This window comes from Streptomyces sp. NPDC102360 (assembly GCF_044766085.1).
Taxonomy (GTDB): Bacteria; Actinomycetota; Actinomycetes; order Streptomycetales; family Streptomycetaceae; genus Streptomyces.
On the sequence record NZ_JBIWLG010000003.1, the window covers coordinates 785,389 to 839,905 of the forward strand.

Here is a 54,517-nt window from a genome sequence, read left to right on the forward strand (position 1 = left end):
CGCGAGAACCACGCTGTCGGTGCTGGTCGTGGACGACGACTTCCACGTGGCGGGCCTGCACGCATCCCACGTGGCGCAGGCCCCCGGATTCACGGTGGTGGCCACCGCGCAGTCGGCCGAGCAGGCGCGCGAGATCGTACGGGAGCAGGCGGTCGACCTGGCCCTGGTGGACGTGTTCCTGCCGGACGCTTCCGGCGTGGACCTGGTCCGCGAACTGCCCTGCGACTGCTTCGTGTTGAGCGCCGCGACGGAGGGAGGGACCGTGCGCGCGGCACTGTCGGCCGGCGCGCTGGCCTATCTGGCGAAGCCGTTCCCTCCTCAGCGCCTGATCGACCGCCTGCGCGGCTACGCCCGCTACCGCCGCGCCCTGGACTCCCCGCAGGTCGACCAGGACACGATCGACGAGGCGGTGGCCACGCTCTCGGCGCCGCCACCGCACCGCGACCGCCCCACTGGCGCGCACGCCGCCACCCGCCAGCTGGTGCTCGCCACCGTCCGGCAGGGCGATGGCGCCCTGTCCGCAGCGGAGGTCGGCCGGTCCATCGGCATCTCGCGCGCCACGGCACAGCGCCACCTCGCGGGACTGTGCACGGACGGCCTGCTGCGCATGCGACTGCGGTACGGGGCCACGGGGAGGCCCGAGCAGGAGTACCGTCCGGCGGCGGGTTGAGGTGCTTCGGGGCGCTCTACGCTTCGGCGGGGAGGAGCCGCACACGCCGTTCGGCGATCTTCTCGACGGCCGCGCGGGTGTAGGCGAGCGGGAAGTACTCGCCCTTGAGCCAGGGTTCGGCGAGGTCGCGGTAGTGCGGGTCGTCCGGGTCGCCGGACTGGCCGGGGGTGTTCACCGCCACGGACGAGTCCCAGTCACCGACGTCCAGGACGACCCGGAACGAGGGGCCGCTGGTGTGCAGGAAGTCGCTGGTCCGGTACGTCGCCGCGTTGACCGTGTCCGGGGAGCCGCCGCTCGGCATCGGTCCGACGTCGAAGCGGGCCCGGTCGGCCTCGCTGAGCGCCGCCGATGCCGGGTGCTGGAAGAGGCTGTGGTGCAGCGCGCCCCACTGCCACGTCCGCTCGTCGTCCCCCAGCAGCTTGCGTACCTCGGCGTAGGCCGACCCCAGCGTGTCGAGCAGCAGCCGGTCGCGGGCCGCCCCGTCCTTCAGCCACCGTCCCGGCTTCTCCAACTCGCCGAGCAGGACGAGGGTGTCGGCGTCCTCGATCAGCTCGGCGGCCTTCGGCACCGCGGCCCGTACGAAGCCGGGCCCCAGGTGCCTGGACAGCCACACCTCGAACAGGGCCGCCTCGGCGGAGTCGGGTGATTCGACGGCGTCCCAGTCGCGCAGCAGGCGCAGGGCCCGGCGGCGGTCGGGTTCGCTGCTGTCGAGGCGGGACAGCAGGGCGGTCAACCGGCGTGCGGGTATGGACAGTTGGTCGTGCTGGAGTGCTTGCGAGTCGGCGATGGTGTGCTTGCGCTGCTTCGAGAGGACTTCCACGATCCGCTGGTGGCGGAAGGGGTTGGTCCACTCGTAGCCGAGCCCCATGTCCTGGTATTCGGGCGGCAGGTTGAACTGGTTGGCGGTGGCAATGAAGCCGTCGGCCGGGTTGAGGGTGCGTGGCAGGTCGTCGCCCGAGTAGAAGCCGTCCCACTCGCAGCGGCCGTCGCCGGGCACCGGGAGCAGGCCGTCGTAGCCGACCCGCTTGGGCGCGAGCCCGCCGGGCACCCAGCCGATGTTGCCTTCGACGTCGGCGTAGACCTGGTTCTCCGTCGGGGCGCCCCAGTTGCGCATGGCCTCGGTGAACTCGCGGTAGTTGCGGGCCCGCATGTAGGCGACGCTGCCGAAGTACGGTGACGTGCCCGCTTCCAGCCACGCGGTGCGCACCGCGTAGGCGAGGTTGTGCTCCTCGTCGACGTGGATCACGGGGCCGTGCCGGGTGAAGCTCAGCTCGGCGGGGTGGTCGTCCTCCCCCGCCACCGGGATCCGCTCGCGCAGCACCTTCAGCGGCTCCCAGCCGTCCTGGTAGCGGTATCGGGAGCGGTCGTCCGGGTCCAACTCGTAGACGTACAGGTCTTCTTGGTCCATCGGGAAGATGGTCAGGCCGAAGGCGACGGTGCCGTTGTGCCCGATGGAGATGCCCGGCAGCGCGGGCTCCCCCGCGCCGATGACATCGAGGCCGGGCGCGCTCAGGTGCGCGAGGTAGCGCAGGGAGGGCGCCGAGTAGGAGCGGTGCGGGTCGTTGGCGAGGATCGGCCGGCCGGTGGCGGTGCGCTGCCCACCGATCACCCAGTTGTTGGAGCCCTCGGTGGTCGCGTCGCGCACCACCGCACGACGTACCGCCCCTTCGCTGAACTCCACTTCCTGGGTCGCGAGTTCGAAGACCTTGAGCACGCCGTCGGGGAGCACGCACGGATCGAAGCCGTCCGGCACGGTCGCCTTGTGGTCCGGCTGCAGCCCCTGACGCACCAGGTCGGCGTCCACCCCGGCGGCGCAGGCGACCTGGGCGCGCTTGACCTCGCTGGTCAGGTTGCGGGTGAGGCCGTGGCTGCGGATGCGGACCACGTCCTCGGGGTCCCAGTGGGCCGGCCGGTAGCCGAGGAGGCCGAATTCCTCGGGGAGTTGGTCGGGGTGGGCATCCAGCCAGTCCACGTAGGCGTTGATCCCGGCGGTGAACTGCGTCGCGATGCGCTGCGCGTCCTCGGCGTAGCGCGCCCACTCGACGTCCATGTCACCGCGGTACAGGAACAGGCGGGTGGCCCGGTCCTGCGCCACATAGTCAGGTCCGAGCACGTCGGCGAGCCTACCCAGTCCCCGCCTGCGCCACAGGTCGATCTGGAAGAGGCGCTCGCGGGCGGCGTTGAAGCCCTGCGCGAGGAACACGTCGTGCTCGTTGTCGGCGTAGATGTGCGGTACGCCGTAGCGGTCCTCGATGAGCTCGACCGGGGCCCGCAGGCCCGGTATCCGGTAGTTCCGCGGGCTGGCCGATGCCGCACCCGCCGGCGCCGCGCCCACGACATCGGCCATCACGCCAACTCCCGACATTCCCACCGCCGTTGCCGCCAGTACCTGCCGCCTGGAGAACCGCCCCTGCCCGGCATCCGCCACAACAACCTCCTCGTCGGTCAACTGCTCGGCACGCCCGCGCATCAGTGCGCGGAAGATCCCTCACACAGACGGGCACGAGGTTAGGAGGAAGCGGAACCCAGGACGAGGGGCGCGTCGTTTCGTTCATATTGGCCGCGGGCCGGGCGGCGGGGCCGCCCGGCGTACTGACGCGACGTTCAGTCCAGCGGCGCGTGGTTCACCCAGGCCACCTTGTACGGGTACCGGGCCTGCCAGCGGTGGATCAGCTCCCCGGCGCCGGGGGCGGCGAACGCGGCACCGAGTGCGTCCACGTCGGCCGCGCCGAACTGCACGACCGCCGTGGCGATCATCGCGGGGATGCCCTCCTCACCGGGAACCGGAATGTGCCGACGGGTGGCGGACGTCTGGATGTGACCGGAGTCGTCCATGACCTTTTCGATGTCCCGAAGGAATTGGTCGAGCTCGGCGTCGGGGATCGGGCCGTCGAAGGACACGAGCATCGTGTGGTGAATCATGCGGCCATCGAACCGCGGGACAAAGGGTTCCGTCCAAGATCCGCTCGGCCTCGAACGATAACCTGGAGGCATGGCTGAACTGGAGACAAGGGAGATCGAGTACGTCGTCGCGGTCGCCGAGGAGCTGCACTTCGGCCGCGCCGCCCAGCGCCTCGCGATCGCGCAGCCGGCCTTGTCGAAGGCGGTCCAGCGCGTGGAGCGGCGGCTCGGCGTCACGCTCTTCGTCCGCTCCAGCCGCCAGGTCGCGCTGACACCGGCGGGCGAGGCGCTGCTGCGGGACGGCCGGTACGCGCTGGACGCGGTGGCCGCCGCCGCGGAGCGGGCCCGTCGGGCCGCGGGGTCGGGGACGCGACTGCGGCTCGTGCTCAAGCCGGGTGGTGACGCCGGTCTGCTGTCGGCGATCCTCGCCGCGTACGCCGAGGGCTCCGACGCACGCCGGGTCGAGATCGTGTTCAGCGGGCCCACCGACCGCGCGGCACAACTGCGCGACGGACGGGCCGACGTGGGACTGCTGTACATGCCGTTCGACGATCTGGAGGGCCTCGACCACGAGACGCTCCGCGTCGAGGAGCGGGTCGCGGTCCTGCCCGCCGCCCACCGCCTTGCCGCCCGCGACGCGGTGCGGCTCGCCGATCTCAAGGACGAGCCGATGCCGCGCTGGAAGGGTGTGCCCGGGATCGGGGGCGACGGCGGGCCCGGCCCCGAGGTGAAGGATGTCGCGCAGCTGATCCCCCTGGTGGCGGTGGGCCGGGCCGTGGCCGTCCTGCCCCGCTCACTCGTGCACCCGGTCCCGCCGGGCGTGGTGTGCGTACCCGTCACGGACGCCCCCGAGAGCCGCCTGGTGCTGGCGTGGCCACCCCACGCGGGACATCCGCTCCTGCGGGCCTTCGTGACGGCGGCGGTCGGGGCGGCCGCGGCGCGCGGGTGACCGGATCCGCACCGGCGAGGAGCTTTGCCCGCGTGTTCGAGGCGGATTAACTCCTCTTCGAACACGCAAAAATCTATGCTGGCTGGAGTAGACATTGGATTGCGGCCTGGGTATGGTTCTTCTCGTTACCCGAGGAAGAACGGAGGAGCAGGCGCCATCAGGATCGCCCGGGCGGAAATCGTGAACCCGGGTACCGCAGGACATCGATAGTGAGGTGGTCTCCGGTCAAGCAACCGCGATCCCCGCGGCCCCGACAGCAATACGTCCGGGCATGCGGAAACAGAAGGCCGGCGAAGTATGAGGACCGGCAGATGGTGTAGAAGTTCCTTCGGGGCCCTGGTGCCGTTCGGCACCAGGGCCCCTCAAGCATGTTCCACAGAGAGGTGCAAGTGACAGCAGACGACTCGTTCGGGCGTCTCGACGACGACGACTACCCCGCCTACACCATGGGCCGGGCCGCCGAAATGCTCGGCACCACCCAGGGCTTCCTCCGCGCCATCGGCGAAGCCCGCCTCATCACCCCGCTCCGCTCAGAAGGCGGCCATCGCCGCTTCTCCCGCTACCAGCTGCGCATCGCCGCGCGCGCCCGGGAACTCGTCGACCAGGGGACGCCCGTCGAGGCCGCCTGCCGCATCATCGTTCTGGAAGACCAGCTCGAGGAAGCCCAGCGGATCAATGCCGAATACCGCCGCTCCGAATCCGGGGGCTCCACGACCACGGTCGAGAACAGCTGATACCTGAATGACAGTGGGGCCCGACCGGCGTACCGGTCGGGCCCCACTGTCATTCAGGTATCAGTACCCTCTTCGCCGGTTCAGGCGGGCGTGGTGGTGCCGAGCATCGCGGAGGCCTGCTCGAGCGGGTCGCGGGCGGGCTCGGGGGCCGGCTCGGGGGCGGCGTGGCAGGTGAAACCGAGCTTGGCCATCGCCCGGAGGACCTCGGCGGCGGTGAAGTCACGGCGGTCCTGTCGGGTGACGACCTGACCGACCTGCTTGGCGGGGTACTGACGGCGGCCGATGGTGACGGTTTCGCCGGTGCTCGGTTCGGGCTTGATGCCCTTCATCGATTCCAGCACGCCGTTCTTGGTGAGATCGAACGGGAAGCGGGCGATGACGCAGCGCATGGAGCCTCACAAGGAGTAGGAAGAGCGGGCGGGCCGGGGTGAGACAGGTTCAGCGGGGAAAGCACGAAGGCTACCGAAGGCGTGTTCTGCTCGTCGACCGTCGGCAGCCCGTCGTTTCGATCAGGCGGATCAGGCCCTAGGCGGCAGGCTTGCGTGCGGGGGCGCGGCGGGCGGCGGAAGCGGGGCGGCGGCGGCCTCGGGTGGAGCCGCCGCGCTTGGGGCGTTCGGTCGCCGGTGCGGCGATGACGACCGGGACGCCGGAGGGGGCCTGGGCGCCGGTGATCCGGTGCAGCGCCTCGTCGCCCGAGCGGACCGGGGTGGTTTGCGGCCGGATGCCCGCGTCCGACATGAGGCGGATCATGGCCCGGCGCTGGTTCGGGGTGACGAGGGTGACGACGCTGCCGGACTCACCTGCGCGAGCGGTACGGCCACCGCGGTGCAGGTAGTCCTTGTGGTCGGTCGGCGGGTCGACGTTGACGACGAGGTCCAGGTTGTCGACGTGGATGCCGCGCGCCGCGACATTGGTCGCGACCAGCACGCTGACGTCTCCGGTCTTGAACTGCGTCAGCGTGCGGGTGCGCTGCGGCTGGGACTTGCCGCCGTGCAGCGCGGCGGCCCGCACCCCGCTGTTGAGCAGGTCCTTGGTGAGCCGGTCGACGGCGTGCTTGGTGTCGAGGAACATGATCACGCGGCCGTCGCGGGCGGCGATCTCCGTGGTGGCGGCGTGCTTGTCGGCGCCGTGCACGTGCAGGACGTGGTGCTCCATCGTCGTGACCGCACCGGCCGACGGGTCGACCGAGTGCACGACCGGGTCGCTCAGGTAGCGGCGCACCAGCAGGTCGACGTTGCGGTCCAAAGTGGCGGAGAACAGCATCCGCTGCCCCTCCGGACGCACCTGGTCGAGCAGCGCGGTGACCTGCGGCATGAACCCCATGTCGGCCATCTGGTCGGCCTCGTCGAGCACCGTGATGCCGACCTGGTCCAGCCGGCAGTCGCCACGGTCGATGAGGTCCTTGAGCCGGCCCGGGGTCGCGACGACGACCTCGGCCCCGCCGCGCAGCGCACTGACCTGCCTGCCGATCGACATTCCGCCCACGACCGTGGCCATCCGCAGCCTGAGGGAGCGGGCGTACGGCGTGAGGGCGTCCGTCACCTGCTGCGCCAGCTCGCGTGTCGGTACGAGGATCAGCCCCAGCGGCTGACGGGGCTCGGCACGCCGTCCTTCGGTGCGGGCGAGCAGCGCGAGGCCGAAGGCGAGGGTCTTGCCGGAGCCGGTCCGCCCACGGCCCAGGACGTCACGGCCGACCAGGGAGTTCGGCAGCGTCGCGCCCTGGATCGGGAACGGTGCGCTCACACCCTGCCTGCCGAGTTCGGCCAGCAGCTGCGCGGGCATGCCGAGGTCGGCGAAGCTCTCGACGGCGGGCAGCGCGGGGGTGATCGTCTCGGGGAGCGCGAACTCACCCTGCACCGCGGCGGGTCGGCGGCCGTGACCGCCCGAGCGGGCCGGTCCGCCGGAGCGGCGCGGCGCCGACGAGCCGAAGCGGCCGCCGCTCTTCCCGGCGTAGGAATTTCCGCCACGGGTGCGGGCGGAACGGTCGTTTGTACGTGTGCGGTTCATGCGGAACCTTCCTCGATGCGGTGCATACCAAGGAATCCCCGCAGCGATGAGCCGCATGGCGAATTACAAGTATGGACCGATGGCAAAAACAGGCAGAGCCGGCCGGCGGAAATCCACGCGGGCCCGGGTGCGGAAAAGCATGCAGCTGGGGCCCGCACCCCGAAGGATGCGGGCCCCAGCTGCAAAATACGCGTCGGTGTCAGGCCGGAACGATGTTCTCGGCCGTCGGGCCCTTCTGGCCCTGCGCGATGTCGAAGGACACCTTCTGGCCTTCCTGGAGCTCACGGAAGCCCTGGGCGGCGATGTTCGAGTAGTGGGCGAAGACGTCAGCGCCGCCGCCGTCCTGCTCGATGAAGCCGAAGCCCTTTTCCGAGTTGAACCACTTCACGGTTCCAGTAGCCATGTCATATCTCCTTGGGGCAGTACATCGGAATCCGCACTGTGCGAAAACCGTGTCGCCGCGATGATTACCCCGACCGGAAAAATGACCGGAAATACAAGGGTGCTCCCGCCTGCAAGAGCAGGTCAGGGGCACCTGAAGTTTTGGGAACCACAACTGCAACTTCTACCGAGAGTAGCACGCAAGAACAGCGTGCACCGACCACCGAATTCCATACTTTCCGCCCCGACAAAAACTCTCACCACATGGTTCGCAAAACCCTCATCGCGCGGGCGTAGATATTGAGTCACCCGAAGGGCAGGGTTCGGGCGACGAAGCCCCTCACGGGCACCCACCGACCCAGGAGACCCCATGCGCCGCCTCGCCGTCTTCCTCGCCTCGTCCACCGGAATCGACCCGGCCCACACCGAACTGGCCGTCGACGTCGGGGCAGAGCTTGCCCGGCGCGGCATCGGGCTCGTCTACGGCGGTGGCCGCCGAGGCCTGATGGGTGCGATCGCGGACAGCGCGCTGAAGGCCGGCGGCGAGGTCGTCGGTGTCATGCCGCGCAGCATGGTCGAGAGGGAGTGGGCGCACGAGGGCGTGACCCGGCTCCTCATCTGCGACTCGATGCACGAGCGCAAGGCGCTCATGGCCGACCAGGCCGACGCCTTCGTCGCCCTGCCAGGCGGACTCGGCACGCTGGAGGAGATCTTCGAGGTGTGGTCCTGGCGTCAGCTCGGATTCCACGCCAAGCCCGTCGGCTTCCTCGACGCCGGAGGCTTCTGGACGCCGCTGCTCGGCGCCCTGCGCGGCATCGCCGACTCCGGCCTCCTCCCGGCAGCCACGCTGGACGATCTCGCCATCGCCCCCGACCTGGCGGGCCTGCTGGATCTGCTGGAGGAGCGGTTGCGCGAGAGCACGGAACCCGCGCACGGAAAGGGCCTGCGTTAGGGCCCTTCTCACGGATCTTGCTGGAGTCCCGGGCCCAGCCTGATCCGTCAGAAGGACCCTGGCCCGGCAAACCGGAGGAGGCGTCCGACCTTCTTGGCCCGCGCCTCGACAAGGTGCGGGCCAAGAAGACGGGGATCGGCCCCCACCGGTAGCCGCCGTACCCCCACTTGCGCCCCAATTCCCACCTCTTACCCCGATCTGGCGCAATTGCCTTGATGGGGGCTGTCAGTCGGCGTAGAACGCTGTCAAGGCGTAACGGGGGAAGGGCGAGCCCATGGGGGATGTGGGCAGGGTCGACGTACGCGGGGAAGTGAACGGGCAGGTCGTCGTCGGCCGGAACAACGTCGTCATCAATGCCGAGCAGGGCGCGTACGTCGCCTACCGGCCCGAGGGGCCACCGCAGCTGCGGCCGCGTGCCCGGCCGTATCCGGGCGGGTCCGCGCTGCGCGGCCAGGGCGAGGTGCTCATCGGCCGGGACAGTGAACTCTCGGCGATCGGCGCCTGGTTGGGAGCGGGGAGGCGCGTCCAGGTCTTCGGCCCGCCCGGCATCGGCAAGAGCGCGCTGCTGCGCCGCTGCGCCGCCGAGCAGCTCACGCTCGGCCGGCCCGTCCTCCATCTCCACGCGGCCGACAGGACAACGGAGGACCTGCTCCAGGAGATCTTCCAGGCCTGCTACGAGCTGTCCGACGGCCGTCCCTGCGAGGGCTACAAGCCCGAACCCGCCACCCTGCGCCGGCTACTGGGTGCGCTGCACGTGGTCCTCGTCGTCGACGACCTCCAGGTCTCCCCCGACGACCTGGGCCTGCTGATCGAGGCGACACCCGGCTGCCGGCTACTCACGGCCGCCGTGGACCGCATCGAGCGCCCCGAGTTGCGCCCGTTGCGGCTCGATGGGCTGCACGAACAGCATGCGTTCGACCTGCTGGCAGGCGAGGTGGGGTACTACCCCGGCGGGCCCGCGGCCGATGCCGCCCGGCAGCTGGTCGCGGCCGTCCACGGGCATCCACAGACCGTCCTGCAAGCAGCCGCCGCGTTCAACGCCTCGCAGAGGCGGGGCGCCCCCGGTCGGGCCGGTGGCCCGCCATGGCCTCCCGGCTTCTTCCCGGTCGACGACACCGCACTCGCCGTCGGTACCGCGGCCCGGCTGTCGGAGCAGGCGACCGCGTTGCTGCGGCCGCTGTGCACCCTGGCCCCACTGCCCGCGTCACCGGTTCTGCTGTCGGCGCTCGGGGTACGCCCCGACCCGATGGCGCTTGCCGAACTCACTGCGCTACGACTGGTCGAGGTCGACGGCGACAACCTCTGCTCCTGCGGACCGTTCGCCGTCCTGGTCGCCCAGCAGGCCGGGGCGCTCCCCGCCGCCGCCCAGCTCGCGCCCGCCCTCACCCACTGGCTGCGGACCCGCGCCACCCGGTACGAGGCGTGCGCCGAAGCCGCGACGATCCGGCGGGTCCTGGGGAATCTGGCCATGGTCGAGGACCACCGGGGCGTGCGGGACCTCGCACGCGCGGCGGCCCCGCTGCTCGCGCTCTCGCTGCACTGGGGCGTGTGGGGACAGGTCCTGCGCTACGGCAGGGCGGCGGCTCAGTTCCTGGGCGCCGCGGCGGACGAGTCGTACTTCGCGCACGAGGTGCACGTGCGGGTCATCGCGCTGAGCACGGCCTCGTCGGGGCTCGTCGGCGGTGGCGGGGGCGTGGGATACGCGGCGGCGCACGCGGGGGGCGGGGGCGGTGGGGGCGGCGGTCCGGGCGCGCCGGGCCCCGGGCAGGGCGGGCCCTCCGCACCCGGTGGCCCGTCCGCGCCGAGCGGCCCGCCCGGCGCCGGCAGTCCGGTCGGCAGCGGTGCGGGGCCGCCCCGGCCACGCGGGTGGGGGCTCCACCAGGCTCGCCACTCCGTGCACCACGTCGTCGCGTCGCACCCCGTGGCGGTCGGCGCCGGTGGCGTCCTGGTGGCAGCGGGCCTGGCGGTCGGGGTCGCGAACCTGGCCGGAGGCGGGACGCCGCAGGTAGTGGTGGACGGTTCACCAAGCGTCACCTCACCACTGACGCAGTTCTCGACCACGAGCCCCACCGGCTCGCCCACAAGCCCGAGCCCGAGCCCGACGCAGCAGTCGTCGCCCGCGTCCACCGCTCCCACGAGTCCGCGCGCCGCCACACCTCCGCCGGGCACGGGCAACTGTCCGCCGGTCGGGCTGCCCGCACGGGACTTCGGCGCCGTCGAGGTCGGTGACACCAGGACCGAAACCGTCCACTTCACCTCATGGCTCGAGTGCGACAACGAACAGGCCCTCAAGGCCAGCGATCCCGCGGACTGGAAGACCGCCCTGACCTCGTGCCCGCCGGCGGGCGGCTCGCACGACTGCGTCTTCCGGGTCACCTTCGCCCCCAAGAAGCCCGGCGCGTACAAGGCGCTGGTCACCATGCCGGACGACGTGGGACAGCAGGACGTGACGATGCAGGTGACCGGGACGGCCGCCGCCGTTCCCACCGGCCCGACCGGGCCAACCGACCCCACAGGCCCCACCGTCCCACCAGGCCCGACCGACCCATCCCCACCCTCGCCCCCGCTCCCGCCCTCCGAGCCCGGCTCGGGCATCGACTGAGGAGACCTCATGCCCCACACATCAGGCGGCGACCACTACGAGATCCGGACGGAAGGCGGCGTTTCCGGCCAGGTGGTCGTCGGCCGTGACAACACCGTCTCGCAGGTGGCGGGCGCCCCCGCCCCGGCCGCCGTGACCGAGCAGCAACTGGCCGTGCTGCGCGCCGAGTTCGCCCGCGTCCGCGCACTGCTGCCCGGCGACGCCCCGGACCGTGCCGGTGAACTCCTCGACGAGCTGGAGGAGTCGGCGACCGCACCGGAACCCGACCTGTCCACCATGGAGTACGTACGCCGTTGGTTCGCCCGCCACCTTCCCGCGCTCGCGGGAGCCGTCACCAGCCTGGTCGTCCACCCGATCGTCGGGCAGCTGGTGGCGGCGGCCGGCGGCACCCTCGCCGAGGAGTTCCGCCACCGCTTCGGAGGCGAAGGCGACGCGTAACCGGCGGCAGGCACTGTCGGGCCTGACGCGCACGCCGCGGACGGATCCGCCGCATGCCCGGCGCATCCGTCCGCTAACGTGCGATCGATGACCACACCATCGACGCACGCCATCGGCCCCGACTTCGACACCCCCGTCGAGAAGCGGTACTTCGAGGACTACGTTCCCGGATCGACGTACACCTACGGCAGCATCACCGTCACCGAGCGGGCCATCCTCCGCTTCGCCGGGGAGTTCGACCCGCAGGACATCCACACCGATGTCGAGGCCGCGGGCGCCGGCCCCTTCGGCGGGCTCATCGCCAGCGGCTGGCACACCGCCTCGGTGATGATGCGCCTGTACGCCGACCATTACGTCAGCAAGGTCGCAAGCCTGGCCTCGCCCGGCATCGACGAACTGCGCTGGCCTCGCCCGGTCCGCCCCGGCGACGGCCTCTCGATCCGCGCCACGGTCCGCGCGGCCCGACCCTCCCGCACCAAGCCCGACCGGGGCCTCGTCCACACCGACGTCGAGGTGCTCAACCAGCATGGCGAGACGGTGCTGACCCTCACCGCCATGAATCTGCTGCTCCGCCGCGACCAGGGATGATCCGGTGACGGCGACCGAGGCACTGTGGCGATCACCGTCAATCACCTGATAAGCAATGATGGTGACGTCACGTCAGGTGAAGAAGCGTACGGGTGGGGCGGCGGTCGCCATCACCACACTTGCCCTGCTGATGACGGCGTGCGGGGACAGCGGTTCGGACGATACCGGGGGCGGCCAGGACGCCCAAGTCACCGTCGCCGCCCTGCCGTTGACCGACTCCGCCGCGCTGTACATCGCCCGCGACCGCGGGCTGTTCAAGAAGGAGGGGCTGGATGTCCGTATCCAGCCCGTGCAGCAGAGCATCCAGGCGCTGCCCGCCCTGTCCAAGGGCCAGGTCGACGTGATCGCGAGCGCGAACTACGTGACCTTCCTGCAGGCCCAGGAGAAGGGCATGCTCGATGTGCGCATCCTCGCGGAGGGTGTGCGGACGGCGCCGCACATGATGGATGTCCTGGTGCCGAAGGACTCCCCCATCAAGAGCGCGGCCGATCTCAAGGGCAAGAAGGTCGCCGTCAACATCCTCAACAACATCCAGACGCTGACGCTCGACGCGATCCTGGAGAAGCGGGGCGCCGGCAAACCCGCTTACAGGCAGATCGCGTTCCCGCAGATGGGGGCCGCCCTGGAGAAGGGGCAGGTCGACGCGGTGCATGTCGTCGAGCCCTTCGACAGCGCGATCCAGAGCGACCTCAAGGCGAAGGTCCTCATCGACGGCGCCGCGAGCCCCGTCGAGTCGCTGCCCATCAGCGGATACGTCACCACCGCCAAGTACGCGAAGCGGAACCCGGACACCGCCGCCAAGTTCAAGCGCGCCATCGAGGCCGCCTCGAAGATCGCCGACGAGGACCCCACGGCCGTCCGCAAGGTGGTGCCCACCTACAGCAAGGTCAAGTCCGCGCAGGCCAAGTCGATGGGGCTGCCCGCGTATCCGACGAGGACCGACCCGGACCAGCTGCGCCGCCTCACCGAACTCATGCGGAAGCAGGGGCTGTTGAAGAAGGCCGTCGACCCGTCGACACTCGTCGTCAAGTGAACCGCCGCGCCCGCAGGGACGCCGGGCTCGGCGCCCTCGGTGTGCTGCTGGCCTTCGGCGCCTGCGAGGCGGTGTCGCGTGCCGGCATCGTGCGGCGCGAGTATCTGCCGCCCGCGTCCGACATCCTCGCCCACTCCGTCGAGCTGGCGGGCGACCCGGTGTTCCTCGACGGGGTCGGCGCCACGCTGCGCGCCTGGGTGCTCGGCCTCGCTCTCGCGTGTGCGATCGCCGTGCCGGCCGGACTGCTGCTCGGGAGTGTGCCCGTCGTCGACGCCGCGGTCCGCGCGATCGTGGAGTTCCTGCGGCCGCTGCCGTCCGTGGCGCTGATCCCGCTGGTGTCCCTGCTGCTCGGCTCCGGCACCGAGACGGAGGTCGCACTCGTCACGTACGCCTCGGTGTGGCCGATCCTGTTCAACACGATGTACGGCCTCCATGAGAGCGAGCCGCTGGCCAAGGACACGCTGCGCGCCTTCGGCTTCGGCCGGGCCGCGGTGCTGCTGCGCGTCGAACTGGTCGGCGCCGCGCCGTTCATCGCCGCCGGCATCCGTATCTCGGCGGCCGTCGCGCTCGTCGTGGCCGTCGCCACGGAGCTTCTGTCCGGGTTCGGAGAGGGCCTCGGCATCTTCATCGCGCAGGCCCAACAGGCCACTGACGGCAACCGGGACGTGCTCGCGGGTGTGGTGTGGGCGGGCGTGCTCGGCCTGCTGATCAACGGCGTACTGGTGTGGGGCGAGCGGCGGTTGTTCCCGTGGACGCCCGAGCGGCGGGCGGTGCGCGCGTGACGCGGACGATCCAAGCGCCAACACGCCTTCCACGTAAGCCGGTTCAACGCCCCCGAACCGGCGCCCTGCTCCGCTGGCCTGTCCTCGTGCTCGCCGTCGCCCTCTGGGAGGTGGCCACCCGCGCGCACGGCAGTGTCTTCTTCCCACCCCCGTCGCACATCGGACGGCACGCGTACGAGCTGTGGTTCTCCGGACCGGTCCGCCATGTGTTCCTCACGGACGCAGCGTTCGACACGATCGGCCCGAGCCTCGGCCGGATGGCGGCGGGTTTCCTGCTCGCGGCCGTCGCCGGGATCGTGCTCGGGGTGGCGATCGGCCGCTCCCGGCGGGTGTACGCGCTGTGCGATCCGGTGCTGCAGTTCGCGCGGGCCGTCCCGCCGCCCGCCCTGGTCCCGGTCTTCGTCGTGGTCCTCGACTTCGGTACGCCGATGCAGATCACGTCGATCGTGTTCAGCGCCGTCTGGCCGGTGCTCGTGAACACCGCGGAGGGCGCCCGCAACACCGATCCGCTGCGCCTGGAGGTCGCCGCCACCCTGCGGCTCACCACGGCCGAGCGGCTCTGGTACGTCATCGTGCCGTCCGCGCTGCCCCGCATCTTCGCCGGACTGCGACTCAGCCTCTCGCTCGCGCTGATCCTCATGGTGTTCTCGGAGCTGCTGCCCGGCACGGAGAACGGCATCGGCTTCGTCCTCACCGACGCCCAGTCGCGCTCGGACCTGCTCACCGTGTGGGCGGCCCTGGCCCTGCTCGGCGTCCTGGGGTATCTGCTCAACACCGGCCTGCTGGCCATCGAGAAGCGCGTGCTCGGCACGGGGAGGACGGCATGACGACACACCTCGGCGACGAGGACCGCCCCCACCTGCTGCGCCTCACCGCCATCAGCCAGTCGTACGGCTCTCATCGCGTCCTGCACGATGTGTCGCTGACCGTTCCGAGCGGCCAACTCCTGTGTGTCGTGGGCCCGTCGGGCTGCGGAAAGTCGACACTGCTCCGCACGATCGCGGGACTGCTCCCCGTACAGGAGGGCACGATCACCGTCGACGACGCCCCGGTCACCGGAGTGCCCGACCGGCTCGCGGTCGTGTTCCAGGACTACGGCCGTTCCCTGCTGCCCTGGCTGACGGTCCGCGACAACGTGGCACTGCCGCTGCGCCGCCAGGGTCTGCGCCGCGCCGAACGGCGGGCCGCGGCCGACCGCATCCTGGCCCGCGTCGGCCTGGAGGCCTCGGCCCGCCGCCACCCCTGGCAACTCTCCGGCGGCATGCAGCAACGGGTCGCCATCGCCCGCGCGTTGGTGGTCCGCCCCTCCCTGCTCCTCATGGACGAGCCCTTCGGCTCCCTCGACGCGCAGACCCGCGAGGACCTGGAGGACCTGCTGCTCGACGTCCATCGCACCGACGGCACGACGATCGTGTTCGTCACGCACGACATCGACGAGAGTGTTTACGTGGGAGACCGCGTGGTCGTCCTCTCGCCCGCCCCCGACTCCGGCATCGCGCTGGACCTACGGGTCCAACTCCCCGTGGAACGCGACCAGATCGCGACACGGGGGCTGCCGGAGTTCGTGAAGCTGCGCGCGGAGGTGGGGCGGACCGTGCGGGCGCCGAAGCTCAGCTGAAGGGGACGGCGTCGGCGGGGCCGGCGTGCCAGTTGGTGGCTTCGGGCCTGTCCACGACCGCGGCGCCGGTTCCCGTGGCAGCGGTGCCGGACTTACTGTCGGGGGCGGACTTGCTGTCGGTGGCGGCCTCGGCTTCCGCGCCTTCCGCGGCCTCCGCGCCTTCCACGGCCTTCGAACCGGCCTCCGTGTTCGCGTCGGTCTTCGCCGTGCCGGCCTTGGCGTCGGACTTCGATCCGCCGGAGGTGCTCTGCTTGCCGCTGCCCTTCTCACCCGGTCCTGCCGAGCGTCTCCTTCACGAGGCGGCGGGCGTACGCGGCATCGATGCCGTCCGGGCGGAAGAGGATCCGGTACATGAGGGGCGCGACGACGCGGTCGATGACCTTCTCGACGTCGGGTGTCTTCTCCCCGCGCCCCTTCGCGCGGGCGAGGACGACGTCGATCTGTTCGGCGGCGTAGGCGGAGCACTGGCCGGCGTTGCTGCCGTCCGGGTCGCCGAGCAGGGCGTCGCGGATGTAGGCGCGGCCGGCGGGTGAGGCCATCTCGTCGAGGAACTGCTCGGCCCAGACCGTCAGGTCGGAGGAGAGGGTGCCGTGATCCTTCGGCTCCGTGTCGGGCCGCAGCCGCTCGACCGCCACGTCGGACAGCAGCGCCTGAAGGTCACCCCAGCGCCGGTAGATCGTCGACGGTGTCACGCCCGCACGCTGGGCGACCATCGGCACTGTCACCGCATCCCGGCCCACCTCGGCGGCGAGTTCGCGGACGGCCTCGTGCACTGCCGCCTGGACACGGGCGCTGCGCCCACCGGGACGTACCATCTGCCTGCTCATGGGACCCATGCTAAAGCGAAATCGTTGCGTCTAGGAGTCCGCGCGTCGACCTGCGGGTTCCTCATGCTGCGGGTTCCTCATACTGCGGGTTCCTCATGCAGCCGGCGCGAGCGCGGGGGCGGGGCGGGTCTGCTCGTAGGCGTGTCCGACCCGCAGGAGGGTGCGCTCGTCGAGGGGGCGGCCGAGCAATTGCATGCCGATGGGCAGCCCGGCCGTGTCGTGGCCGACCGGTACCGACAGGGCCGGCATACCGGTGATGTTGGCCGGGGAGGAGAGACGTACGTAGGCGTCGGACACCGCTTCGACCGTGCCGTCGGCCCAGGTGATCGCCTCCTGGGAGGCCTCGACGGCGGTCACCGGGACGGCGGGGGCGGCAACCACGTCGACCTGTCGCAGCACGCGGGCCCACTCCTCCCGCATCAGCGTCCGGGACCGCTGGGCGCGCAGGTAGTCCCCGGCGGGCATCAGCTCACCGGCCTCGAGAAGGGTGCGGACGTCCGCCTGGTAGAGCTCGGGGACCGTACGCAGGGTTTCCTCGTGGTACGCGCTCGCCTCGGAGACCATCAGCCCCCACTGTGTGGCCTGCACGTAGCGGGCCATCGGGATGTCGATCTCGACGAGGTCGGCACCGAGGTCGGCCAACTGGGCGATGGCTCGCCGGACTTTGACCTCCACTTCGGGGTGGACGTGGTCGAAGTAGTAGGTACGCGGCACCCCGACGCGCAGCCCTGCGAGGCCCGTGTCCGCACGCGGCCTGTAGTCCGTGGACGGGACGTCGAGCGAGGCCGGGTCGTGCGCGTCGTGTCCGGCCAGCACGCCCAGGACCAGCGCCGCGTCCTCCACGGTGCGGGCGATCGGGCCGACGTGGTCCAGCGACCAGGACAGGGCGGTGACACCTCGACGGGGGACGAGTCCATAGGTCGGCTTCAGGCCCACGACGCCGTTGAGCGCGGCGGGCACCCGGATCGAACCGCCCGTGTCGGTGCCCAGCGCGAAGGTCGCCATCCCCGAGGCGACGGCGACCGCGGAGCCGCCGCTGGAGCCGCCGGCGACCCGGCCCGCGTCCCAGGCGTTGCGGGTCTGCGGGGTGGTGAGGCCGTAGGCGAACTCGTGCGTGTGCGTCTTGCCCAGCAGCACGGCACCGGCCTCGGCCAGGCGGGCGGCGACCGCACTGTCGGCCTCCGCGCGATGACCGGCTCGCACCCGGGAGCTGGCCGTCGTCGCCACTCCGGCGACGTCGATCAGGTCCTTGAGACCCATCGGCACGCCGTGCAGGGGGCCCCGACGGCGGCCGGCCGACAGCTCGCGCTCGGCGTCGCGTGCCGCCTCGCGGGCCCGTTCGGCGGTGACGGTCACGTAGGCGCCGAGAGTCGGCTCCAGCCGCCCGATGCGGCTCAGGACGGAATCCGCCAGCTCGACGGGCGACAAACGCCGTTCCTCGATCGCTTCGGCGGCTTCGCTCAGGGACATCTCATACGGCTGCAACGGGCTTCCCCTGTCCGTGCTGTTCCGCGCGGTAGGCGAGGGCCGGCGGGGTGTCCCCGAAGTCCAGCTCCCGCAGGACCGAGACGACGGAACGGACGTGGTCGGCGGTGGCCGCGACGGCGGCACGCCGGTCGACATCGGACATGGACGGTTCCTCCCCGCACTCCAACCTTCACTCCAAACGCTAAGTGTTTGCGTTAGTGGACCATAGCGCCTATGGTCCACTAACGCAAACAGATTGCTTTTAGAGTTCAGCCCCGCCTCGAAGGACGGACCCACATGACCACCACCCCTTCCTGGACCGTCGGTGACATCACCGTCCACCGCATCGACGAGACACCCCTGCCGCCCGCCACGGGACCGTGGCTGCTGCCCGACGCCACCCCGGACCTCGTCGTCGAACAGGACTGGCTGCACCCGCACTTCGCGGACGCCGACGGCACCCTCCGCCTCGACAGCCACACCTTCGCCTTCACCGTCGGGGGGCTGCGCGTCCTCGTCGACACCGGTATCGGCAACGGCAAGGAGCGGGCCAACCCCGCCTGGCACGACCTGAGGACCGACTACCTGCGGACCCTCACCGCCGCCGGATTCCCTCCGGACTCGATCGACCTGGTGATCCTCACCCACCTGCACGCCGACCACGTCGGCTGGAACACCCGGAAGGTGAAAGGCACTTGGCTGCCCACCTTCCCCCGCGCCCGCTATCTGACCTCCCGCACGGAGCGGGAGTTCTGGGCCGCGTACGACATGGACGAGGCGCGCGAGCAGATGTTCCGGGACTCCGTGGCCCCGGTGGAGGAGGCGGGCCTGCTCGACCTCGTCGACGTGCCCGCCGAGGGACACACCGTCGTCCCGGGACTGCGGCTGCTCCCCACACCCGGACACACCCCCGGCCACGTGGCCGTCGAACTCACCGGCCACGGCGGCACGGCGCTCATCACCGGCGACTGCGTCCACCACCCCGTACAGCTCGCCCACCCCGCCATCGGCGCCTGCGTCGACATCGACCCGCCCCGGTCCGAGGCCTCGCGCCGCGCGCTGCTCGACTCGCTGGCCGGCACGGACACGCTGGTCCTGGGCACCCACTTCGCCCCGCCCACGGCGGGCCGCGTCGTCACCCACGACGGCGCCTACCGGCTCTCCCCCGTCCCGGCCGTTGCGCACCGGCACACTCCCGGACAGGCGTCGCCCACTTCCCCCACGGGCCCTCGGAGCGTCGAATGAGGAATTGATCTCGCCACGCAGACCGAGATGGTGCGTCAGGCCGGGCTGCCGGCTGGGGTGTTGGACAAGATCGAGGCAGCGGCCGAGGCGCGCCGCGACCCGGCCACCGTGCTCATCGCCCGCACCGACTGCCGCACCACGCACGGGTTCGACGAGGCCGTGCGCCGGGTCAACCGGTACGTCGAGGCCGGCGCCGACATGGTGTTCGTCGAGGCACCGCGGACGATGGAGGAGGTGCGGCGGGTACCGTCCGAGGCCGCCGCGCCCGCGCTCTTCAACCTCGTCCCCGGGCGGCAAGACACCCTACGCGGGGCTCGACGTGCTGCGCGAGGCCGGATACGCGCTGGCCATCATGCCCCCTCCTCAACGTCGGCGGCGCCGCGTCCGCGATGCGCGACGCCCTCGCCCGCGCGGCGAGCGGCGACCTCGACACCGCCGGGCAGCTGCCGGTGCGCGGGCTGTTCGAGTCCGTCGCGCTGGGGTTCTGGGAGGACCTGCGGGCCCGCTACGACAAGGAGGCCGGGCCCCGCGGCTGACCGCTCTGCGGTCAGCCGTCCGGCTCAGCCCCTGGCTCAGCCCACCGGGCGGTCGGCCGCCGCCGCACCCCCCCGGCGCCAGCCGCTCCCGGATGCCGTCGAAGTGCGTACGCATCGCCGCCGCCGCGCGCGGGCCGTCCCCCCGCAGCCGGACGGGGCGGTCCGGTAGCATCGGCCGCATGTCTGCTTCTTCCTGCGCCGCTGCCTGTGCCGCGGTGACGAGGGCGCTCCGCTAGCGGCGGGGCGTTCGTCTCACTTCTGTTCGGACGTTCTGCCGCTCCGTGATCGGACCGGAGCGGCACGTCGGTGCTGCTCGGAACCCCTTCTGGGTAACGGAGCACTCTGTGTTTTCAGGCATTCTCTTTTCGCGACTTTCGCGACTTTCGCGAAAGTCGCGTCGGGACGGCTCGTCCCCGGTGCGTGCGTGGCTCGTGCTGTGCTGCATGGCCATGCTGCAGTTCTTCATCGCGGTCGACGTGACCGTGGTCAACGTCGCCCTGCCCTCGATCGGCGCCGATTTCGGCGTCGACGGGCACACCCTGACCTGGATCGTGGTCGGGTACACGATCACCGGCGGCGGTCTGCTGATGCTGGGCGGCCGTCTCGGCGACGTGCTGGGCAGGCGTCGCGTCCTCCTGCTCGGCACCGCGCTGTTCGGCGCCGCGTCCTTGCTGGCGGGGCTCGCGCCGTCGTTCGCCGTGCTGGTGGCGGCCCGGCTGTTGCAGGGCGCCGGGGAGGCGATCGCGCTTCCCGCGGCGATGGCGGTGATCGTGCTCATGTTTCCCGAAGGGCCGCGCAGGTCGCGGGCGTTGAGCGTGTGGGCCGCCGTCGCGAGTTGCGGCCTCGTCCTCGGATTCGTGGTCTCCGGTGTCGTCACCGAGCTGCTCGGCTGGCGGTGGATCTTCCTGGCGTCCGTGCCTTTCATCCTGGTCGTACTCGCGGCCGCGGTCTTCCTCGTGCCGGGTGAACGGCCTGCCGGGCGTGCCCCCTTGGACCTTCCCGGTGCGCTCCTGCTGGTCGCGGCGCCGTTGCTGTTCACCCTCGGTGTCGTCGAGGCGGGGGCGGCGGACGGCAGGCGAGCCTGGCTGCCGCCGGTGGCTTTGGCAGGCGCGGTGGCGGCGGGAGTCCTGTTCGTCAGGGTCGAGCGCCGGTCACGCAACCCGCTCGTGCCGCTGCGGTTCTTCCGCAACGGGCCGCGCGTCCTGGCCAACACCGCCACCGCGCTGCTGAGTGCCGCGCTGTCCACGTCGTTCCTGCTGTTCACCTACTACCTGCAGGACCGGTTGGGCGCCGGGCCGCTCCAGGCGGGTCTGACGATGCTGCCGCTGGCGGTGTCCCTGATCGCGGCCTCGGTGCTGGTGCCCCGGCTGCTCGGGCGCTGGGGTGCCCGGGTCTGTGTGTTGGCCGGGGTCGGTTTCACCGCGCTGGCGATGGCCGCCATCGCCCTGGTGTCTTCCCTCGGGGCGGCCGGTTGGGCGCTGGTTCCGGCCATGGCGCTCATTGCGGCCGGGATGGGGTTCGGGATCGTCGGGCTGCAGTACGTCGCGGTGTCGGGCGTGACGGAGGACGACGCCGGTATCGCCTCCGGCGTCCAACGGGCCGCCGACCAACTGGGCGGATCCGCCGGTGTCACGCTCTACGTGGGCGTCGGGTTCGCTCCCGCCCTCGACGCCTTCGAACCGTTCCTGGTGAGCAGCTGCCTGGCCGTCGCCGGACTCGCGGCGGCTGGTGCCGTCACCGCGCGGATCGCCGTGCCCACTGGGGTGCCGGAGTAGGCCGTCACGGCCCGGGGATCACATCCTCCCCGGGCCGTACACCACCGCACACCTCACCAGACCGGCCGCAGCGGAGGAATCGCGTCGCCCGCGAACGCGCGGACGATTGTCGCGAGTTCGGCTCGCGGCACCTCCTTTCCGACGCCACGGAGCCGCTCGGCCAACTGCCCCTCCAGCTCGTGCAGCACCCCTCCGGCGACGGCAAGGTGCTCCCTCGCCTTGCCGGTCAGCACGACGAGCTTGCGCCGGCCGCCGGCGGGGTGCGGCTGCCGCTCCACGTACCCCCGCTTCTCCAGGTCGTCGATGATCTGCCCGGCGGCCTGCTTGGTGACCCCGAGCTCTTCGGCCAGCTCGCTACTGGTGGCACCGGAACCCTGCAACACCTGGAAGACCATGCCGTGCACGGGGCGGAGGTCGGAGTATCCGGCGGCGTCGACCCGGCTCACAAACTCGGTGAGCACCAGCTGAAAGGCCATCCCGATGACGGGGGTCCTGATCGTCCGCTGGGCGCTCTCGCCGACCTGGCGGCCCTCAGCCAGGGGAGCGCCGAGATCAGCACGTGGCGGGTGGAGTTGGGGTCGGGGTCGGCCACGCCGGTGCACATCATCGACCGGGAGCAGGTCTGGATGCCGTTGTCGGGTGAGTTCGCGGTCGAGGTGAAGGGCAGGGCCGGGCGGGCCGCGGCCGGGCAGGCCGTCATCCTCCCCGCGGGGACGGTGCGGCAGTTGACCGCCGTGGGCGGCCCGGCCGAAGCGTTGGTCGCCATGGCGGTCGGCGGCAAGGCGATGCTGCCCGGGAGCGAGGACAGGATTCCGCTCCCGTGGGCCGAGTGAGTACGGGCTGTACGCGGCCGCGGTTACGCGTCGATCACCACATCCTCCCGCGGCGTCGAACAGCACAGCAGGATCTTGTTGTTGGCGATCTCGCGGGCACGGATGCCACCCGCGTGCCGCATGTCGACCGAGCCGGACAGGAGGGTCGTCTTGCAGGTTCCGCACAGACCCTGCGCACAGGACGCGGGCAGCGTGATGCCCTCGCGGGCGGCGGCCGCCAGGACGGGGGTCTCGGCGTCGCACTCGATGGTGCGTCCGGTGCGGGCCAGTTGGACCTTGAAGCCGGTGCCGGGTTCGGACTCGGGTGACGCCGGTGCCTCGAACGTGAAGCTCTCCTCGTGGTGGTGGGACAGGTCGAAGTTCTCCGAGGTGAGCATCCCGCGGACCGCCGCCATGTAGCCGGGCGGGCCGCAGGTGAAGACCTCGCGTTCGGCGAAGTCGGGGGCCACGGCGCGCAGCACCTGTGCGTTCAACTGCTCCCCTCGGTCGTCGAGGAGGTGGCGTGTACGGAAGTTGGGCGACGCCGCCGCGATGAAGTCGAGTTCCCGGCGGAAGATGATGTCGTCGAAGGTGCGGGCGCTGTGGACGAGGACGACGTCGACGGGGTGGGCCAGGTCGTACAGCGTGCGGGTCATCGACATCAGCGGGGTGACACCGCTGCCCGCCGACAGGAACAGGTACTTCGGGGCGGGGTGCCGGCTGATGGTGAACCGGCCGAGAGGACCGCGCGCCCACACCGTGCCGCCGGGCGCCAGGTGGTCGTGCAGCCAGTTGGACACGTGCCCGCCGGGGACGCGTTTCACCGTGATGGTGGCGAGGTCGGGGCGGGTGGGCGCCGAGGAGAGGGTGTAGCAGCGCTCGACGGGCTCTCCGTCGATGTCCAGGCAGAGAGTGAGGAACTGGCCGGGGTCGTGGCGGAAGAGCCGCGGTTCGGTGGGAGCGAGGACGAAGGTCTTCACGTCCGCCGTCACGTCGTGGACCTGCTGGCAGACCAGCAGGCCGTCGGCCCAGGCGGGCGGCAGACCCGCCGCCGTCAGCGTCGCTGTCGTCATGGCCCCTCCATGTGCGCTTTGAGCCGGGTGATGTACCAGGTGACGAAGGACTCGACCTGGGATTCGGTCGGGCTGTACGGGCCCGGTGCGTACGCGGGGCTGCTCACGCCCAGTTGGGCCCGGCAGACGAAGACCGCGTCCTGTTCGTTGGTGGCAACCCACACGCCGGTCAGGGTGTCGAGGTCGTAGTCGATGCCCTCCTCGGCGTCCGCGTGCACGAGCCATGTGGTGCGTACGAGGGTGCGGTCGGCGGCGAGCGGGACGACGGAGAACAGCACCGCGTGGTCCGCCGAGAAGTGGAACCAACCGTTGGGCTGCAGATGGAGACCGAGGTGGCCGAGGCGCGCCGTCGGGAAGTCGGCGAGCAGCCGGCGTACGGCGGCCTTGCCGTCGGGCGTGAAGGACTCCCCTGCCAGGTCGAGGGGTTCGCGCTGGATGCGGAACCCGGTGGGTCGGGAGTCCAGTTCCTCGATGGTGGCGTAAGGCAGGCCGAGGGACTCGTACGTGGCGCGGGCCTCGGCGTCGGCCTTCTGGAAGCGTTCGAAGGTGGCCCGCATGCCCGGCGGCACCTCGTCCTCGGTGAAGTTGTAGAGCGGGAAGTAGCAGCGCTGGAGTTCGGGGTGGCCCGCGCAGTGGTAGCACTCGCGGTTGTTCTCCATGGTGAGTTTCCAGTTGCCGTGCTCGACGAGGTCGACCTGTTTCGCCACCTTGGCGCGCGCCAGGTTGTGCGGTGCGAGGTAGGGCTCGACGCGGGAGGCGAACTCGTCGAAGTCGGTGGGTGGTTGGGTGGCCAGGGAGAGGAAGACGAGGCCGGCGACCGTGCGTACGTGGACGGAGCGCAGGGCGTAGCACGAGCGGTCGAAGTCGGGCGGTTGCGACTCCGCGTGCAGCAGCGTCCCGTCGACGCCGTACGTCCAGTGGTGGTAGCCGCAGACGATGTTGCCGACCGAGCCGCGCTCGTCGTTGAGGATGCGGGTGCCCCGGTGGCGGCACACGTTGTGGAAGGCCCGGACCTCCTCGTCGTCGTCGCGGACGACGATGACGGAGTAGGCGCCGAGGGTGAGCGTGATGTAGTCGCCGGGTTCGGGGAGTTCGGCCTCGGCGGCTGCGAAGATCCAGCTGCGGGCGAAGACGGCGTCGACGTCGAGGTGGAAGATCGCCTCGCTGACGTAGAAGGGGGCTTCGAGGCTGTGTCCGGGGATACGGCGGGCGACGAGGTCGGCGGGGACGGTGTCGGAGGCGTGGACAGTCATGGCGTGTCTCTCCGAAGGCTCGTAGGGCTCGTCAGACCGGCAGGCACAGGCGCAGCGCGTCGTATACGGCGGCGTGGATGTTGCGGCTGGTGACCGCGTCGCCGATGCGGAACAGTTGGTAGCGGCCCGCCGGGTTGCGGACGACGGTCTGTGCCTCGCGGCCGAGGAGGGCCCGGTGGTCGACCTCGCCGAGGTTGCGGGAGGCGGGCAGCAGGTCGGTGTACAGCTCGTCGTTGGGCAGGGTGCCGTGCTCGACGACGACGTGGTCGACGACGCGTTCGGTCTCGGTGCCGGTGTACTCGCTGAACAGGGTCGCCGTGAGCCTCCCGGCGCCGCTGCGGCGCACCGACCGCAGGCGCCGAGCGAGCGTGACGGTGACGTCGTGCTCGGTGAACGCCCGTAGATAGGCAGGGGAGTTCATGCTGCCGACGTCGGGGGCGAGGGTGCGTTCCGGCGTCACGTACTCCAGTCGGGCGCCGTGCGCGGCGAGGAGTTCCGCGGCGTCCATGGCCGGGTAGCCGCCGTGGTCGTCGTAGATCAGGACGTCCCTGCCCGCGCGCGGGCGCAGGGAGCCGGACATCACGTCCCAGGTGTCCTCGACGAGCCCCTCCCCCTCGGTGAGGAAGGAGCGGTTGGGGAGGCCGCCGGTGGCGACGACGACGAAGTCGGGGTGTTCGGCGAGCACGTCGGACGCTTCGGCGTACGCGCCCAGGCGCAGATCGACGCCGAGGTGTTTGCACTCGGCGACGCGCCAGTCGACGATGCCGAGGAGGTCGTGGCGGCGGGGGTTCTGGGCGGCGAGCCGGATCTGTCCGCCCGCCTGGTCACCGGCCTCGAACAGTACGACGCCGTGGCCGCGTTCGGCGAGGACACGGGCGGCCTCCAGGCCCGCGGGGCCGCCGCCGACGACAACTGCCGTGCGGCGCGGGCCTGTTGCGGCCGGGACGGTGTGCGGGATCTGCAGTTCACGGCCGGTGGCCGGGTTGTGGATGCACTTGGTGTCCCCGGAGTCGTAGATCGCGTCCAGGCAGTAACTCGCCCCTACGCAGGGGCGGATGCGGTCCTCGTCACCGGAGGCGATCTTGGCGACGAGGTGCGGGTCGGCGATCTGCGCGCGGGTCATGCCGACGAGGTCGAGGAGGCCTTCACGCAGGGCGTGCCGCGCGGTGGCGGGGTCGGCGATGCGGGCGGCGTGCATGACGGGGACGTCGAGGCGGCGGCGTATCTCGCCGGTGAAGTCGAGGAAGGGGCCGAGCGGGGTGCCCATCGAGGGGATCGTCCTCGACAGGGAGGCGTCGGATTCGATGGTGCCGTGGATGGCGCTGATGAAGTCGATGCCGTCGGCCGCGAACCGCTCGGCGGCGGCCAGCCCTTCGTCGAAGGTGAGGCCTCCGGGGCGCGCTTCGTCCAGGGCCATGCGGATGCCGACGACGAACTCGGGGCCGACCGCCTCGCGCACCGCCCGGATCACCCGGCGGGGGAAGGCCATCCGGTGTTCCAGGTCGCCGCCGTACGCGTCGTCGCGACGGTTGGTCGCCGGGGAGAGGAAGCCGTCGAGGAAGTGGCCGTAGGACTGCAACTCGATGCCATCCAGGCCGCCTTCCTTGCAGCGCACCGCCGCGGCGGCGTAGTCGGCGACGATGCGGTCCAGGTCCCAGGGCTCGGCGGCCTTGGGGAACGCGCGGTGGGCGGGCTCGCGCAGCGGCGAGGCGGCGACCACCGGCAGCCAGTCCCCCGTGTAGTTGCTGGTGCGCCGCCCGAGGTGGGTGACCTGGCACATGACGGCCGCGCCCGCCGCGTGCACGTCGTCGGCGAGCAGGCGAAGCCAGGGCACGATCTCGTCACGGTAGAGCAGCAGATTGCCGAACGAGGGCGGGCTGTCGGGCGAGACGACCGCGGAGCCGCCGATCATCGTCAGGCCGACGCCGCCGCGCGCCTTCTCCAAGTGGTAGGCGCGGTAACGGTCCTTGGGCAGTCCGTCCTCCCCGAAGGCGGGCTCGTGGGACGTGCTGACCACTCGGTTGCGCAAGGTGAGGTGCTTCAGCCGAAAGGTGCTGAGCAGGGGATCCAGGTTCGTGTTCGGTGCGCGCACGACAGCTCCAAGGGAGGCAGGGAAGCTCTGTGGCCCGGATGTGATGACGGCCCCCTGATGTGAGGCAGGGGCAACGGGGATGGCGGCGTGACGACGACGTCGCCACGTTCCCGTTTCGCGATACGAAACAACAACGCGATGCGAGACAAATGTGCGGCGCGTGAGACCGCGTCGTCAACCCCTACCGTTGCGTAATCGTCGCGCCGTCAGCCGCGCCGGATGTAGCCCTTGCGCCACGAGATCTTTTCGCCGGCCGCCACCAGTTGTTCGGCGAGCCCGGAGATCGTGTGGTCGTTGATCCGGAACGTCGGCCCCGAGACGGTCACGGTGGCGATGACCTCGCCGTTCAGCGACCTGATGGGAGCGGACAGCGAGGCGAGTCCGATCTCCAGTTCCTCACTGATGACGCCGTAGCCCAGTTCGCGGACCCCCTGCAGCTGCTCCTTGAGGAGCGCCGGGTCCGTGATGGTGTGCGGCGTGTATTCCTCCAGCGACTGCTCAAGGATCCCGGCGGCCTCCGGCTGCGGCATGTGCGCCAGGAAGACCTTGCCCGCCGACGTGGCGTGCAGCGGCGTACGCTTGCCCACCCAGTCGATGCTGGTGATGGCCGCGTTGCCGAGCACCTGGTCGATGCTGATGACGGCCTCGCCGTCGTAGACCGCCACGTTCACCGTCTCGCCGACGGCGGCGGCGAGCTCCTGGCAGACCGGCCGGCTCAGCAGCGACAGGTCGTTGCCCTTGGTCGCCCCGCCCGCGAGCTCGACCACGGTGTAGCCGATGCGGTAGCTGCCGCGCTCGCTGTCCTGCTCGACGAGGCCGCGCGATTCCAGGGTGGCGAGCAGCCGGTACACGGTCGACTTGTGGATGTCGAGGGCGTCGGCGATCTCCGTGACGCCGGACGGCCCCTGCACGGCCAGCACTTGGAGGATGGACACCGCCCGGTCCACCGACTGCACCGACGTGTCCCGCGCGCGACCTTTACTGCTCATACGGGGAGCCTATCCAGGAAGCGCCTGCGCACACCGGTGCCGATCGCGGTCGGGCGCGGACTGTGCCGGAAACAGGCGACCGTGTCCAGCCTGATCCGTCAGAAGGACCCTGGTCGCCGGGGAGTACGCGGCCCAGGAAGTCGCGGACCAGCGGGACCACCTCGTCGAGGTGGGTCTCCAGCAGCCAGTGTCCGCCGTCGAGCAGGTGCAACTCGGCCTCGGGGAGGTCGCGGTGGTAGGCGCCGGCAGCGACTTCGGGGAGGTCGCGGTGGTGGGCGCGGGCAGCGACTTCGGCATGTAGCCGTCGTGCGGGCCCCACACGTTGAGCGTCTCGGGCCGCTGGTCACGCAGGTAGGCCTGCCGGCGTGCGAACCACCGCAACGTGCTCGGCTGGCCCTCAAGGAGCCGGATCAGGTTCGCCACCCGGTCGGGGGCCCGCATGAGCGCAAGTCGACCGGATGGCCCGCCCGGCTCCGCGCTGATCACGCTCAGCCCCGCTTGACCTGCCCCCGACGCCAGGAGATCCGCGCGGCGGCCGCGAGCAGCAGGCCGGCCAGGGCTGGTGCGGTGTCCTCGCGGATACGGAAGGCGGGGCCCGCGAGGGTCACAGCGGCGACGACCGTGTCGTCCAGGGCGCGGACGGGTGCCGCGAGGGCGACGAGGCCGATCTCGTACTCCTCGAACGAGACGGCGTAACCGCGCTCGCGCACCGCGGCGAGGTCCTTCGCGAGGCGCTCCCGGCGGGTGATGGTGCGGGGCGTGTACCGCTCCAGGCGCCTGCCCCGGGGCGGCTCCGCGGGCAGCCGCCCGTGCCGGTCGGGGGCCGCGTGGGCGAGGAAGACCTTGCCCGCGGCGCTGGCGTGCAGCGGGCAGCGCCTGCCGACCCAGTCGACGCTGGAGATCGACGCCTCGCCCGCCACCTGACCCACGGTGACCACCTCGCGGCCCTCGCGCACGGAGACGCTCACGGTGTCGCCCGCGGCCTCGGCCAGCTCCTGGCAGACGGGACGGCTGAGCAGGAACAGATCGGTGTTCTTCGCGGCCGCCGCCGCGAGTTCGGTGAGCGGGTGGCCGATGCGGTAGCGGCCCCGGCCCGCGCTCTGTTCGACCAGACCGCGCGCCTCCAACGTGGCGAGCAGCCGGAACACGGTCGTCTTGTGGACGCCGAGCTGCCCGGCGATCTCGGTGACGCCGCACGGCCCGCGCACCGCCAGGATCTGCAGGACCGATACCGCACGGTCGACGGACTGAACCGCACGGTCGCGCGCTCGCCCACGGCTGCCGGTCGTCACCACAGCACCCTCCAGCCCTCCGCCACAGCGACCCAACTCGCCGCCCGTAGACGTTAATTCGCGGTTGCCCGGATGCAAGAGCCTTGACGCGCCGTCACGATCAACGGCATCGTCACACCGTACTGCACATTTGTTGCGCAATGCGAAACACCCGCCCGGACATGTTCCAACCGCCCCGCGGGGACCCCTGGAGGTGGGGCACGGTGATAGAAGCCGCACGGCTGAACAAGGTTTTCGAATCCGCCGACAACCCGGTGCACGCGGTGCGTGACGTGTCCTTCACCGTGGAACCCGGTGAACTCTTCGTCGTCATGGGCCTGTCCGGGTCCGGGAAGTCGACTCTCCTGCGGATGCTCAACCGCCTCGTCGAGCCCACGTCGGGACAACTGAGCGTCGATGGGCGGGACTTGCTGGCGATGGACGACGCGAACCTGCGCGAGCTGCGCAATCGCAAGGTCAACATGATCTTCCAGCACTTCGCACTCTTCCCGCACCGCACGGTCCGCGAGAACGCCTCGTACGGCATCAAACTGCGCGGCGGCACCGCCGCCGAGCGCCAGGAACGCTCCGACTGGGCGCTGCGCACCGTCGGCCTCGCCGACTGGGCCGACGTCTACCCCAGCGCGCTCTCCGGCGGTATGCGCCAACGCGTCGGCCTGGCCCGGGCGTTGGCCACTGATGCCGAAATCATGCTCATGGACGAGCCGTTCAGCGCGCTCGACCCGCTGATCCGCCGGGACATGCAGGACCTGCTGCTCGGCCTGCAACGCGATCTGCGCCGCACCATCGTCTTCGTCACCCACGACCTCAACGAGGCGATGCGGCTCGGCGACCGGATCATGGTGATGCGCGACGGCGGAGTCGTGCAGCTCGGCACCGCGACCGACATCCTCGACTCCCCCGCCGACGCCTACGTACGCGATTTCGTCTCCGATGTCGACCGCTCCCGCGTACTGACGGCGCGATCCGTCATGCGCGAGCCCCTGACAACGGCCGGACTCGACGACGACCCCCGTGACGTCCTGCGCTCCCTGGCGGACCTCGAGGCAGGCGCCGTCTACGTCCTCGACGCCGAAGGGCTCGTCGTCGGCGTAGCCCATGACGAGGACATCGCACGGTCCGTCGAGGCGGGGCACGCCTCCCTGCGCGACAGCCCGGAGTTGCTGAGTGACGCCTACGGGCGGGCGGGCCCCGACACGCTGCTCGTGGATCTGTTCGCGGCGGCCGGGCGGTACTCGGTGCCGCTGGCCGTGGCGGACGACGACGGGCGGCTGCTCGGTGTCGTGCCCCGCGCGGCGCTGCTCACGGCTCTCTCCGCACCGCAGGCCCCCAACTCACGTGAACAAGGCGATACTTCCGAAGCGTCAGGCAGCTCACAGGAGGAGGTGGCCGATGCTGTTCAGCGTTGATCTCGGCACCCCGGTCAACAAGGCCGTCGACTGGCTGACCGAGAACCTCAGCGGCCTCTTCGACGCCGTCACCACCGTGATGACGGAACTGGTCAACGCGGTCCTATACGTACTGACGGCCCCTCACATGGTGGTCATCATCGCGGTGTTCACGGTCCTGGCGTTCCTCGCCCGCGGCTGGTTCTTCGCCGTCTACACCCTGGCCGCGTTCCTCCTCATTCAGGGCATGGGCCTGTGGACCCCGGCGATGCAGACACTCGCCGTCGTCGTGGTCGCGTCGGTGTTCGCCGTGGTCATCGGGGTGCCCATCGGCATCTGGGCCGCCCGAAGTCCGCTGGTCAGCACGCTGGTTCGGCCCGTACTCGACTTCCTTCAGACGCTGCCGGTGTTCGTCTACCTCATCCCGGCCGTCTTCTTCTTCGGCATCGGGCTCGTCCCCGGCGTCGTCGCCACCATCCTCTTCGCCGTCTCGCCCGCCGTGCGCCTCACCGAACTGGGCATCCGGCAGGTCGATCCGGAGGTCGTGGAGGCCGCGCACGCCTTCGGGGCGAAGAACGGGCAGATCCTGCGCGGTGTCCAACTCCCCCTGGCCCTGCCCTCGATCATGGCCGGCATCAACCAGGTGATCATGCTCGCCCTCTCCATGGTCGTCATCGCCGGAATGGTCGGCGCCGACGGTCTGGGGACCATCGTGGTGCGCGGCATCAGCCAGCTCGACGTCGGGATCGGCTTCCAGGGCGGCCTCGCCGTCGTGTTCCTCGCCATCTTCCTCGACCGCACCACCAGCGCCCTCGCCACACCCCGCATTCGCCGCTGGCCGGGCCGCGGGCGCACCGGCACGACCCCGGAGGCCGACACGGAGAAGTCATCCTCTCCCGCCTCGTCCACCACTCCGGTTTCCGCGTGAAGACAGGAGCTTCAGCCATGATCCGCAACCGACGCCGCCGCACCACCTACCTCTTCGGCTGCACCGCCGCCGCGCTCACCCTGCTCGCCACCGCGTGCAGCGGAAACACCTCGAAGGTCGAGGGAGGCTCCGACGACGACAGCGGCGGCGGCTCGAAGACGGTCAAGCTGGCCTACGTCGCCGGGTGGGACGAAGGAGTCTCCGCGACCTTCCTGTGGAAGCAGATCCTGGAGGACAAGGGGTACAAGGTCGACGTCCGCGACCTGGACATCGCGAGCACCTACACCGGCATCGCCAACAAGCAGGCCGACATCTACCTCGACGCCTGGCTGCCGGTCACCCACGAGACGTACTGGAAGAAGCTCGGCCCCAAGATGGAGAAGCTCGGTACCTGGTACGAGCCGGCCGACCTCAACCTGACCGTCCCCAAGTACGTCAAGGACGTCAACACCATCGACGACCTCAAGGGCAAGGCCGACGAGTTCGGCGGCAAGATCGTCGGTATCGAGGCGGGCTCGGGACTGATGCGCCTGACCCGCTCCCCCGTGCTGCCGGACTACGGCCTCAAGAGCGAGTACAAGCTCTCCGAGTCCAGCACGTCGGCGATGCTCTCCGCCCTGAAGAAGGCGGTCAACAACAAGAAGCCCATCGTCGTCACGCTCTGGCGGCCGCACTGGGCCTACACGTCGATGCCGCTGAAGGTCCTCAAGGACACCAAGAAGGCCTACGGCAAGCCCGACAAGGTCCAGATGGTCGCCTCCAAGGGCTACTCCAAGGCCAACCCCGAGGTCGCCGGCTGGCTCAAGAACTTCCACCTCACGAGCAGCCAGCTCGGCAGCCTCGAACTCCTCCTCCAGAAGAAGGGGACGGGGCACGAGCAGGAAGCGGCGAAGGAGTGGATGGCGGACAACAAGCAGCTGGTCGACAGCTGGCTGAAGTGACCACCTGACGGTCGCGTGGTCGCCCGCTCCCCGCCGGGGCGACCACGCCCGGAGGTCTACGCGCCTTCCGGCCGCGTCGAGTCCGAGATCTCCACATGACCGATGCCCGCCCGCACAACCCACTGGGCCTCCTGCGCGGAAAGTGTCCAGGGACTGCGCAGGAGAATCCTGTTGCACTCCACGGAGTCCGCCAATACGCCTGGCGGTGCGGGCAGTTCGCGGTACTACCTTCCGTCGGCGCCCCAGTGTGGATGGCCTGGGTCCCCCATCGCGTCCCGGAAGGCGCCGACGCGGCGAGGCCAGTCGGGGTGCCCCCACCAGTGCCTGCACGCACCCGCGCCATGCGCGGCCGCACGGAGGAAGGCGTACGCCACCCCACGCTCTTCCGCGCCGGTGAGGAACCCGCTCAGGGCGCGATCGGCGCAGTCCTCGTACTCGGCGAGATCGCCACCGCAGGCACCGGCGAGCTCTCCGAGCGTCGTGCCCGTCGGCAGCATTCGGTCGGGGCGCACGAGCCAGCGGTAAAGCCGCTCCATCAGCGGCAACAGATCCTCGGGGTAGACCCGGGACAGCGTGTCGGTGCGGCTTCCGGCCTCTGCACCGAGCTCGCACTCCCGCGTCCAGCCGAGCATCCGCTGCCGCACGCCCCGGCTGGTCGCCGCGTTGATCCGGAGCATGTCGCCGTCGGTCAACGGACCGCTGCCCGCATGCCAGTCCTCCACGCATGTATTGCGCCACGCGCCGTTCGTGAGCCCCAGCGCCGCAAGCGTGATGACTGCCCCGAGGTCATCTGGATCGGTGCCGCCGTAGCGGGCGAGCACCTCACTGATCGCTGTGAGTTCCTGCTCCAGCGTGAACTCCGGCATCTTCCGAACCATGTCGCCGCCCCCGTCCATGACTGCTTCGGGAGCATCCGCTCCCTCACCTCATGCCTTCACGGTAGAGGCGGCCACTGACAACGCCACGGCAACGTCACGGTGCGTCCGCCCGCTGCCGGTCGAAGCGGCAACTACCCGGCTCCGCCGCGCGCGGCCAGCGTCGCGAGCGCCTCACGGACGAGTGGAGGGACAAGATCCGGCACCACGTCCGGTGCCGGGGCCGCTGAGCCCCTGCGCTCCGCTCTGCGCATGGTGGCACCGCGTAGCGGTCACTGTGACTCGCGCAGCCGGAGAAGGTACGCGGCGGTGAGGGACACGGCGCGGTCCTCGTCGGCCGAGAGGGCGACGAGGGTGCGCCCGGCCGTCGGACCGGGGATGCCTGCCAGGGCTTGGGTGAGGCGGCCGCGGGCGGGGGCTTCCGTGGTGGGGAGTGCGAGGCGGTCGACGAACTCCGCCGCGATGCGCTCCGCGGAGACGGTGTCGCTCGCCAGCACGCTCAGCGCGTCGGCGGCGTCGGTGTCGTTCCTGCCCGCCACGATCATGTCGATCAGCTCCGGGACCGCATCGGCCGCTCCCCGGTTGCCGAGCGCCACGGCGGCGCGCCCCCGGACCACGGCGTCGGCGTTCGTGAGGGCCTGCCGCAGTTCCGTGGCCGCCGCGTCGCCGGGCAGTTCGGCGAGGCACTGAGCGGCACGCTCCCGTACGGCGGCCACCGGCGAGCCGAGTGCCTCCGCCAGCAGCGGCAGGCTGTCGGCGCCGCCCGAGCGCACCAGTGCCCAGCGCAGGGCCCCGGCGACGTTCGTGTCCGTCTCGCTCAACACCGCCTCGACCAGGGCCTCCACGGGCATCCCGTCCTGGCCGCCCGAGGAAAGGGCCGCGCGCTGGCGTGCGTCGACGTTCTTCGAGCTCAACGCCTGGAGCAGCGCGACGACTTGGAGGACTTCCTCCCAGTCGCCGGGATCGGCCGCGTCGATCCGGTTGAGACGCGTGAGCAACTCGGTCTCGGCCGCGATGCGTTCACGCGTCTGCCGGATGAGATCGCCGACGAGCGCGGCGGGCGTGAAGCCCGGTTCGTCGAGCGCGCGCCCGATCTCGCGCAGCGAGAGCCCCAGCGACCGCAGGCTCTCGATGTGGAAGATCCGCCGGATGTCCTCGCCCGAGTACTCCCGGTATCCGGAGCCCGTGCGTTCCGAAGGCCGCACCAGGCCCAGCGTCTCGTAATGCCGGAGCATGCGGGCACTGACCCCGGACCTCCGCGCCACCTCACCGATCAACACACTTCATCGTCCACCACGGGAGCCCCGCCGAGGGCCACGACGCGCTTCGCCTCCTCGATCGCGAAGCCGAACCCGGTGTCCGGGTCGCGCAGCACCTGCTGCGTGGCGAGTGCGTGCGCGCGTACGTCCGGGTCGGAGGCGGTCGCCGCGGTGCGCAGCGCGGGCAGCGCCACATCGCCGAGGTCGACGAGAGCCCGGCCCAGGCTGAGCTGCGTGTCCCGGCCACCCCGGCCGAGCTGCGTCGCGAGTACGGCGGCGAGGGATTCCTGCTCCTCGTCGGGCACGAGCACCACGGCGGCCCGCCAGGCGCTTCGCGCCACATCGTCGTCGGCGTCCGTCAGCAGCTCCCGCGTGATCACCGGCCAGGCACTCCGGTCGCCGATCTTGGAGAGCGTGTGCAGCGCCTGGCTCCGCGCCTGCGCGGGACCCGAGCGCACCTCGCGCAGCAGCACGGGGAGCGTCAGGGCCACCGGGTGCCGGATGAGCGCCCAGGTCAGCATGTCGCGGACGAAGAACTCCGGCTCGACCGCGCACCGCTCGACGAGCTTGCCGACGAATCCCGGGTCGGGTGCCGTACCCACCGCCATCGCGGCCCGCAGCCGCACCGACGCCTCGCGGTCCTCGAGCCCCCGCAGCGCGCGCGAGGTCTCCGTGTCCTGCCCAGTGATCGTCATCGAGACCACCTCCTCGGCAAGCAGTGAAGACCTTGTCACTGTGTCAAGGTCAAACCCGCAGGGGCGGCACTGCGGGAACCTCGATCGCGTTCTCGATGTCGGCGTCCGTCAGCTTGAAGGCCTCGGGGTAGGAAGCGCGGCGGGTGCGGCGGGCGGGTTCACTCGTGCGCCAGGTGTAGAGGCAGCGGGTGCACTGGAGCACGTCCCACACCCCGGGGACGGGGGACGTGGCGAGACGGGTGATGGTGTCGGCGGGGCAGCGCGGGCACTCGGCGCCGTCAACCAGCTTACTGTTCATGGGTGTTGACCTTTCTTGGAGGGTGCGACGGGGTCAGTGGCGGGCCGCGACCAGGTTCTGGAGACGCTTCGCCCACTCGGCCGTCTCCGGCAGGTCCTTGGCCGGGGTGGAGAAGTTGCCGCGGACGTCGGGTGCCACCGGGGTCGTCGCGTCGATGATCATCTTGCTGGTGATGCCGGCGGGCTGGGCGGCGGGCGCGAGCTCGAGGACCGACAGGTTCGGGATGACGACGACGTCGTCCTTCGGGTTAACCTTCGCGGACATGGCCCACATGACCTGCGGCAGGTTGAACGGGTCGACGTCCTCGTCGACGACGATCACCTGGGCCACGTATCCGAGCCCGTGCGGCGTCGTCATCGCGCGCATCCCGACGGCCTTGGCGAACCCGCCGTACCGCTTCTTCGTCGAGATGATCACCATCAGGCCGTGCGTGTACATGGCGTTGACGGCCTGCACCTCGGGGAACGCCTCACGCAGCTGCTTGAGCAGCGGGACACAGGTGTTGGGCCCGACGAGGTAGTCGCACTCGGTCCACGGCATGCCGAGGTAGAGGGACTCGAAGACCGGGCTCGTACGGTACGAGACGCGGTCGACGCGGATGACGGGCATCCTGCGGCCACCCGAGTAGTGCCCGGTGAACTCGCCGAAGGGGCCCTCGATCTGGCGCTTGCGCGACTCGATGACGCCTTCGATGACGACCTCGCTGCCCCACGGCACGTCGAAGCCGGTGAGCGGCGCGGTGGCGATCGGGGCGGGCGCGCCGCGCAGCGCGCCGGCCATCTCGTACTCGCTCTGGTCGTACGCCATCGGCATGCCGGCGACGATCGCCATCACCGGGTCGTTGCCGAGGGTGATGGCGATGGGCAGGTCCTCGCCGACCTCCTCGGCCTTGCGCAGGTGCTGGGCGACGTCGTGCATCGGGACGGGCTGGAAGGCGAGGCGGTTCGTGCCGATGACCTCGATGCGGTACGTGCCGACGTTCTGCTTGCCGAAGTTCTCCGGGTCCTCGGGGTCGCGGGAGACGACGGCGGCCTTGTCGAGGTAGAAGCCGCCGTCACCGTCGTTGAGACGGAACAGCGGGAGGACGGAGAACAGATCGACGCCCTCGCCCTCCTGCGTGTTCTCGCGCCAGGGCGCGTCCTCGCGGCGCTCGGGGGCGACCGGGAAGGCGTCCCAGCGGCGCGCGAACTCCTCGACCTGCTCCTTGACCGGGGTGTTCTTCGGCAGTCCGAGCGCGAGTGCGTGGTTGGCCCAGGAGCCGTGCACGTTCAGCGCGATCTGCGCGTCGGTGAAGCCCTTGACGTTGTCGAAGAAGAGGGCGGGGGCGTTCTCGCCGATGCGGCCCGTCGCGTTGGCGGCGGCCGCGAGGTCGGGCTCGGGCAGCACCTCGTCGGAGATGCGCAGCAGCTGCCCCTCCTTCTCCAGGGTGCCGAGGAAGCTGCGCAGATCGTCATAGGGCATGGGTAACTCCTGTGTTCTGTACGGAGGTTGCGGAGTCGACGGCCGCGGCGCGGGCGGTGCGGGCGGCACGCATGCCCGCCCAGCGTTCGGCAGCCGGGGCGGGCAGGTCGAACTGGTCGAGGACCCGGGCGACGATGTGATCGACGATGTCGTCGATGGTCCGCGGGTTGTTGTAGAAGGCGGGCATGGGTGGCACCAACTGGACGCCCATGCGGGCGAGTTCGAGCATGTTCCGCAGATGTATCTCGCTCAGTGGTGTCTCGCGCGGGACAAGGACGAGCTTGCGCCGTTCCTTGAGGACGACGTCCGCGGCGCGCGCCACGAGCCCTTCGGCGTATCCGGCACTGATCCCCGCGAGCGTCTTCATCGAGCACGGCACGATGACCATGCCGTCGGTGCGGAAGGAGCCGGAGGAGATGGTGGCTCCCTGGTCGTCGGGGTGGTGTGTCACATCGGCGAGCGCGGACACCTGCGCCACCGACAGGCCGGTCTCCAGCTCGATGGTGGTGCGCGCCCAACGGGAGAGCACCAGATGTGTCTCGACGTCCGGCAGCTCGCGCAGACACTCCAGCAGGCGGACACCGAACGGAGCTCCCGTCGCCCCGGTCATTCCCACGACCAATCGCACAGGACACTCCTCACACGTCGCTGACCTGTGCTTTCACGCTAGGCGGCGGGACGGGGGCGGCAGCGGTACGCTCGGGACTCACGATGGGGAAAATCAGACACGTACGCCCTGATGTCAGGGACCTCGAATACACGCCGAACGTCGGATCGCCGACCGGCGTGGAGGTCGAGGAGCTGGCCGACCTCCACGACCGCTCGCTGCGCCACGGCAACGATCCGTACGCGCCGCTGCGGCCCGCCTTCCACCAGTTGATCGGCGCGCGTGAGCGTCCGTTGCAGGTGGCGGTGGACTTCGTCGAGTACGAGTTGCGGCCGGGTTCCTGGCTGTGGATCCGCCCCGGCCAGGTGCAGCGCTTCGGCCCCGGCCTGCGGAGCGCGGACGGTGTGGACGTGGTCTTCAAGCCCGGCCTCCTGCCGCCCGCGATCGTCTCCGCCGCGCACATGGACCCGCCGTACGAGCAGCGGCCGCTGACACCGGTCGGCGCGGACGCGGAGGGGGTGCGGCGGGCCCTGGACCACCTCACCTACGAATACGGGGCGATGGCCTCGCTGCCGTTGGGCTCTCACGTGGAGGTGCTGCGCGGCCTGCTGTCCGTGCTGGTGATCCGCCTGGCAGCGGTGCGCGCCCCGGAGCCGGGCCCGGCCGCCGCTTCCGGCACCTTCCACCGTTTCCACGCCGCCGTGGAACGCGACCACGCGGTGACCCGCCGGGTCGAGGACTACGCGGCGGCGCTCGGTTACAGCCCCCGCACGCTGACCCGCGCGACGCTCGCCGCGTCGGGCCGCACCGCGAAACAGTACGTGGACGACCGGGTCCTCCTGGAGGCCAAACGCCTCCTGTGGCACAGCGGCCTCCCGGCCAAGGAGGTGGCGGCCCGGCTCAGCTTCGACGACCCCAGCGACTTCACGAAGTTCTTCCGGCTGCGCACGGGGGTGACACCGGGAACGTTCCGCGCGAAGCCGTGAACGGGGAGCACGAAGCCGGATGGCCCGTCCCCCGTGGGGCGGGCCACCCGGCTTCAGGAAGTGTCCCGCTCAGCGGCGGATTTCCTTGATCTTCAGCATCTTGGTGATGACCTTGTCGAGCTCGCCGTCGTCGAAGACCTTCTTCCAGTCGTCCTTGACGATGGAGTCGCGGCCGTAGTCCATGGCGATCAGGCAGGCGTCGGAGAACGGGTTGTCGCCCTTGAGGGTGTTGGCGAGGGCGACCTGGGTGTGGCCGAGGAGCATGGCGCGGGCGGCCTTCTCCGGGACGCCGACGGTGTGCACGGTCTCGTGCAGCGCCTCGTTGAGCAGGGCGCCGACCATGCAGGCGATGGTCTCGACGAGGGTCGGTTCCAGGACGGCGAGCTGCTTGACGGTGACCCAGTGGACATCGACGACCGGCGCGTACATGACGCGGATGACGGACCCGGCGAGCTCCTGCTTGGACTCGTCGCCGCCCTCGTACGCGGCGACGACCTCCTGCGGGGCCGCGATGCCACCGAAGGTGTCGTCGAGCTCGGCCTGCGTCCTGCGCTGCAGGAAGACGGACGGGTGGCAGGGGTGGGCGCAGACGTAGTGCACGTCGGCGCGGGGGTGCAGCAGGCCCGCGTACGCGGCCGCCGGGTCGAGGGTGAGGACGACGGCGCCCGGCTTCAGGAGCGGGACGAGCTGCTCGGAGACCTTGCCGAGGACGATGTCCGGCACGGCCAGGATCAGGACGTCGGCCTGCTGGGCGGCGGTCTCGGAGTCCGTCAGCTCACGGCCGAGCGAGCGGATCAGCTCCTGGCCCTTGGGGGAATTCTCGGAGAAGAGGACGGTGAAGTCGCTCTCGACCAGGTTGTTGGAGACACGCTGGCCCATCTTGCCGGCGGCCCCGATGACGGCAACGGTCGTGTTGTTCTCGGCGGCCATGTTCATTCGCCCTTCAGGAGTGTGCTGATGCTGTGCTTGGTCCACTGGTGTTCGAGCTCGGCGGTGACGTCGAAGCCACCGTCCTGCCACGGGAGCCAGTGCTCCACGATCTGGTTGATGCCACGCTCGTCCGGGCGGACCGCGGCGATCATGCCCTCGTAGTCGAGGAGTCCGGTGCCCAGTGGGCAGCCGGCGTAGGTGAAGCCGACCCAGCCGTCGCGGCGGCTGAAGGCGAAGTCCTTGACGTGGATGTTCACCGTGTAGGGGGCCGCCGACTCGACGACGTCCACCGGCCGTTCGAGGCGGGCGACGCTGTTGCCGGGGTCCAGGACGACGCCGAGGTGACGGCTGTCGACGTCCTTGACCACGGTGATCAGGTCGTCGGTGGACACCTGCTCGTACGTCTCGAGGCCGAGCGTCACGCCTGCCGCCGCGTAGGCCGGTACCGCCTGCCGGAGCAGCGCCGTGGCCTCGTCCACCGAGGGGCGGTGGTCGGCGGTGTTCATCATCGAGCGGACGAGTGTCACGCCCAACTCCCCCGCCATGTCGAGATAGTTGGCCAGGTGGTCGGTGCGTACGCCACGCGTGCCGAGCTCCAGGGTGAGGTCGAGGTCCCGGGCCGCGTCGCGTACGTCGGCGAGCCGCGCGGCGTCGTACGTCTCAATGGCCGGGTAGTCGCAGATCTGGAAGACCTGACCGCCCAGCTCCTTGGTGTCGACGAGCATGTCCTCGAGGGACATCGGCTTCGGGGCGCGTTCGGAGATGCGCCAGAAGTACGCGTAGGTACTGATGCCGTACGCCATTACGCCACCGCCTGACGCGCGTCGACCTCGTCGAGGATGCGGCCGACCGCCTCCGGGTCGTGGGCGAAGCGGCCGAGGAAGAGGCCGCCGACGGAGCCGCCGAGGCGGGTGAGCAGGCCGGGGCCCGCGCTGCCGCCGTAGATCACGGTGGAACCGGTGTGCTGGGGACGGGAGCCCAGCCACTCCCCCAGCGCCGCGCACACCGTGGTGATGTGCTCGGGCGAGGCCGGCTCGGGTGCGCCGATGGCCCACTGCGGCTCGTAGGCGAGGACGACCGGGCCCTCAAGGCCGTACAGCAGGCGGGCGGCCTCGGCGACGGTGCGGCGCGCGGCCTCCGCCGGCTCCACGGGGTCGAGTTCGCCGACACACAGGACCGGGGTGAGACCGTTGCGCAGCGCGGCCGCGGTCTTCGCGGCGACGACCGTGTCGCCCTCCCCGTACAGGCGGCGGCGCTCGGCGTGGCCGACCTCGGCGTAACGGCAGCCGATCTCCTTCAGGTACAGGCCCGACACCTCGCCGGTGTAGGCGCCCACGTCCTCCGTGGCGATGTCCTGTGAGCCGACGTCGACCGCGCCGCGCGCGAGGATCCCGGCCACCGGCACGATCGCCGGGAAGGCGGGCAGCACGAAGAGGCGCGCCTTGCCGCTGGTGACGGCGGGGTGCTGGTCGGCCAACCGCACGATGCGGCGGGACCAGTTGAGGGTGTCGTGGTGGCCGAAGTACATCTTCAGGCTCACCCCGAGCAGGACGGGGGCGTTCATCAGGCGGCCTCGGCCCCGGTGGACACACCTTCCGTGGACACGGCCTCGTAGTCACACATCAGCTGGACCTTCGCAGCGGACGCGGACTGCTCGTCGAAGCGGTACGTGAGCCACTCGGCGGCGAGGCGGCGGGCCAGCTCGAGGCCGACGACGCGCTGGCCGAAGGTGAGGACCTGGGCGTTGTTGGAGAGGACCGCGCGCTCTACGGAGAAGGAGTCGTGGGCGGTGACGGCCCGGATGCCCTTGACCTTGTTGGCGGCGATGGCCACACCGAGGCCGGTGCCGCAGATCAGCAGCGCCCGGTCGGCCTCGCCACGGGCGACGCGCTCGGCGGCCTCGATGGCGATGGTCGGGTAGGCGGTGTGGCCTTCGGCGTCCACACCCACATCGGTGACGGACTCGACCAGGTCGCTCGCCTGGAGGTCCCGCTTCAGGGCCTCCTTGTACTGGAACCCGGCGTCGTCGCAGCCGACGACGATCCGCAGCTTGTCACTCATGTCGCTTGTCCTTAACGGGAGTTACTTGTACGTGGCGAGCGCGCCGTGCACGGCGCGGACGATCAGGGCGAGGGAGTGGGCGCCCGCGTCGGGGGTGCCCAGGGACTTCTCTGCGTGGGGGCGGGCGCGGCCCATCTTGGGCAGCAGGTGGGCGGTGTCACGCGCGGCGGTCTCGGCGGCGGTGGCCGCGGTGTCCCAGGCCTCGCTGAGGGATGCGCCCGCGTCGGCCTGCCGGCCGAGTGTCTCGGCGAAGGGCACGAGGACGTCGACCATGGTCTTGTCGCCGACCTCGGCGCCGCCGGTCCTGCGGACGCCGTCGGACGCCCGCAGGACTCCGTGGGCGACGGACGCCGGGGTCGGCCGTTCGGTGTCACCGAGCGCGTCGGCGAGGGCGCGCAGGACGATGCCCCACAGCGCGCCGGAGGTGCCGCCCGCCTTGTCGGCCCAGGCGTCGCCCGCGGCGGTCAGCAGGGAGCGGGCTCCCGCGCCCAACTCCTTGGCGTGCAGGGCGGCTTCGTAGGCTCCGGTCGATCCGCGCCGCATGCCGATGCCGTGGTCGCCGTCGCCCGCGACGGCGTCGATGCGGCCGAGTTCGTCGGCGTGTGTGTCGACGGTCTCCTTGAGGCGGCGCAGCGCGTCGAGCGCGGTCGCGGCGGCCTGCCGGGACTCCTCGCTCGCGGTGTACGTCTCAGGGCCGGTCTCGGTCTCGTACGACTCCTCGTCCGCGGGGGCCGCTTCGGGGACGGCGCCCTTGCGGTAGGCGGGGGTGTCGGCCGGGGCGGTCCACAGCGCTTCGATGGTGTCGTCGAGCCATGTCAGGGTGAGCGAGACACCTGCCATGTCGAAGCTGGTGACGAGCTCGCCGACCTCGGGGTCGACGGTGCTGACACCGGCGTCGGCGAGCAGTTGGGACACGCGCCGGTAGACGACGAACAGCTCCTCGTACTTCACGGAGCCGAGCCCATTGAGGATCACGGCGGCGCGCTGTCCGTCCGGCGACCCGATCCCTTCGGGGAGTTCCTTGAGGAGGGTGGCCACGAGGAGTTCGGCGGCCTCGTCCGCGCTGGGAACGTCCTCCTCGCCGATGCCGGGCTCGCCGTGGATGCCGAGGCCGACGGCCATCCGGTCCTCGGGGACCGTGAACAGCGGGTGGTCGGCGCCGGGGAGCGTACAGCCGGAGAAGGCGATGCCGAAGGAGCGGGTGCGGTCGTTGGTGTGTGCGGCGATCCGTGCCACCTCGTCGAGGGGCAGTCCCTGTTCGGCGGCGACGGCGGCGGCCTTGAAGACGGGCAGGTCGCCGGCGATGCCGCGGCGCTTGTGGGCCTCGTCGGGTCCGGCGCTGGATATGTCGTCGGTGACGGCGAACGTCTGCGTCGGTATGCCCTCGCCGGTCAGCCGCTCGGCTGCCTGCCCGAAGTGCAGGACGTCGCCCGCGTAGTTGCCGTACATGAGCAGCACACCGCCGCCCGCCTGCGCCGCCTTGGCGACGCCGCGGATCTGCTGGGCGGAGGGCGAGGCGAAGACGTTGCCGACGGCGGCGCCGTGCGCGAGACCCTGGCCGACCAGTCCGGAGAAGGCCGGGTAGTGGCCTGATCCGCCGCCGATGACGACGGCGACCTGGCCGGGGGTCTTGGCGGTGGCGCGGACCACGCCGCCGGGGACGGGGCGCACCCAGCGGCGGTGGGCGGCGACGAAGCCTTCGAGCGCTTCGTCGGCGAAGGCGGCGGGGTCGTTGTGGAGGCGGGTCATCGCTGGTTCTCCGGGAGGGACGAGGTGCTGGCGGGCGCACGGCGGGCGAGGAGGATCATCAGCGCCGCGGACAGCAGCATGAAGAGGCCGACGAGGTAGAGCGGTACGTAGTAGTCGCCCGTCCAGTCCTTGAGCCAGCCGGTGATGTAGCTGGAGGCGAAGCCCGCGATGTTGCCCGCGGTGTTGATGAGTGCGATGCCCGCCGCGGCGGCGGCGCCGGTCAGGAAGCGGGAGGGCACGGCCCAGAACACCGGCAGGGCGGCGAAGATGGCGCTTGCGGTCACGGTGATGACGGCGACGGTGGCGGCGGGCGAGCCCATGTAGAGGGCCAGCGGGATGGAGACGCCGCCGACGATCGCGGGTCCGGCGATGTGCCAGGTGCGGGCGCCGTGCTTGGTGGCGTGCCGGCTCCAGAAGAAGAGGACGATCGCGGCGGGCAGGTACGGGATCGCGGTGATCCACGCCTTGTCCATCACGCTGAACGTGGTGTGGTACTGCTCCTGGAAGCCGTCGATGATCGTCGGCAGGAAGAAGGCGAGCGCGTACAGGCCGTAGATGAAGCCGAAGTAGACGACGGCCAGGGTCCAGACGCGGCCGTTGGTGAACGCGGCCTTCAGGTCGCCCTTGGCGTGCTTGTCGTCGTGGCCCGTCTTCTGCGCGTTCTCTGCGGCCAGCTCCTCGGTCAGCCAGTCCCGCTCGTCGGTCGTCAGCCACTTCGCGTCGGCGGGGCGGTCGATCAGGTAGAACCAGGCGATGACGCCCAGCAGGATCGCCGGAATCGACACGAACAGGAACATGACGCGCCAGCCCTCGAGGCCGAACAGGCCGTGGTGGCCGATCAGCCAGCCCGCGAGCGGGGCGCCGAAGACCGTGGTCAGCGGCTGCGCGAGGTAGAAGAGGCCCAGGATCTTGGTGCGGTGGCGGCTGGGCACCCACTGGCTCAGGAAGAGGATCGCGCCGGGGAAGAAGCCGGCTTCGGCGACACCCAGCAGGAAGCGCAGCGTGTAGAGGCCGCCGCTGCTGTCCACCCACGTGAAGAGGAGCGAGACGATGCCCCAGGTCACCATGATCCGGGCCAGCCAGCGGCGGGCGCCGAAGCGGTGCAGCGCCATGTTGCTGGGGATCTCCAGCACGATGTAGCCGACGAAGAAGATCCCGGAGGCGAAGCCGAACTGCGCCGCGGTGAGCGCCAGGTCCTCCCCCATACCGTTCGGTTCCGCGAAGGACACCGCGGTGCGGTCCAGATAGTTCACGAAGAACATCAGGGCCACGAAGGGCACCAGGCGGATCGAGATCTTCTTGATGGCCGACTTCTCGACGGCCGTTCTCGTCGCCTTCACGGGCGACGCTGCGGTGGCAGGCATGGCGACTCCTCGGCTCGCCGGACAGCTCTGTCCGGACTTGGGTCACGCTCGGCACGAGGGGCGAGGGCACTGCAGCAGCTGGCTGGCCGCTCAGGTCGGGCCGATCTGCGATTCACGCTAGACCCGATCTTCAAATTGGTCACCAATTTACCAATGTGGCGAGCGTCGCACTTGTTGCTCATGGCTGAACCCTTGACAAAGCGGGCGCGGAAGAGCGTCGCGCGCGGCCGTGGAAGGTCCCGGACGACCCGTCTGGTCTACTGGTGACCGTGACCAACCAGCCCTCCGACGCCGCACCCGAGACCGACCTCGCCCAGCTCCTGCGCCCCGTCGTACGCGAGTCCTCGGTCAGCGAGGTCGCCAAGCGCCTGCTCGACCACCTCTCCGCGGGGAACATCAAGCCCGGCACCCGGCTGCCCGCCGAGCGGCAGCTCGCGGAGGCCCTCGGGGTCGCGCGCTCCAGCGTGCGCGGCGCGCTGTCCGCGCTCGACGTGCTCGGCATCATCGAGATCCGGCCGGGCTCCGGCTCGTACGTGCGCGAGGGCACCTCGGAGTTCCTGCCGCGCGCCATCAACTGGGGCCTGATGCTGGGTCAGCGCCGCACCCGGGACCTGGTCGAGGTGCGCACCTACATGGAGGGTGTCTCGGCACGGCTCGCCGCGGAGCGGGCCGGCGACGAGGACGTGGCGCGCCTGGAGGAGCACCTGCGGCACATGCAGGAGGCGGGCAGCGACGTGAAGGCGTTCATCGACGCCGACATCGCCTTCCACCTGGAATGCGCGCACATCGCCCAGAACACCGTCCTGAGCGACATCCTGCACAGCATCCGCGCGCTGCTCCAGGTCTGGATGGAGCGGGTCAGCGACATCGAGGGCACCGTCAGCGGCACCCTGTGCGAACACGACGCCGTCCTCAACGCGATCCGCGACCGGGACCCCGAGGGCGCGGACCGCGCCATGGCCGAACACATGCGGATGGCCAGCGCCCGACTGCGGGAGTCGGTGGAGGCGGTGGAGGACGGGGGCCAATAGCGGTCAGGGCGGGGCGCGTTTCGGCCCGGCCCGTCCGTCAGATCGCGAGAATGCCCCCGTCCACCGCCACATGACTCCCGGTGGCGAACGACGAACGGTCGCTCAACAGCCACAGTGCCGCTTCCGCCACCTCCTGCGGCTCGGCCATCCGCTGCTGGATCTGGCGTGCCACGAAGGCTTCCTCCAGTGCGGGGTTGCCCTCCACCGCGGCGCTGATCATCTCCGTCCGAGTAGTGCCCACGACAAGGGAGTTGACGCGGATGCCCTGGGCTCCGTACTCGGCGGCCGTGGCCTTCGTCAGCCCCAGTACGGCATGCTTCGCCGCGACGTACGGGGACGGCGCGCCGGTGGCGATGACGGCCGCCGAGCTGGCGGTGTTGACGATCGCGCCGCGTCCGGCCTCCAGCATGACGGGGATCTGGTGCCGCAGGCAGTTCCAGGTCCCGCGCACGTTGACGTCCATGATCTGGTCGAAGTCCTTCTGCGGCAGCTCATGCGTGCGGCCGAAGACGGACCCGGCGTAGCCGGCGTTGTTGAAGGCGCCGTCGAGGCCGCCGAAACGTTCCGTGGCCGTCACGACGGCACGCTCGACGTCCTCGGCCCGCGCCACGTCGCCGACGCTGAAGGCCGCTCGGCCACCGGACGCCTCGATCTCCTGGGCAAGTTGGGCGAGCCGGTCCTCGCGGCGTGCCATGAGGACGACGGCCGCCCCCTCGGCGGCGAACAGTCGTGCCGCCGCCTCACCGATACCGCTCGAAGCGCCGGTGACCATGACGGTCCTGTCGGTCAGCTGGCTGGTGCGGTGCGCGTGCGCTGGACGTATCCGATCATTCATGGCGCCGAGTAAACCCGAACCGAAGGTCCGGCACGCCGGTTTCCGGCCGAACCGCCCTGGGCGTGCCGACCTCGGACGTTCCGGTTCAGCGGCGCGGGCTGGTCAACCGGATCCGGGGCGGGTCGCCGCACGACTGGCGAGGTCGCGGCTGATGAGGTCACGTCCGCTGAGGTCACGGCCAGTGAGACGCAGCCAACTTCCGCAATCTGGGCAGCAGTTGGTCGCCGACGCGAGCGGTCTCCTCCCGGTAGGGAGTGTCCGACAGGACGAAGTGGGAGATGCCGAGCCTGCGGTATTCGTGCAGCGCCGCCGCGACCTCGTCCGGGGAGCCGACGAGCCAGGTCGTGCCCGCTCCCCCGCCGCCGAACCGGCCCGGCGTGGTGTAGAGGCAGCTGTCCAGCACCTCGCCGCGTTCGGCCAGGTCAAGTAGGCGGCGCTGGCCGACGGCCGTGCGGCGGTTGCCCGACCAGGTGATGTCACCGGCACTCCCGGCCATCTTCGCGACCTTGCGTTCGGCCGCCGCCCACGCCTCCTCGCTGGTGTCCCGGACGACAGTGGTGATCCGCAGGCCGAACTCCAGCGGGGCGTGGACGCGGCCCTCCGACTCGCTCAACTTCCGTAGCCGGTCGACGCGTTCGGCGATCCCGTCGAGCGGTTCGCCCCAGAACAGCTGGACGTCCGCCTCGGCCGCCGCGACCCGCTCCGCGGCCTCCGAGGCACCGCCGAAGTACAGCCGCGGGTGCGCGCGGCCCGGCACCTCGTACGGGCGGGGCGAGACCGTGGAGTGGGCCACCTGGAAGTGCTCACCCGCGAAGGTGACATCCTCCTCCGTCCACAGCCGCCTCACCAGGTGCAGGAACTCCCGGGTGCGCGTGTACCGCGCGGCGGGGTCGACGTTCGTGTCACCGTACGCGGCCGGGTTGTCCAGGCCGCTGACGATGTTGACGAGCACCCGGCCCTGGCTGAGCTGGTCCAACGTTGCTGCCGCGCTCGCGAAGTTGGCCGGCCGCCAGTAGCCGGGACGGATCGCGATCAGCGGCTTGAACGTGGTGGTCCGCGCGGCGAGCGCCGTCGCCACGGTGAAGGTGTCCGGTCGCCCCCATCCGGTGCCCAGCAGGGCGCCGCCCCAGCCGTGTTCCTCGGCCGTGCGGGCGAGCCGCGTGGTGAACTCGATCGAGCCCCAGCCCGCCCGGGTGTCGTCGCCGCGGTGTCCCGGCTCGACGGTGTTGGGGATGTACCACAGGAATTCCTCGCTCGCGGTCATCGCGCCTCCCGTTCCGCGCCGGCCGTCACGCCTTGGGCTTCCTCCGCCGCGGCGCCTTCCGTGACGCTCTCCGATGCCTCGACGCCGAGTTGCCTCAGGAGCCGCTCGCGCAGGGCCGCGGCCTCGGGGTCGCCGCGCCGGCGGGACACCGGGAGCCGCACCGGGAGGTCGAGGGCGATCCGGCCCTCCTCCAGGAGGACCACCCGGTCGGCGAGGGCGATGGCCTCGTCGACGTCATGGGTGACCAGGAGCACCGCGGGCCGGTGCCGCTCGCACAGCTGCCGGAGCAGTCCGTGCATCCGGATCCGGGTCAGGGCATCGAGCGCGCCGAACGGTTCGTCGGCGAGCAGGAGTTGGGGCTCGCGCACCAGGGAGCGGGCGAGCGAGACACGCTGCTGCTCGCCGCCGGACAGCTCGATCGGCCACGCCCGTTCCCGCCCTTCGAGCCCGACCTCGGCGAGGGCGGTGCGCCCGCGCTCCACGGCGTCGGGACCGTCGAGGCCGAGGACGACGTTGTCCAGCAGCCGTTTCCACGGCAGCAGTCGGGCGTCCTGGAACACCACGGACACGTTGTCGGGGGCGCTCAGCTCGCCCCCGCCCGGCACCTCGTGGTCCAGCCGGGCCAGGGCCCGCAGCAGGGTGCTCTTGCCGGAGCCGCTGCGGCCGAGCAGGGCGACGAACTCCCCTTCCGCGATGGAGAGTTGCAGCCCGTTCAGTACGTCGCGCCCGCCGAGGGTGCGGACGAGTCCCTCGATACGTACGGTGGTGGCGGCCCGCGCCTCGTTGTGGTGCCGTACGGGGTTCAGCCGGCCAAGGTGCGTCGCCATGTGAGCGCCTTCCTCTCCACGAGCCGTACCAGGGCGTCGGACACGAGGCCGAGCACTCCGTACACGACGAGCCCGACCAGGATCACATCGGTCTGTCCGTACGTCCGTGCCAGCTCCATCATGTAGCCGATTCCGCTGGTGGCGTTGACCTGTTCGACCACGACGAGGGCGAGCCACGCCCCGGTCACCGCGAACCGCAGTCCGAGCAGGAATCCCGGCAGCGCACCCGGCAGCACGACGTGGCGGATGAACCGGGCCCGCCCCAGGCGGACCGTCTCGGCGAGTTCGACATAGCGGCTGTCGATGCCGCGCAGCCCGTTGTGGGTGTGGATGTAGATCGGCACGAACACACCGAGCGCGATGGTGACGACCTTCATCGACTCGCCGATGCCGAACCACAGGATCAGCAGCGGAATCAGGGCGAGTGAGGGAATCGACCGCTTGATCTGCACGGGCCCGTCGACGAGCCCCTCGCCGATCCTGCTGAGGCCCGACACGAGCGCGAGCGCGAGCCCGGCCAGCACGCCGAACACCAGGCCCAGCAGGGCGCGTTGGGCCGAGATGGCGAGGTTCGACTGAAGCCTGCCTTCGGCGATGAGGTCACCCGCGGTGCTCGCGATCGCCCACGGCGCGGGCAGGTTGCGCGGGTCGATCAGTCCGGCGCCCGAGCCGACCGCCCACACGGCGAGCAGCAGCAGCGGTCCGAGTGCCCAGCCGTAGGGGACGGGACGTCCGGGAGCGAGCCGCTTGCGGACGCGGGGTGCGTGCGCAGGTCGGTCTCCCGGTGCGGCCGGGGCCTTCTCGATCCTCTCGTCAACAGCCGTTGTACTCACGCCTGTTCACCTCCTTCGCCGGCCACCGCGTCAGCGGCGACCCGCTCGTAGCGACGGTCGAACAGAACACGCGCGTCGAAGCGCTCGTGCTTCTGTTCCTTCGCGAGCAGGTCGACGGTCTGCTGCTGCCGCTTGATGGCCGCGCTCCAGCCGGCCGGGAAGACCGGGTGGCCCGCGTGCTCGACGAGGTACTCGCCGTCCTCGCGACTGAGCCCCTGGTCCTTGACGTAGTAGCCCTCGATCCACTCCTTGGGGTGCGCGTCGATCCAGACCTCGGCGCGTGCCCAGAAGCGGATGAGTTCCTTGATGGCCGCGGACTTCTGGGCGTCGGCGACGGCGTCGGTCAGCGCCCACAGGTGGCTGGGATCGTCCCGCAGCCCGTGCCGGATGGTGGTGGCGCCGTCGCGCCCGTACTTCGTGAGATAGCGCTTGATGTTGACACCGGCGATGGGCGCGGCGTCGACCTGGTGATTGCCGAGGGCCGTCGGAAACACATCACCGGTGCTGGCCAGCTCGACGAGCTTCACGTCCTGCTTGCTGAGCCCGGCCTTCTTCAGGATGCGCAGCACGAGAGCGCCCTGTGCCTGTCCGGGGCTGTAAGCGATCTTCTTGCCGCGCAGGTCGGAGAGTTTCTTGATGCCGGCGCCCGGCGCGATGCCCAGCTCGTAGATCGGGTCGGCGATCGGATCCTTGCGGAACTCGGCGCCGACGAGTTTGGTGTCGAGCCCGGTCCAGTGGGCGTTGATGGACGGGATCTCGGCTGCGGAGCAGATGTCGAGGGCGTCGGCGCGGAAGGCCTCGGAGCACTGCGGGCCGCCGCTGATGTTGGCCCACTTCACCTTGAAGGGCAGCTTGTCGATCTGACCCGACAGTTCGAGGGCGACCTTGAGGGTCGGGGCGCCGACGGTGAGCGTGGTGTCCGCCGACACCTTGGCGGGGATCTTCTTCGACGCGACGCTCTGACTGCCGCTCGTCGAGGCCGAGTTGTCGGCGCAGGAGGTGAGCAGCAGCGCCGCGGCGAGCGAGCCGACGACGGCGGCGCTCCTGCATCTGGGCATGGGTATGCGGAGACGGGGCTTCATTCGTGCCTTCACAGGGAGGAGGGGCAGTGCGGCGAGAGGCTCGAGTCAGCTACACACGGCGGTGGCGACGCGCATCAGATCGATGGCTCGGCGCTTGTGATACCGCTGGTCGTCGGACATGCCGCCGAAGCTAGCCAGGCCATCGGAGTCGGGTCAAGGGCGTGGGTCGCCCGGGGCCGGACTGCAATATCCCTTTCATAAAGGGGCCATACGCGTGTTGCGTCGCACCGATCGCCTGGACGGGTGAAGCCCGCGCCGCTCCGGCAACCGTGCCCACAGGCGGCGCCGTCGCCGCCCTACCGCTCGTCGGCCGGTAGCGCCTCACTCCACCGCTCGGGGTCGATCCGGCCCCCGTACAAGGGGAGTTCGAGGGGCGCCTGGCCGGCCGTGAACGGGTTCCACACCCGGGTCAGCCCCGCCGTGCCGTGGGTGCGCACCCGGCGGGCCTCGCCCAGGTCGAGGACGTCCGTGACGATCTGGTCCGTGGCGGACTCGGCCTCGGCGCGCACCCGACCCTCGGGGTCGACGACAAGGCTGCGGCCGATCCCGTCCGGCTGCGCGGCGTTGACGCTGGCCATGGCGACCTGGTTCACGATGGCGTTGGCCCGGGCGAGGACGAGTTCCTGAGTGCGGTCGACGGTCGGTGTGCGCACGAGGTTGAGGACCAGGTCGGCGCCCTGCCAGGCCAGGTGGCGGGTGACCTCCGGGAACCAGGCGTCGTAGCAGATGGACAGGCCCACGCGCCCGTACCCGGGCATGTCGAAGACGACGAACTCCGTGCCGGACGCCGTGGTCTCGTAGGGGCGCCAGGGGAAGATCTTCCGGTACGCGGCGACGCGCCGGCCCTCGGGCGAGTACACGGGCGCCGTGTTGTAGATCAGGCCGTCGCCGCCGCGCTCGTAGACACTGCCGGGCACGAGCCACACGCCCGTCTCGCGCGCGAGGTCCGCCAGGCGCTTTCCGCGCGGGCCGTCGAGCGGCTCGGCGGCCTCCGTCATGACCGTCTCGGGGTCCTCGTCCGGGTGGTGTCCGCACAGGTGCAGCTCCGGGTAGGCCAGCAGCCGGGCGCCGGGGTGGGCGCGGGTGACACGGCGTACGTCCGCCGCGAACGCGTCCAGGCCGTCGCCCGCGGCGTGCTGGTACGCGGCCGACTGGACGAGGCAGGTCGACAGGGGACGGCTGGTCATCGGCGGGAGGAGCCTTCCGGGTGCAAAGGGTGTGCGGGACACAGGGGGCGTGTGGTGTGCGGGGCCCGCACGAGCCAATCAGCCCGCACCTCATCGGACAACCCCCCTGTTTCCTGCGACAGACACAGGACTAGCCTGTGGCCGCATGACCCTCAACCAGCTGAGGGCCTTCGTCGAAGCGGAGCGGCTCGGGTCGTTCACCGCGGCGGCGCGGGCCATGGACATCGCCCAGGCATCCGCATCCGAACTGGTGCGTCGGCTTGAGGCGGAACTGGACGCCGAGCTGTTCGTGCGCGGCAGCCGCACCCTCGCGCTCACCTCGGCGGGACAGGAGCTGCTGCCGTACGCCCAGCAGTCCGTGGAGGCCGCCGACAGCGGCACACGGGCCGTGCACTCCCTCGGTTCGCTCGGCGGCGGCACCGCCACCTTCGGAGTCCTGCGCAACGCGGACTACTACCTGCTGTCCAACCTGGTGCAGCTGTTCCACGCCCGCTATCCGTCGGTGCGGGTACGGCTCGTGGGACAGAACTCCGCCGAAACCGCGGCCGCCGTGGCAGCCGGACGCATCGAGGCGGGGTTGGTGGTGCTCCCCATCGACGACGAAGAGCTCCAGGTGACACCACTGCTGCGCGACGAGGTGTACTACGTCAGCGCAAGCGAGGAGCACACCCGTACGCCGGTGACCATCGAGGACTTCGCGGCCGCGCCCCTCGTCCTGTACGACGCCCACTACGGCTGGCAGGACCCGACGCGGCGGCAGCTCGCCGAACGCGCCCAGTTCGCCGGCGTCCGCGTCGACCCGCTGATCGAGCTCGAACACGTGGAAGCCGCCCTGAAGTTGGTGACCACCGGGGTCGGAGACACCATCGCCAGCCGCGCCGTGGTCGACAGTCCGGCGTTCCCCGCGGGGCTGCACACGGCCTCCTTCGCCGACCCCCTCTACGACACCATCGCGCTGGTGCGACGCCGTGGACACCCGCTGTCCCGCGCCACCCGCGAACTGGCTCGTATCGCCGAGGACACCCTGCGCGAGATCCGCGTCGCACGCGGCCTGTGAGGGGGCCCGGCGACACACCACAGGTAAACCCTGTGGATGAGACAGGACTCGCCCCTCTAGTCCTGTGGCAGCGGTCCGTCTAGCGTCCTCGCCATGCAGATCACGCACGACGAAGCCCAGGCCCTCCCTCCCCTCCAGTGGCTCAAGAAGCCGTCCGTCGACGGACCGCCCGCCCAGCGCGACCCGAAGGTGGTCGAGCGCGTCTCCGAGATGCTCAAGGAAATCGAGCACAAGGGCATGGACGCGGTGCGCGCCTACGCCCAGGACCTGGACGGCTGGTCCGGCGAACTGGAGGTCCCGGCCAACGAGTTGAAGAAGTCCGGGGACGCCCTTCCCCCGGACGTCCGCACCGCCCTGGAGATGGGCTACGAGCGCACCCACACCTTCGCCGCCGCCCAGCGCGAGCACCTCACGGACTTCGAGATCGAGGTCGCCCCCGGCGTGAAGGGCGGCCAGCGGTACGTGCCGGTCTCCCGCGTCGGTGCCTACCTCCCGGCCGGCCGGTTCCCGCTGCTCGCCAGCGCGTTCATGACGGTCAACGTCGCCAAGACGGCCGGTGTGCCCACGGTCGTGGCCTGCACCCCGCCGTCGGGCGAGCACGGCGCCCACCCCGCGGTGCTGTACGGCGCCTACCTCTCGCGCGCCGACCGGGTGTTCGCCCTCGGCGGTGTGCAGGCGCTCGGCGCGATGGCCTTCGGTCTGCTGGGCGAGGCGCCGGTGGACATGCTGGTCGGCGCGGGCAACGCGTTCGTCACCGAGGCCAAGCGGCAGCTGTTCGGCCAGGTCGGCATCGACCTGCTCGCCGGACCCTCCGAGGTCGCGGTCATCGCCGATGACAGCGCCGACCCGGTGTGGGTGGCGGCGGACCTGCTGGGCCAGGCCGAGCACGGCCCCAACTCCCCCGCCGCGCTGATCACCACGTCGGAGAAGACGGGACAGGCCGTCGTCGCGGAGATGGAGCGCCAGCTCGCCACCCTCGCCACGCGTGACATCGCGGGACCGGCGTGGCGTGACTTCGGCTCCGTGATCGTGGTCGAGGACCGGGACGCCGCCGTCGCCGTGGCCGATGTCATCGCCCCCGAGCACCTCGAAGTGCACACCGAGGACGACGACTTCTACCTGCGGAACCTCTCCAACTACGGCTCGCTGTTCATCGGGCCGTGGTCCACCGTCGCGTACTCCGACAAGGGCATCGCGGGCACCAACCACGTGCTGCCGACGGGCAAGACCGCGCGGTACAACGCCGGCCTGTCGGTCTCCCGGTTCCTGAAGCCGCTGACGTACCAGAGGGCCTCGAAGGAAGGCACCGCGGCGCTCGCCCCGGCCGTCGAGCGGATCTCCGCCTTCGAGGGCCTGGCGGCGCACGGCGCGACCGCGACGCTGCGCATCGATGAGATCGGCCGCACCTCGGGCGCGTTCGACGACGTGCCGGCCGCTCTGCGCGAGCAGCTCTGACCGCTCCTCCCACCGCCGGGCCGGGGACGACGTCGACGACGGCGGCGGCCGCCCCCGGCCCACCTCTCCCGGGACCCTGCGTGCCAGTCAGGCGCGGCGTGGCTCCCACCTCGTCCGCGAGCCAAGGATCCTCACATGCAACACGCTCCTCCTGAGCCGTCCCCCGCAGCGGGCGCGACACTCACCCAGGGCCTGAAGGGCCGCCAGATCACGATGATCTCCATCGGCGGGGTGATCGGCGCCGGTCTCTTCGTCGGCTCGTCGGCCGCCGTGGCCACCGCGGGGCCGGCCGTGATCGTGTCGTTCCTGCTGGCGGCCGCCCTGGTGGTGCTCGTGATGCAGATGCTCGGCGAGATGGCCGTCGCCAACCCCGACACGGGCTCCTTCT

At 70.8% G+C, this 54,517-nt stretch carries 56 protein-coding genes and 1 pseudogene (2 of these 57 running past the window's edge); 24 read left to right on the plus strand and 33 right to left on the minus strand.

The genetic code is table 11. The features are described from left to right. Positions 1 to 670 carry the 3' portion of a response regulator gene (locus ACIRHA_RS17905; protein WP_403846268.1) on the plus strand. The gene continues 5 nt to the left of window position 1, outside the view, so only the last 670 of its 675 coding nucleotides appear in the window; its start codon lies off the left edge, out of view; it ends in the stop codon at positions 668 to 670. 16 nt (positions 671 to 686) lie between these two features. Here the strand turns inward: ACIRHA_RS17905 and ACIRHA_RS17910 are convergent, their stop codons facing one another. Both ACIRHA_RS17910 and ACIRHA_RS17915 read right to left on the minus strand, forming a co-directional pair. Then, positions 687 to 3,017, minus strand: a complete 2,331-nt coding sequence (locus tag ACIRHA_RS17910; RefSeq protein ID WP_403846271.1) for a penicillin acylase family protein — start codon at positions 3,015 to 3,017, stop codon at positions 687 to 689. A 257-nt stretch (positions 3,018 to 3,274) separates the two neighbouring features. Beyond that, positions 3,275 to 3,592, minus strand: a complete 318-nt coding sequence (locus ACIRHA_RS17915; protein WP_403846274.1) for a hypothetical protein — start codon at positions 3,590 to 3,592, stop codon at positions 3,275 to 3,277. Between the two features lie 70 nt (positions 3,593 to 3,662). Between ACIRHA_RS17915 and ACIRHA_RS17920 the strand changes: the two genes are divergently transcribed. Next, positions 3,663 to 4,520 (plus strand): LysR family transcriptional regulator, encoded by an 858-nt coding sequence (locus tag ACIRHA_RS17920; protein WP_403846276.1) that lies wholly within the window; start codon positions 3,663 to 3,665, stop codon positions 4,518 to 4,520. Positions 4,521 to 4,909: 389 nt separating this feature from the next. After that, positions 4,910 to 5,254: a MerR family transcriptional regulator gene (locus ACIRHA_RS17925; protein WP_403846279.1), complete on the plus strand. Its 345-nt coding sequence runs from the start codon at positions 4,910 to 4,912 to the stop codon at positions 5,252 to 5,254. A gap of 80 nt (positions 5,255 to 5,334) precedes the next feature. Here ACIRHA_RS17925 and ACIRHA_RS17930 read toward each other — a convergent pair whose 3' ends face one another. From ACIRHA_RS17930 to ACIRHA_RS17940, 3 genes are all read right to left on the minus strand, one after another. Further along, positions 5,335 to 5,643 carry an SCO5918 family protein gene (locus ACIRHA_RS17930; RefSeq protein WP_403846282.1) on the minus strand — a complete coding sequence of 103 codons (309 nt, stop codon included), beginning with the start codon at positions 5,641 to 5,643 and terminating at the stop codon, positions 5,335 to 5,337. A 136-nt stretch (positions 5,644 to 5,779) separates the two neighbouring features. Next, the gene (locus tag ACIRHA_RS17935; protein ID WP_403846285.1) at positions 5,780 to 7,261 is read right to left on the minus strand and encodes a DEAD/DEAH box helicase; all 1,482 of its coding nucleotides are present in this window, start codon (positions 7,259 to 7,261) and stop codon (positions 5,780 to 5,782) included. Positions 7,262 to 7,460: 199 nt separating this feature from the next. Then, complete coding sequence (locus tag ACIRHA_RS17940; RefSeq protein ID WP_398462404.1) at positions 7,461 to 7,664, minus strand: cold-shock protein; 204 nt, start codon at positions 7,662 to 7,664, stop codon at positions 7,461 to 7,463. A 348-nt stretch (positions 7,665 to 8,012) separates the two neighbouring features. Between ACIRHA_RS17940 and ACIRHA_RS17945 the strand changes: the two genes are divergently transcribed. From ACIRHA_RS17945 to ACIRHA_RS17980, 8 genes are all read left to right on the plus strand, one after another. Beyond that, positions 8,013 to 8,594, plus strand: a complete 582-nt coding sequence (locus tag ACIRHA_RS17945; protein ID WP_403846287.1) for a TIGR00730 family Rossman fold protein — start codon at positions 8,013 to 8,015, stop codon at positions 8,592 to 8,594. A gap of 274 nt (positions 8,595 to 8,868) precedes the next feature. After that, positions 8,869 to 11,196 (plus strand): hypothetical protein, encoded by a 2,328-nt coding sequence (locus tag ACIRHA_RS17950; protein WP_403846290.1) that lies wholly within the window; start codon positions 8,869 to 8,871, stop codon positions 11,194 to 11,196. 9 nt (positions 11,197 to 11,205) lie between these two features. Then, entirely contained in the window at positions 11,206 to 11,634 is a 429-nt protein-coding gene (locus ACIRHA_RS17955) for a hypothetical protein (RefSeq protein ID WP_403846292.1), read from the plus strand. Positions 11,635 to 11,721: 87 nt separating this feature from the next. Continuing rightward, positions 11,722 to 12,222 (plus strand): MaoC family dehydratase, encoded by a 501-nt coding sequence (locus tag ACIRHA_RS17960; RefSeq protein ID WP_403846294.1) that lies wholly within the window; start codon positions 11,722 to 11,724, stop codon positions 12,220 to 12,222. A 61-nt stretch (positions 12,223 to 12,283) separates the two neighbouring features. Beyond that, positions 12,284 to 13,255: an ABC transporter substrate-binding protein gene (locus ACIRHA_RS17965; protein WP_403846296.1), complete on the plus strand. Its 972-nt coding sequence runs from the start codon at positions 12,284 to 12,286 to the stop codon at positions 13,253 to 13,255. Continuing rightward, a complete protein-coding gene (locus ACIRHA_RS17970) occupies positions 13,252 to 14,037 on the plus strand; it encodes an ABC transporter permease (protein ID WP_403846298.1) in 786 nt (261 codons plus the stop codon). Before ACIRHA_RS17965 ends, ACIRHA_RS17970 begins: the two co-directional genes overlap by 4 nt. 86 nt (positions 14,038 to 14,123) lie before the next feature. Beyond that, positions 14,124 to 14,864, plus strand: a complete 741-nt coding sequence (locus ACIRHA_RS17975) for an ABC transporter permease (RefSeq protein ID WP_403846301.1) — start codon at positions 14,124 to 14,126, stop codon at positions 14,862 to 14,864. Positions 14,865 to 14,896: 32 nt separating this feature from the next. Next, positions 14,897 to 15,655: an ABC transporter ATP-binding protein gene (locus ACIRHA_RS17980; protein WP_403846528.1), complete on the plus strand. Its 759-nt coding sequence runs from the start codon at positions 14,897 to 14,899 to the stop codon at positions 15,653 to 15,655. On the opposite strand, the gene ACIRHA_RS17985 is transcribed toward ACIRHA_RS17980, so the two are convergent. The 4 genes from ACIRHA_RS17985 to ACIRHA_RS18000 form a co-directional block, all read right to left on the minus strand. After that, positions 15,648 to 15,821, minus strand: a complete 174-nt coding sequence (locus ACIRHA_RS17985) for a hypothetical protein (RefSeq protein WP_403846304.1) — start codon at positions 15,819 to 15,821, stop codon at positions 15,648 to 15,650. The two genes, ACIRHA_RS17980 and ACIRHA_RS17985, sit on opposite strands and share 8 nt — an antisense overlap. Positions 15,822 to 15,921: 100 nt before the next feature. Next, on the minus strand, positions 15,922 to 16,482 hold the full coding sequence (locus tag ACIRHA_RS17990; RefSeq protein ID WP_403846307.1) for a TetR/AcrR family transcriptional regulator: 561 nt from the start codon (positions 16,480 to 16,482) through the stop codon (positions 15,922 to 15,924). A gap of 93 nt (positions 16,483 to 16,575) precedes the next feature. After that, positions 16,576 to 17,967 carry an amidase gene (locus ACIRHA_RS17995; RefSeq protein ID WP_403846309.1) on the minus strand — a complete coding sequence of 464 codons (1,392 nt, stop codon included), beginning with the start codon at positions 17,965 to 17,967 and terminating at the stop codon, positions 16,576 to 16,578. Beyond that, positions 17,954 to 18,112: a hypothetical protein gene (locus tag ACIRHA_RS18000; protein WP_403846312.1), complete on the minus strand. Its 159-nt coding sequence runs from the start codon at positions 18,110 to 18,112 to the stop codon at positions 17,954 to 17,956. The genes ACIRHA_RS17995 and ACIRHA_RS18000 overlap by 14 nt, the downstream gene beginning before the upstream one ends. 134 nt (positions 18,113 to 18,246) lie before the next feature. On the opposite strand from ACIRHA_RS18000, the gene ACIRHA_RS18005 reads away from it, so the two are divergent. The 4 genes and pseudogenes from ACIRHA_RS18005 to ACIRHA_RS18020 all read left to right on the plus strand — a co-directional run bounded on the left by ACIRHA_RS18005 (position 18,247) and on the right by ACIRHA_RS18020 (position 21,505). Then, complete coding sequence (locus ACIRHA_RS18005; RefSeq protein WP_403846315.1) at positions 18,247 to 19,194, plus strand: MBL fold metallo-hydrolase; 948 nt, start codon at positions 18,247 to 18,249, stop codon at positions 19,192 to 19,194. Positions 19,195 to 19,221: 27 nt separating this feature from the next. Then, positions 19,222 to 19,488: pseudogene (locus tag ACIRHA_RS18010) on the plus strand (isocitrate lyase/phosphoenolpyruvate mutase family protein); the annotation flags it as partial. A 95-nt stretch (positions 19,489 to 19,583) separates the two neighbouring features. Then, a complete protein-coding gene (locus ACIRHA_RS18015; RefSeq protein ID WP_403846537.1) occupies positions 19,584 to 19,730 on the plus strand; it encodes a hypothetical protein in 147 nt (48 codons plus the stop codon). A 443-nt stretch (positions 19,731 to 20,173) separates the two neighbouring features. Further along, positions 20,174 to 21,505: an MFS transporter gene (locus ACIRHA_RS18020; protein WP_403846318.1), complete on the plus strand. Its 1,332-nt coding sequence runs from the start codon at positions 20,174 to 20,176 to the stop codon at positions 21,503 to 21,505. Between the two features lie 53 nt (positions 21,506 to 21,558). Here ACIRHA_RS18020 and ACIRHA_RS18025 read toward each other — a convergent pair whose 3' ends face one another. Next, complete coding sequence (locus ACIRHA_RS18025; protein WP_403846321.1) at positions 21,559 to 21,981, minus strand: MarR family winged helix-turn-helix transcriptional regulator; 423 nt, start codon at positions 21,979 to 21,981, stop codon at positions 21,559 to 21,561. Between the two features lie 120 nt (positions 21,982 to 22,101). On the opposite strand from ACIRHA_RS18025, the gene ACIRHA_RS18030 reads away from it, so the two are divergent. After that, positions 22,102 to 22,338 carry a cupin gene (locus tag ACIRHA_RS18030; protein WP_403846324.1) on the plus strand — a complete coding sequence of 79 codons (237 nt, stop codon included), beginning with the start codon at positions 22,102 to 22,104 and terminating at the stop codon, positions 22,336 to 22,338. A gap of 23 nt (positions 22,339 to 22,361) precedes the next feature. Here the strand turns inward: ACIRHA_RS18030 and ACIRHA_RS18035 are convergent, their stop codons facing one another. The 5 genes from ACIRHA_RS18035 to ACIRHA_RS18055 all read right to left on the minus strand — a co-directional run bounded on the left by ACIRHA_RS18035 (position 22,362) and on the right by ACIRHA_RS18055 (position 29,016). Further along, on the minus strand, positions 22,362 to 23,390 hold the full coding sequence (locus ACIRHA_RS18035) for a 2Fe-2S iron-sulfur cluster-binding protein (protein WP_403846327.1): 1,029 nt from the start codon (positions 23,388 to 23,390) through the stop codon (positions 22,362 to 22,364). Beyond that, on the minus strand, positions 23,387 to 24,643 hold the full coding sequence (locus ACIRHA_RS18040) for an aromatic ring-hydroxylating dioxygenase subunit alpha (protein ID WP_403846330.1): 1,257 nt from the start codon (positions 24,641 to 24,643) through the stop codon (positions 23,387 to 23,389). The genes ACIRHA_RS18035 and ACIRHA_RS18040 overlap by 4 nt, the downstream gene beginning before the upstream one ends. Positions 24,644 to 24,674: 31 nt before the next feature. Next, entirely contained in the window at positions 24,675 to 26,735 is a 2,061-nt protein-coding gene (locus tag ACIRHA_RS18045; RefSeq protein ID WP_403846333.1) for an FAD-dependent oxidoreductase, read from the minus strand. Positions 26,736 to 26,941: 206 nt separating this feature from the next. After that, positions 26,942 to 27,691, minus strand: a complete 750-nt coding sequence (locus ACIRHA_RS18050) for an IclR family transcriptional regulator (protein WP_403846530.1) — start codon at positions 27,689 to 27,691, stop codon at positions 26,942 to 26,944. Positions 27,692 to 28,212: 521 nt separating this feature from the next. Next, complete coding sequence (locus ACIRHA_RS18055) at positions 28,213 to 29,016, minus strand: IclR family transcriptional regulator (RefSeq protein WP_403846336.1); 804 nt, start codon at positions 29,014 to 29,016, stop codon at positions 28,213 to 28,215. A 203-nt stretch (positions 29,017 to 29,219) separates the two neighbouring features. On the opposite strand from ACIRHA_RS18055, the gene ACIRHA_RS18060 reads away from it, so the two are divergent. From ACIRHA_RS18060 to ACIRHA_RS18070, 3 genes are read left to right on the plus strand one after another with little or no spacing between them, the layout of a single operon-like run. Continuing rightward, positions 29,220 to 30,425 (plus strand): glycine betaine/L-proline ABC transporter ATP-binding protein, encoded by a 1,206-nt coding sequence (locus ACIRHA_RS18060; protein ID WP_403846338.1) that lies wholly within the window; start codon positions 29,220 to 29,222, stop codon positions 30,423 to 30,425. Beyond that, on the plus strand, positions 30,409 to 31,332 hold the full coding sequence (locus ACIRHA_RS18065; RefSeq protein ID WP_403846341.1) for an ABC transporter permease: 924 nt from the start codon (positions 30,409 to 30,411) through the stop codon (positions 31,330 to 31,332). The genes ACIRHA_RS18060 and ACIRHA_RS18065 overlap by 17 nt, the downstream gene beginning before the upstream one ends. Before the next feature lie 17 nt (positions 31,333 to 31,349). Beyond that, on the plus strand, positions 31,350 to 32,273 hold the full coding sequence (locus ACIRHA_RS18070) for a glycine betaine ABC transporter substrate-binding protein (protein WP_403846344.1): 924 nt from the start codon (positions 31,350 to 31,352) through the stop codon (positions 32,271 to 32,273). 224 nt (positions 32,274 to 32,497) lie between these two features. Here ACIRHA_RS18070 and ACIRHA_RS18075 read toward each other — a convergent pair whose 3' ends face one another. The 6 genes from ACIRHA_RS18075 to ACIRHA_RS18100 form a co-directional block, all read right to left on the minus strand. Next, positions 32,498 to 33,139 carry a hypothetical protein gene (locus tag ACIRHA_RS18075; RefSeq protein ID WP_403846347.1) on the minus strand — a complete coding sequence of 214 codons (642 nt, stop codon included), beginning with the start codon at positions 33,137 to 33,139 and terminating at the stop codon, positions 32,498 to 32,500. A 281-nt stretch (positions 33,140 to 33,420) separates the two neighbouring features. Then, the gene (locus ACIRHA_RS18080; protein WP_403846349.1) at positions 33,421 to 34,428 is read right to left on the minus strand and encodes a MerR family transcriptional regulator; all 1,008 of its coding nucleotides are present in this window, start codon (positions 34,426 to 34,428) and stop codon (positions 33,421 to 33,423) included. Beyond that, the gene (locus ACIRHA_RS18085) at positions 34,422 to 35,102 is read right to left on the minus strand and encodes a HEAT repeat domain-containing protein (RefSeq protein ID WP_403846352.1); all 681 of its coding nucleotides are present in this window, start codon (positions 35,100 to 35,102) and stop codon (positions 34,422 to 34,424) included. The genes ACIRHA_RS18080 and ACIRHA_RS18085 overlap by 7 nt, the downstream gene beginning before the upstream one ends. A 49-nt stretch (positions 35,103 to 35,151) precedes the next feature. After that, on the minus strand, positions 35,152 to 35,400 hold the full coding sequence (locus ACIRHA_RS18090) for a non-oxidative hydroxyarylic acid decarboxylases subunit D (RefSeq protein ID WP_403846355.1): 249 nt from the start codon (positions 35,398 to 35,400) through the stop codon (positions 35,152 to 35,154). Between the two features lie 33 nt (positions 35,401 to 35,433). Next, on the minus strand, positions 35,434 to 36,861 hold the full coding sequence (locus tag ACIRHA_RS18095) for a non-oxidative hydroxyarylic acid decarboxylases subunit C (RefSeq protein ID WP_403846358.1): 1,428 nt from the start codon (positions 36,859 to 36,861) through the stop codon (positions 35,434 to 35,436). Then, complete coding sequence (locus ACIRHA_RS18100; protein WP_403846360.1) at positions 36,851 to 37,489, minus strand: non-oxidative hydroxyarylic acid decarboxylases subunit B; 639 nt, start codon at positions 37,487 to 37,489, stop codon at positions 36,851 to 36,853. Before ACIRHA_RS18100 ends, ACIRHA_RS18095 begins: the two co-directional genes overlap by 11 nt. Before the next feature lie 83 nt (positions 37,490 to 37,572). Here ACIRHA_RS18100 and ACIRHA_RS18105 point away from each other — a divergent pair, with 83 nt between their 5' ends. Next, the gene (locus tag ACIRHA_RS18105) at positions 37,573 to 38,454 is read left to right on the plus strand and encodes a helix-turn-helix transcriptional regulator (protein WP_403846363.1); all 882 of its coding nucleotides are present in this window, start codon (positions 37,573 to 37,575) and stop codon (positions 38,452 to 38,454) included. A 69-nt stretch (positions 38,455 to 38,523) separates the two neighbouring features. On the opposite strand, the gene ACIRHA_RS18110 is transcribed toward ACIRHA_RS18105, so the two are convergent. Genes ACIRHA_RS18110 through ACIRHA_RS18135 form a run of 6 tightly spaced genes read right to left on the minus strand, consistent with a single transcriptional unit; the run spans position 38,524 to position 44,558 of the window. Next, positions 38,524 to 39,390 (minus strand): phosphogluconate dehydrogenase C-terminal domain-containing protein, encoded by an 867-nt coding sequence (locus tag ACIRHA_RS18110; RefSeq protein ID WP_403846365.1) that lies wholly within the window; start codon positions 39,388 to 39,390, stop codon positions 38,524 to 38,526. Further along, complete coding sequence (locus tag ACIRHA_RS18115; RefSeq protein WP_403846367.1) at positions 39,387 to 40,187, minus strand: sugar phosphate isomerase/epimerase family protein; 801 nt, start codon at positions 40,185 to 40,187, stop codon at positions 39,387 to 39,389. The genes ACIRHA_RS18110 and ACIRHA_RS18115 overlap by 4 nt, the downstream gene beginning before the upstream one ends. Then, a complete protein-coding gene (locus ACIRHA_RS18120) occupies positions 40,187 to 40,948 on the minus strand; it encodes a triose-phosphate isomerase (protein ID WP_403846370.1) in 762 nt (253 codons plus the stop codon). Before ACIRHA_RS18120 ends, ACIRHA_RS18115 begins: the two co-directional genes overlap by 1 nt. Then, the gene (locus ACIRHA_RS18125; RefSeq protein ID WP_403846372.1) at positions 40,948 to 41,445 is read right to left on the minus strand and encodes a ribose-5-phosphate isomerase; all 498 of its coding nucleotides are present in this window, start codon (positions 41,443 to 41,445) and stop codon (positions 40,948 to 40,950) included. Before ACIRHA_RS18125 ends, ACIRHA_RS18120 begins: the two co-directional genes overlap by 1 nt. A 21-nt stretch (positions 41,446 to 41,466) precedes the next feature. Then, entirely contained in the window at positions 41,467 to 43,194 is a 1,728-nt protein-coding gene (locus ACIRHA_RS18130; RefSeq protein ID WP_403846374.1) for a dihydroxyacetone kinase family protein, read from the minus strand. Beyond that, complete coding sequence (locus ACIRHA_RS18135; protein WP_403846377.1) at positions 43,191 to 44,558, minus strand: MFS transporter; 1,368 nt, start codon at positions 44,556 to 44,558, stop codon at positions 43,191 to 43,193. The genes ACIRHA_RS18130 and ACIRHA_RS18135 overlap by 4 nt, the downstream gene beginning before the upstream one ends. A 263-nt stretch (positions 44,559 to 44,821) precedes the next feature. On the opposite strand from ACIRHA_RS18135, the gene ACIRHA_RS18140 reads away from it, so the two are divergent. Next, a complete protein-coding gene (locus ACIRHA_RS18140) occupies positions 44,822 to 45,589 on the plus strand; it encodes a FadR/GntR family transcriptional regulator (RefSeq protein ID WP_403846380.1) in 768 nt (255 codons plus the stop codon). A gap of 37 nt (positions 45,590 to 45,626) precedes the next feature. On the opposite strand, the gene ACIRHA_RS18145 is transcribed toward ACIRHA_RS18140, so the two are convergent. The 6 genes from ACIRHA_RS18145 to ACIRHA_RS18170 all read right to left on the minus strand — a co-directional run bounded on the left by ACIRHA_RS18145 (position 45,627) and on the right by ACIRHA_RS18170 (position 51,617). Next, positions 45,627 to 46,361, minus strand: coding sequence for an SDR family NAD(P)-dependent oxidoreductase (locus tag ACIRHA_RS18145; protein WP_403846532.1), 735 nt, complete (start codon positions 46,359 to 46,361; stop codon positions 45,627 to 45,629). Positions 46,362 to 46,596: 235 nt separating this feature from the next. After that, on the minus strand, positions 46,597 to 47,688 hold the full coding sequence (locus tag ACIRHA_RS18150; protein WP_403846383.1) for an LLM class flavin-dependent oxidoreductase: 1,092 nt from the start codon (positions 47,686 to 47,688) through the stop codon (positions 46,597 to 46,599). Beyond that, positions 47,685 to 48,515: an ABC transporter ATP-binding protein gene (locus ACIRHA_RS18155; protein WP_403846385.1), complete on the minus strand. Its 831-nt coding sequence runs from the start codon at positions 48,513 to 48,515 to the stop codon at positions 47,685 to 47,687. Before ACIRHA_RS18155 ends, ACIRHA_RS18150 begins: the two co-directional genes overlap by 4 nt. Next, positions 48,491 to 49,348, minus strand: coding sequence for an ABC transporter permease (locus tag ACIRHA_RS18160; protein WP_403846387.1), 858 nt, complete (start codon positions 49,346 to 49,348; stop codon positions 48,491 to 48,493). The genes ACIRHA_RS18155 and ACIRHA_RS18160 overlap by 25 nt, the downstream gene beginning before the upstream one ends. Next, complete coding sequence (locus ACIRHA_RS18165; RefSeq protein WP_403846389.1) at positions 49,345 to 50,406, minus strand: ABC transporter substrate-binding protein; 1,062 nt, start codon at positions 50,404 to 50,406, stop codon at positions 49,345 to 49,347. Before ACIRHA_RS18165 ends, ACIRHA_RS18160 begins: the two co-directional genes overlap by 4 nt. Before the next feature lie 320 nt (positions 50,407 to 50,726). After that, complete coding sequence (locus ACIRHA_RS18170) at positions 50,727 to 51,617, minus strand: carbon-nitrogen hydrolase family protein (RefSeq protein ID WP_403846392.1); 891 nt, start codon at positions 51,615 to 51,617, stop codon at positions 50,727 to 50,729. Between the two features lie 145 nt (positions 51,618 to 51,762). Here ACIRHA_RS18170 and ACIRHA_RS18175 point away from each other — a divergent pair, with 145 nt between their 5' ends. The 3 genes from ACIRHA_RS18175 to ACIRHA_RS18185 all read left to right on the plus strand — a co-directional run. Beyond that, on the plus strand, positions 51,763 to 52,674 hold the full coding sequence (locus ACIRHA_RS18175) for a LysR family transcriptional regulator (RefSeq protein ID WP_403846395.1): 912 nt from the start codon (positions 51,763 to 51,765) through the stop codon (positions 52,672 to 52,674). Between the two features lie 93 nt (positions 52,675 to 52,767). Next, positions 52,768 to 54,129: a histidinol dehydrogenase gene (gene hisD, locus ACIRHA_RS18180; RefSeq protein ID WP_403846397.1), complete on the plus strand. Its 1,362-nt coding sequence runs from the start codon at positions 52,768 to 52,770 to the stop codon at positions 54,127 to 54,129. Between the two features lie 135 nt (positions 54,130 to 54,264). Further along, positions 54,265 to 54,517: the 5' end (the start) of an amino acid permease gene (locus ACIRHA_RS18185; protein ID WP_403846399.1), read on the plus strand. The gene runs 1,154 nt beyond the window's last position; 253 of the gene's 1,407 nt are visible here — the first part of the coding sequence; it begins with the start codon at positions 54,265 to 54,267; its stop codon lies beyond the right edge, outside the window.

Excerpts from the sequence above, each read along its gene's own strand:
- ACIRHA_RS17960 (WP_403846294.1), top strand. The coding sequence starts at position 11,722 with ATGACCACACCATCGACGCACGCCATCGGCCCCGACTTCGACACCCCC.
- ACIRHA_RS18120 (WP_403846370.1), bottom strand. The coding sequence starts at position 40,948 with ATGAACGCCCCCGTCCTGCTCGGGGTGAGCCTGAAGATGTACTTCGGC.
- ACIRHA_RS17990 (WP_403846307.1), bottom strand. The coding sequence starts at position 16,482 with ATGAGCAGGCAGATGGTACGTCCCGGTGGGCGCAGCGCCCGTGTCCAG.
- ACIRHA_RS18175 (WP_403846395.1), top strand. The coding sequence starts at position 51,763 with ATGACCCTCAACCAGCTGAGGGCCTTCGTCGAAGCGGAGCGGCTCGGG.
- ACIRHA_RS17910 (WP_403846271.1), bottom strand. The coding sequence starts at position 3,017 with ATGGCCGATGTCGTGGGCGCGGCGCCGGCGGGTGCGGCATCGGCCAGC.
- hisD (WP_403846397.1), top strand. The coding sequence starts at position 52,768 with ATGCAGATCACGCACGACGAAGCCCAGGCCCTCCCTCCCCTCCAGTGG.
- ACIRHA_RS18150 (WP_403846383.1), bottom strand. The coding sequence starts at position 47,688 with ATGACCGCGAGCGAGGAATTCCTGTGGTACATCCCCAACACCGTCGAG.
- ACIRHA_RS18145 (WP_403846532.1), bottom strand. The coding sequence starts at position 46,361 with ATGGTCACCGGCGCTTCGAGCGGTATCGGTGAGGCGGCGGCACGACTG.
- ACIRHA_RS17940 (WP_398462404.1), bottom strand. The coding sequence starts at position 7,664 with ATGGCTACTGGAACCGTGAAGTGGTTCAACTCGGAAAAGGGCTTCGGC.
- ACIRHA_RS18115 (WP_403846367.1), bottom strand. The coding sequence starts at position 40,187 with ATGGCGTACGGCATCAGTACCTACGCGTACTTCTGGCGCATCTCCGAA.
- ACIRHA_RS17955 (WP_403846292.1), top strand. The coding sequence starts at position 11,206 with ATGCCCCACACATCAGGCGGCGACCACTACGAGATCCGGACGGAAGGC.
- ACIRHA_RS18095 (WP_403846358.1), bottom strand. The coding sequence starts at position 36,861 with ATGCCCTATGACGATCTGCGCAGCTTCCTCGGCACCCTGGAGAAGGAG.
- ACIRHA_RS18025 (WP_403846321.1), bottom strand. The coding sequence starts at position 21,981 with ATGGCCTTTCAGCTGGTGCTCACCGAGTTTGTGAGCCGGGTCGACGCC.
- ACIRHA_RS18085 (WP_403846352.1), bottom strand. The coding sequence starts at position 35,102 with ATGACGATCACTGGGCAGGACACGGAGACCTCGCGCGCGCTGCGGGGG.
- ACIRHA_RS18000 (WP_403846312.1), bottom strand. The coding sequence starts at position 18,112 with ATGTCCGATGTCGACCGGCGTGCCGCCGTCGCGGCCACCGCCGACCAC.
- ACIRHA_RS17930 (WP_403846282.1), bottom strand. The coding sequence starts at position 5,643 with ATGCGCTGCGTCATCGCCCGCTTCCCGTTCGATCTCACCAAGAACGGC.
- ACIRHA_RS17935 (WP_403846285.1), bottom strand. The coding sequence starts at position 7,261 with ATGAACCGCACACGTACAAACGACCGTTCCGCCCGCACCCGTGGCGGA.
- ACIRHA_RS18165 (WP_403846389.1), bottom strand. The coding sequence starts at position 50,406 with ATGCCCAGATGCAGGAGCGCCGCCGTCGTCGGCTCGCTCGCCGCGGCG.
- ACIRHA_RS18125 (WP_403846372.1), bottom strand. The coding sequence starts at position 41,445 with ATGAGTGACAAGCTGCGGATCGTCGTCGGCTGCGACGACGCCGGGTTC.
- ACIRHA_RS17920 (WP_403846276.1), top strand. The coding sequence starts at position 3,663 with ATGGCTGAACTGGAGACAAGGGAGATCGAGTACGTCGTCGCGGTCGCC.
- ACIRHA_RS18020 (WP_403846318.1), top strand. The coding sequence starts at position 20,174 with ATGGCCATGCTGCAGTTCTTCATCGCGGTCGACGTGACCGTGGTCAAC.
- ACIRHA_RS18005 (WP_403846315.1), top strand. The coding sequence starts at position 18,247 with ATGACCACCACCCCTTCCTGGACCGTCGGTGACATCACCGTCCACCGC.
- ACIRHA_RS18090 (WP_403846355.1), bottom strand. The coding sequence starts at position 35,400 with ATGAACAGTAAGCTGGTTGACGGCGCCGAGTGCCCGCGCTGCCCCGCC.
- ACIRHA_RS17945 (WP_403846287.1), top strand. The coding sequence starts at position 8,013 with ATGCGCCGCCTCGCCGTCTTCCTCGCCTCGTCCACCGGAATCGACCCG.
- ACIRHA_RS18075 (WP_403846347.1), bottom strand. The coding sequence starts at position 33,139 with ATGCCGGAGTTCACGCTGGAGCAGGAACTCACAGCGATCAGTGAGGTG.
- ACIRHA_RS18155 (WP_403846385.1), bottom strand. The coding sequence starts at position 48,515 with ATGGCGACGCACCTTGGCCGGCTGAACCCCGTACGGCACCACAACGAG.
- ACIRHA_RS17950 (WP_403846290.1), top strand. The coding sequence starts at position 8,869 with ATGGGGGATGTGGGCAGGGTCGACGTACGCGGGGAAGTGAACGGGCAG.
- ACIRHA_RS18105 (WP_403846363.1), top strand. The coding sequence starts at position 37,573 with ATGGGGAAAATCAGACACGTACGCCCTGATGTCAGGGACCTCGAATAC.
- ACIRHA_RS18035 (WP_403846327.1), bottom strand. The coding sequence starts at position 23,390 with ATGACGACAGCGACGCTGACGGCGGCGGGTCTGCCGCCCGCCTGGGCC.
- ACIRHA_RS18135 (WP_403846377.1), bottom strand. The coding sequence starts at position 44,558 with ATGCCTGCCACCGCAGCGTCGCCCGTGAAGGCGACGAGAACGGCCGTC.
- ACIRHA_RS18040 (WP_403846330.1), bottom strand. The coding sequence starts at position 24,643 with ATGACTGTCCACGCCTCCGACACCGTCCCCGCCGACCTCGTCGCCCGC.
- ACIRHA_RS18170 (WP_403846392.1), bottom strand. The coding sequence starts at position 51,617 with ATGACCAGCCGTCCCCTGTCGACCTGCCTCGTCCAGTCGGCCGCGTAC.
- ACIRHA_RS17915 (WP_403846274.1), bottom strand. The coding sequence starts at position 3,592 with ATGATTCACCACACGATGCTCGTGTCCTTCGACGGCCCGATCCCCGAC.
- ACIRHA_RS18110 (WP_403846365.1), bottom strand. The coding sequence starts at position 39,390 with ATGAACATGGCCGCCGAGAACAACACGACCGTTGCCGTCATCGGGGCC.
- ACIRHA_RS18065 (WP_403846341.1), top strand. The coding sequence starts at position 30,409 with ATGCTGTTCAGCGTTGATCTCGGCACCCCGGTCAACAAGGCCGTCGAC.
- ACIRHA_RS18130 (WP_403846374.1), bottom strand. The coding sequence starts at position 43,194 with ATGACCCGCCTCCACAACGACCCCGCCGCCTTCGCCGACGAAGCGCTC.
- ACIRHA_RS18070 (WP_403846344.1), top strand. The coding sequence starts at position 31,350 with ATGATCCGCAACCGACGCCGCCGCACCACCTACCTCTTCGGCTGCACC.
- ACIRHA_RS18015 (WP_403846537.1), top strand. The coding sequence starts at position 19,584 with ATGCGCGACGCCCTCGCCCGCGCGGCGAGCGGCGACCTCGACACCGCC.